The organism is Pseudomonas flexibilis (assembly GCF_000802425.1).
Taxonomy (GTDB): Bacteria; Pseudomonadota; Gammaproteobacteria; order Pseudomonadales; family Pseudomonadaceae; genus Serpens; species Serpens flexibilis.
The window spans coordinates 1-56,249 of sequence record NZ_JRUD01000009.1; the positions used below are offsets into that span (position 1 = coordinate 1).

Genomic DNA, 56,249 nt, shown 5'->3' on the forward strand with positions numbered 1-56,249 from the left:
CCGGGTGGTCGGCTGAGCTGCGACTGAGGGTGAAGATGGTGTGGTTTCAGTGGTCGCGCGCCCAGAGATATATAGGCGTAGGGGTGCGTGAGCTGGGTGAGATGGGGATAAGGGCCAGGGATCACAGGCGGCGAGCGCTTGGTGCGACTGGCCGTCGAGCAGGGTCAGCGCCAGGTTGCGGCCGGCCAGCATCTGTTCGAGCTGGGCGCGGCGTTCGGCGTTGGCGCAGGGTAATACGAAGTGCAGCTCCGGACGCAGGGCGCGCAGGCGCTCGGCGGCATCCAGGAACAGACTGCCCAGCTTGGCCACTTCGCCGCCCCGACTACCCGGCAGCAGGGCCACCACGGCGCCCTCCTCTGCCAGACCCAGCTCGCGGCGCGCCTGGGCGCGGTCGGCCTGCAGCGGGATATCGTCGGCCAGCGGGTGGCCGACGAAGCACACCGGCACCTGGTGCTCGGTGTAGAACTGTGCCTCGAACGGGAACAGGGTCAGCATCAGATCGCAGGCATCGCGGATCTTGAACACGCGCTTCTGCCGCCAAGCCCACACCGAGGGGCTGACATAGTGAACGGTCTTGATGCCGGCCTGACGCAACTTGAACTCGACACCGAGGTTGAAATCCGGGGCGTCGATGCCGATGAACACGTCGGGCTTGGCGGCGGTCAGGTCGGCGATCAGCTGCTTGCGGCGGCGCAGCAGCTCGGGCAGTCGGCCGAGCACCTCGACCAGGCCCATGACCGCCAGGCGCTCCATGGGGAACATGGAGACCAGGCCCTCGGCCTCCATGCGCGGACCGCCTACGCCGATGAACTCCACCTCCGGATGGCGTGCCTTGAGGGCACGCATCAAGCCCGAGCCGAGGATGTCGCCGGACGCTTCGCCGGCGACCAGTGCGACGCGCAAGGAAGCCGCCATGGCGTCAGCGGGTGATGCCGCGCGTGGAGGCGCGGATGGAGTCACGGAACAGAGCCACTTCGGGGAACTGGCTGGCCGTGCCTTCGAGCTCGGCCAAGGCCTGCTCGATGGTCAGACCCTGGCGGTAGACGATCTTGTAGGCGCGGCGCAGGGCCTGGATCGCCTCGGCGGAGAAACCGCGCCGGCGCATGCCCTCGAAGTTCATGCTGCGCGCCTCGGCCGGGTTGCCGAATACGGTGACGAAGGCCGGCACGTCCTTGCCGATGGCCGTGCCCATGCCGGAGAAGCTGTGGGCGCCGATACGCACGTGCTGGTGCACCAGGGTGTAGCCGGAGAGGATCGCCCAGTCGTCCATCACCACGTGACCCGCCAGCGCGGTATTGTTCACCAGGATGCAGTGGTTGCCGATCACGCAGTCATGCCCCACATGGGCGTAGGCCATGATCAGGTTGTGGCTGCCGATGGTGGTTTCCGAACGGTCCTGCACGGTGCCCCGGTGCAGGGTCACGCCTTCGCGGATGACATTGTGGTCACCGATCACCAGGCGAGTGGCTTCACCCTTGTACTTGAGGTCGGGAGTGTCTTCGCCGATGGAAGAGAACTGGAAGATCTGGTTGTTGCGACCGATGCGGGTGGGACCCTTGACGATCACATGCGGGCCGATGACGGTACCTTCACCGATCTCCACATCCGGGCCGATGATCGACCAGGGGCCGACGCTGACGTTTTCGGCCAGACGGGCACTCGGGTCGATGATCGCGCGCGGGTCAATCGAACTCATAGTTTGCGTTCCGCACAAATGATTTCCGCCGAGCAGACCGGCTTGTCGTCCACGCTCGCCTCGCAGGCGAACTTCCAGATGCCACGCTTGGCGCTAAGGAAGCGCGCCTGCAGGGTCAGCTTGTCGCCGGGCACGACCGGCTGACGGAAGCGCAGGTTGTCGGAACCGACGAAGTAGTAGAGGGTGCCGTCCGCCGGCGTGGCATCCAGCATGCGGAAACCCAGGAGGCCGGCGGCCTGGGCCATGGCTTCGATGATCAGCACGCCCGGCATGATCGGGTGCTGCGGGAAATGCCCGTTGAAGAACGGCTCGTTGATCGTGACGTTCTTGTAGGCGCGAATGGTCTTGCCTTCCAGATCAATGGCCTCGACCCGGTCCACCAGCAGGAACGGGTAGCGGTGCGGCAGCAGTTCACGTATTTCGTTGATGTCCATCATGTTCAGGAAGCCTTGATACTCAGGAAGAATGCGGTTGAAACCTTCAGGCTTCAGATGAGGCATCCCCGTCCGGGGTCACGGCCGCCAGACGTTTTTCAAGTTGTTGCAGACGGCGGGCCATCTCGTCGAGCTGACGGATGCGCGCCGCACTCTTGCGCCACTCGGCCGCCGGTTGCATGGCCGTACCGGAGGAATAGGAGCCCGGTTCGGTGATCGAACGGGTCACCATGGTCATACCGGTGACGAACACGTTGTCGCAGACTTCGATGTGCCCGACCATGCCGACGCCGCCGGCGATCATGCAATGACGGCCGATCTTGGTGCTGCCGGAAATGCCCACGCAGCCCGCCATGGCGGTGTGGTCGCCGATCTGCACGTTGTGCGCGATCATGATCTGGTTGTCGAGTTTGACGCCGTTACCGATCAGGGTATCGGCCAGCGCTCCGCGATCTACAGTGGTATTTGCGCCGATTTCCACATCGTCGCCGATGGTCACGCCGCCGATCTGGGCGATCTTCTGCCAGACACCCTTCTGGTTGGCGAAGCCGAAGCCTTCGCCGCCAATCACCGCGCCAGACTGAATCACCACGCGCTTGCCGATGGTGACGTCGTGGTAAAGGGTGACCCGCGGTGCCAGCCAGCCACCCTCGCCCACCACGGAGCGGGCGCCGATCACGCAGTGCGCGCCGATGGTCACATGGGCGCCGATCCTGGCGCCGCTTTCGATGACGGCACAGGGCCCGATGCTGGCGCTAGGATCGATTTCGGCGTCATCGGCCACCACGGCGGAGGGATGAATGCCCGCGCCGGCGACCGGCTTGCGATCGAACAGGTGCGAGAGCCCCGCGTAGGCCAGATAGGGATCCGGTACCACCAGCGCGTCGCCTGCATACCCCTCGGCGTCTGCAGCCTTGAGCAGCACGGCGCCGGCCCGGGTCTGGTCCAGGTACTTGCGGTACTGGGGATTGGCCAGGAAGGTCAGTTGCCCGGGGCCGGCGTCCTGCAGGGTAGCCAGTCCGGAGATCTGCTTGTCGGCGGCGCCACGCAGGGTGGCGCCCAGTCGCTCGGCCAGCTCGCCGAGAGTGAATGCTAGAGACTTCATACTTCAGCGCAGTTGGTTCATCCGTTCGATCACCTGGCGGGTGATGTCGAGTTGCGGTTTGACGTCGATGACGGCGGCGCGGTCCAGAACCAGGTCGTAGTTGCCCTTCTTGAGCACATCGGCAACGGCCTGGTCGAGCTTGGGCTTGAGCTGCTGCAGGGTTTCCTGGTCACCACGCGCCTTGGCTTCGTTCAACTCGCGGGACTGAGCCTGGAAGTCACGAGCCTTCTGGCGGAACTCCAGCTCCAGGCGCTCACGCTCGGCGGTGGACAGCTTGTCGCCTTCCTTGGTCAGGCGATCCTGCAGACGCTTGGCGTCGCTTTCCAGGGTCTTCAGCTTGTTGAGATCCGGACCGTATTTCTTCTCGGCGTCCACGGCGTAGCGCTTGGCGGCATCGGACTCGAGCAGCGCCATCTGGTAGTTCAGTACGGCGATCTTCATTTCGGCAAAAGCCGGGGCAGCCACCAGGGCGGAGGCCAGGAGAACCAGCTGGGTGAGTTTACGCACGGTGTACTCCAGGGTTGGGTGGATCAGAAGGTTTGACCAAGGGAGAACTGGAAGACCTGGGTGTCGGAGTCTTCCGGCTCATTGATCGGCTTGGCCAGGCTGAAGCTCAGCGGGCCCAGCGCGGTGATCCAGGTCAGGCCGACGCCGACGGAGCTGGCCATGTTGCCGATGTCGATGTCGCAGCTCGGATCGTTACGGTTCTTCTGGGACGCACTGCAGTTGGTGTCGAATACGTTGCCCACATCGACGAACAGGGTCGTGCGCAACGAGCGCTGGTCCTTGACGAAGGGCAGCGGGAACAGCAGCTCGACGCCACCCTGGATCAGCACGTTGCCGCCGAAGGGCAGCGGGTCCTGATCGGGATCGGTGACACGGCCGTACTGGTCGCGAACGCTGTAAACGATATCCCCGTTGGCATCGCGGACCACGCTCGGCGTACTGCGGGGGCCCAGGCTGCTGTCCTCGAAGCCACGCACAGAGTTGAAACCGCCCGCGTAGTAATGCTCGTAGAACGGCAAGCCTTCGCTGTCACCGAAGCCGTCGCCATAACCCAGCTGGGTATGGAAACGCAGCGCATACTTGTCACCCAGCGGCGCGAAGATCTGCCCGCGGTAGTCGATCTTGTAGAAGGACAGGTCGCTGCCCGGCAGCGTGGCTTCGACGTAGAGGCTCTGCGAATGGCCGCGGGTGGCCAGCACGCCCCGGTTGAGCGCCGATTGCGACCAGCCGATGTTGGCCTTGAAGTTGGTGTAGCTGTCGCCCTCGCCTTCGATGAACTGGACGATTTCGTCGACCGTATACAGACCGGTCTGAATCTCGTCCTGCTGCGCCGAGAGCCCGTAGCTGAGGCGCGAGTACTCGCTGATCGGGTAACCAAAGGTCAGGCCCACGCCCAGGCTGTTCACCGAGTAGCTGGAGATGCTGTAGTCCAGCTCGTCATAGTCGGTGCTGCGGTAGAAGGCGTTGTAGCCGAGGCTGACGCCGTCGGGTGTCCAGTACGGGTCCAGGAAGCTGAAGTTGTAGCGTTCCTGGTATTCGCTGCGGGTCAGGCCGAGGCTGACGCGGTTGCCGGTGCCGAGGAAATTGTTCTGGCTGATTGAGCCGCCGAGGATCAGGCCGGAGTTCTGGGCGAAGCCGATGCTCGCCATGATCGAGCCGGACGGCTGCTCCTCGACCGTGTAGTTCACGTCGATCTGGTCGTCGGTACCTGGAACCGCCGGGGTCTCGACGTTGACTTCCTTGAAGAAGCCCAGGCGCTCGAGGCGTGCCTTGGACTGATCGATCAGGTAGGTGGAGGCCCAGCCGCCTTCCATCTGGCGCATCTCGCGGCGCAGCACCTCGTCCTCGGTCTTGGTGTTGCCGCGGAAGTTGATGCGGTTGACGTAGGCGCGCTTGCCCGGATCGACCACGAAGGTGACGGTGACCGAATTGTCATCCGCATGGGTCTCGGGCACGCCGTTGACGTTGGCGAAGGTATAGCCCTCGTTGCCCAGCCGACGGGTCAGCAGCTCGGAGGTGGTGGTCATCACCCGGCGCGAGAACACTTGGCCCGGCTTGACCAGCAGCAGCGCTCGAATTTCCTCCTCGGGCACCTTGAGGTCGCCCGAGAGGCGCACGTCACGCACGGTGAACTTCTCGCCCTCGTCGATATTGACGGTGATGTAGACGTTCTTCTTGTCCGGCGTGATGGACACCTGGGTCGAGACGATATCCATGTTGATATAGCCGCGGTCCAGGTAGAACGAGCGCAGGCGTTCCAGGTCGCCGGAGAGCTTTTCGCGGGCGTACTTGTCGTCGTTCTTGAAGAACGAGGCCCAGTGGCTGGCCTTCAGCTCGAACAGGTCGGTGACTTCCTCATCGGAAAAGACGCTGTTGCCCACCACATTGATGTGCTGAATGCTGGCGACGCTGCCCTCGTTGACTTCGATCTTCAGCGCCACACGGTTGCGCGGCTGCGGCTCGACCTTGGCGACGATCTCGGCGGAATAGCGGCCCTGGGCGACATACTGGCGTTGCAGCTCGTTGCGCACGCCTTCGAGGGTGGCCGGCTGGAAGATCTCGCCCTCGGCCAACCCGGATTGCTGCAGGCCGCGCAGCAGGTCTTCGGTCTGGATCGCCTTGTTGCCTTCGATCTCGATGCTGGAAATCGACGGACGTTCGACCAAATCGATGACCAGCGCATTGCCGTCGCGACCCAGACGGATGTCCTGGAAGAAGCCGGTGCGGAACAGCGCGCGCGAAGCATCCACCAGGCGGCGCTCGTCGACCTTTTCGCCGACGTTCAACGGCAACGCCGCAAAGACGCTGCCGGCAGAGACCCGCTGCAGGCCGTTGACACGAATGTCGTTGACTACGAAGGACTCCGCGTGGGCCTCGGCGATCAGGAGGGCGGCAATCGCCGCAGGTAGCAGGCGTTTCATGAAGTCCTTTTTTAAAACTGATTATGTGACTGCTGAACGTCAGAACTGCGGCTCACAGCCGCCCCAGATCATTGAACAAGGCCAGCAACATGACCCCTATGACCAGCGCGATGCCGATCTGCATCCCCCAGGCCTGGACCTTTTCCGGCAGCGGTTTTCCTCTTGCCCATTCGTAGAGATAGAAGAGCAGGTGTCCGCCATCAAGCACGGGAATCGGCAACAGGTTGAGAATGCCCAGGCTGATGCTCAAATAGGCAAGGAAATTCAGGAAATCCGCCAGCCCGGACTGGGCCGAAGTGCCGGCCACTTTAGCAATGGTGATCGGACCGCTCAAGTTTTTTACCGAGAGCTCCCCGAACAGCATCTTGCCCAGTGAATCCAGGGTCAGCTGGCTCATCGACCAGGTGCGCTGCACGCTCTGCCAGACCGCATCGAGCGGACCATAACGAATCTCGCGAAGCATTTCCGCTGGCCAGTCCACACCGCTCACCCCGGCGCCCAGATAGCCCTGGCGAGCCTCGCCTTCACCACGGCCAGCCAGCTGCACCTCGACTGCCAGTGGCTGGCCTGCGCGCTCGACTTGCAGCACCACCTGCTGATCCGCACGCGCCCGCACCCGCTCCACCAGATCCTGCCAGTCGCGCAGGGCGACGCCATCCAGGCTGAGCAGACGGTCTCCCGTGCGCAGGCCGGCAGCCTGCGCCGGCCCGCTCGGATCGATATGCGCGAGAACGGCCGGAACGGCCGGACGCCAGGGTTGCAGGCCGAGCGAGCCGATCGGGTCCGGCTCTTCGACACCGCGTTGCCAGGCATTCAGGCTGATCTGGTAGTCACGCTCGACGGAGCTGTCCGGCTCGCTGACCCGCACCTGCAGCATGCCGGTTTCGCCCAGCCGGCGAACCAGCTGCAGATTGACCGCACCCCAGCCATCGACGGCCTTGCCGTCCACCGCAAGGATTTCCTGTCCGGCCTGCAGTCCAGCCTCCGCGGCCGGCGTTCCCGGCAGCACCTGCCCGATCACCGGGCGCACCTGCTGGGTGCCGAGCATGGCGATCAGCCAGAAGAACAGCAGGGCCAGCAGGAAGTTGGCAATCGGTCCGGCGGAAACGATGGCGAAGCGCTGACGGACGGATTTGCGGTTGAAGGTCTGGCCGAGCAGCTCTGTCGGCACCTCGCCTTCCCGCTCGTCCAGCATCTTCACATAGCCACCCAGCGGAATGGCGGCCACCACGAACTCGGTGCCGTGGCGATCGTGCCAGCGCAGCAACGGCGTGCCGAAGCCCACCGAGAAGCGCAACACCTTCACGCCACACCGGCGGGCAACCCAGAAGTGGCCGAACTCGTGGAAGGTCACCAGCACACCCAGCGCAATCAGGGTGCCCACGATCATGTATACAGCGCTCATCGTAATCCTCCGCGGCGAGTCCCTGCCTCAACGACTTCCGGTACTGCCGGACGGCTAGCAAGCATGCCGCTGCAGCCATTCCTGTGCCCGCACACGGGCCAGATGGTCGGCATGCAGAACTGCCCGAAGGTCTTCGACAGCCACCACGGGCTCGGCGTTCAGTACGCTTTCAATGATTTGTGCAATGTCGGTAAAGCGGATACGCCGCTCGAGAAAGGCGGCAACCGCCACCTCATTGGCCGCGTTCAGCATCGCCGGGGCGCTGCCGCCGATCTGGGCGGCTTCGCGGGCCAGGCGCAGACAGGGGAACCGCGTTTCATCCGGCGCCTGGAAGTCCAGACGTGCGACCTTGAACAGGTCCAGCGGCGCCACACCGGTGTCGATGCGCTCCGGCCAGGCCAGGGCATGACCGATCGGCGTACGCATGTCCGGATTGCCCAGCTGGGCCAGCACAGAACCGTCTACATAGTCGACCAGCGAATGGATCACGCTTTGCGGATGAACCACCACTTCCACCTGCTCGGGACGCGCATCGAACAACCAGCAGGCTTCGATCAGCTCGAGGCCCTTGTTCATCATGCTCGCCGAGTCCACGGAAATCTTGCGCCCCATCGACCAGTTGGGATGGGCGCAGGCCTGCTCGGGCGTGACATCGCTCAGCGCTGCGGCCGGCATTTCGCGGAACGGGCCGCCGGACGCGGTCAGCAGGATGCGGCGCACGCCCACTGCGGACAGCCCGCGGGCGTAATCGCCGGGCAAGCCCTGGAAGATAGCGTTGTGCTCGCTGTCGATGGGCAACAGCACCGCACCATGCTCGCGCACCGCCTGCATGAAGAGCGCGCCGGACATCACCAGCGCTTCCTTGTTGGCCAGCAGCACACGCTTGCCGGCCTGCACGGCCGCCAGGGTCGGACGCAGGCCGGCGGCGCCGACGATCGCAGCCATCACCGCATCCACCTCAGGGTGACCGGCGACCTCGCACAACCCATCCTCGCCCGCCAGCACCCGGGTTTCCAGGCCCGCGGCCTGCAGGCGCTCCTGCAGGTGCCGCGCGGCGGCCTGGTCGGCCACCACGGCAAAGCGCGGCTTGTGCTTCAGACACAGGGTTTCCAGTTCGACGAGACGCGAATGCCCGGTCAGCGCAAAGACGCGGTAGCGTTCGGGGTGCCGCGCCACGACGTCCAGGGTGCTCAGGCCGATGGAGCCGGTAGCACCCAGCACGGTTATCCATTGAGGTTTCACAGGGTTCCCCAACCGGCAGCCCAGAGCAGGACCGCGAACACCGGAACGGCCGCGGTCAGGCTGTCGATGCGATCCAGCACGCCGCCGTGCCCGGGCAGCAGGTTGCTGCTGTCCTTCACCCCGGCCTGGCGCTTGAACATGCTTTCAGTCAGATCACCGACCACCGAGATCAGCACCACCACAGCGGCGCCCAGCATGGCCAGCAGCAGCTCGCTGGGCAGCCAGTCGCGATAGAGGCCGACGCCCAGCGTCACCAGCAGACTGGCCAGCAGTCCACCGAACACCCCTTCCCAGCTCTTGCCCGGGCTGACTTTCGGCGCCAGCTTGCGCTTGCCGAACGCGCGACCGGAAAAATAGGCACCGATATCGGCGACCCACACCAGCACCATCACCGCCACGATCAGCCAGTTGCCCAGCGGCCACTGCTTGAGCAGCAGCAGGCCCTGGAACGCCGGCAGCAGGATCAGCAGGCCGATCAGCAGCTGCACCGGCTGGGCGCGCCAGGCTTCGGCGCTGGCCGGGTAGCGCAGCACCGCCCAGATCGCGGCCAACCACCAGAGCATCCCCAGCACCAGCACCGGCACCGCCAGCTGCGGAAAGCGGAACAGCCAGCTCGCCAGGATCACCACGACCAGCGCGTAGGCGATACGCAGCTTCTGGGCCTGCAGACCGGCCAACCGCGCCCACTCCCAGGCACCCAGGGTGATGACGGCGCCGATGAACAGAGCGAACCACTGGCCTTCCAGCAGGAAGAAACCCGCCAGCGCAACCGGCAGCAGGATCAGGGCGGTGATAATGCGTTGTTTCAACATCCGCGAGAGTCCCCAGCCACCTGGTCTCCGGTCTTGCCGAAACGTCGCTGCCGGGTGGCGAAATTGGCCAGCGCCTTGCGCATGGCCTCGTGTTTGAAATCCGGCCAGTAGAGGTCGGAGAAATACAGCTCGCTGTAGGCCAGTTGCCAGAGCAGGAAGTTGCTGATGCGGTGCTCGCCGCCGGTGCGGATGCACAGGTCGGGCAACGGCTGACCGGCGGTGGCCAGGCAGCCCTCCAGCATCGCCGCATCGATCTGCTCGGCGCGCAACTCGCCCGCCTGCACCCGTTCGGCCAGTTGCCGTGCGGCCTGGGTGATATCCCACTGGCCGCCATAGTTGGCAGCCACCTGCAGGAGGAAGCGGCCTTCGCTGGCCAGCGCCTCGGCCTCGGCCATGGCGGCCTGCAGCTCGGGGTGGAAGCGCGAGCGGTCGCCGATGATGCGCAGGCGAATGCCGTTCTGACTCAGCTTGCGCGCCTCGCGGCGCAGGGCCGTGAGGAACAGTTCCATCAGCGCGCTGACTTCGTCAGCGGGACGCTGCCAGTTCTCGCTGGAGAACGCGAACAGCGTCAGCACCTCCACGCCCGACTCGACGCATACCTCGATGACGGCCCGCACCGCGTCGACGCCGGCCTTGTGGCCGGCGACACCGGGCAGCAAGCGCTTCTTGGCCCAGCGATTGTTCCCATCCATGATGATCGCCACATGCCGCGGTACTGCCGGCTGGGTTTCCTGGTTGTGCTTGCTCATGCTGGTTCCTGCAGACCTCAAACGGCCATCAGGTCGGTTTCCTTGGCTTCCAGAGCCTTCTCAACCTCGGCGACGAACTTGTCGGTGAGCTTCTGCACCTCGTCGGCGGCGCGGCGCTCGTCGTCTTCGCTGATTTCCTTTTCCTTGACCAGATCCTTGAGCTGAGCCAGCGCGTCGCGCCGGATGTTGCGGATGGCCACACGGGTGTTCTCGGCCTCGCCACGCGCCTGCTTGGTGTAGCCCTTGCGGGTTTCCTCGGTCAGCGGCGGCATCGGCACGCGAATGGTGGTGCCAGCGGTAGCCGGGTTCAGACCCAGGTCAGAGGTCATGATCGCCTTCTCCACGGCCTGGATCATGCCCTTGTCGAACACGGTCAGCGCCAGGGTGCGGGAGTCCTCGACGGTGACGTTGGCGATCTGGCGCAGCGGGGTGTCGCTACCGTAGTAGGAGACCATCACGCCATCCAGGATGCTGGGGTGGGCGCGACCGGTACGGATCTTCGCGAAAGCGGTCTTGAGCGACTCGACGCTCTTTTCCATGCGGCTCTGCGCATCCTGCTTGATCTCGTTGATCATACGTTCGACTCCTCGATCAGGGTTCCTTCGGCGCCGCCCAGAACGATGTTCAGCAGGGCGCCAGGCTTGTTCATGTTGAAGACGCGCAGCGGCATCTTGTGGTCGCGGACCAGGCAGATGGCCGTCAGGTCCATGACCTCCAGCTTGCGGTCCAGTACGCCATCATAGGTCAGGCGCTCGAACTTCTCGGCATTCGGATCCTTGAACGGATCAGCCGTGTAGACACCGTCCACCTTGGTGGCCTTGAGCACCACGTCCGCATCGATCTCGATGGCGCGCAGGCAGGCTGCCGAGTCGGTGGTGAAGAACGGGTTGCCGGTGCCGGCGGAGAAGATCACCACTTCGCCGCTCTTGAGGTGGCGCATGGCCTTGCGGCGGTCGTAGTGGTCGGTGACACCGACCATGGAAATGGCCGACATGACCAACGCAGGGATGTTGGAGCGCTCCAGGGCGTCACGCATGGCCAGCGCGTTCATCACGGTGGCCAGCATGCCCATGTGGTCACCGGTGACGCGGTCCATGCCCGCCGCCGACAGCGCGGCACCGCGGAACAGGTTGCCGCCGCCGATCACCAGACCGACCTGGACGCCGATACCGACCAGTTGCCCGACCTCCAGCGCCATACGATCCAGCACCTTGGGGTCAATCCCGAAATCCTCAGACCCCATCAGGGCTTCGCCGCTGAGTTTGAGTAGGATGCGTTTATAGCGAGGTTGACCACTCACCTGCTGTGCCATTGCGTATCTCTCCTGCGGCGTTTTGCTGTTCTTGCAGGCCTGGCCTGCGAATGGGTGCCCGTGAGACCACCCAAATACCGGACACGTCCGGCTGAAACGGTTTTGCGCCCCCTCTTTGACGAAAAGGCCGCACGCGTGAGCGGGCAGCCTCTTCGGGGCGACAGTTCGGAAACCGTCAGACTTGTTACTTGGAAGAAGCCATCTGGGCGGCTACTTCGGCAGCGAAGTCTACTTCGACCTTCTCGATGCCTTCACCTACTTCGTAACGCACGAAGGAGACGATTTCAGCGCCGGCCTTCTTGGCCAGCTCGCCGACCTTGACTTCCGGATCCTTGACGAAGGCCTGCTCGACCAGGCTGGCTTCGGCCAGGAACTTGCTGATACGGCCCTTGACCATGTTCTCGACGATGTTTTCCGGCTTGCCGGCAATCTTCTCAGCGTTCAGCTGCAGGAAGATTTCCTTTTCCTTGGCGATCAGCTCGTCGGAAACGTCGGAGGGGTTCAGAACGGCCGGGTTGGCGGCAGCCACGTGCATGGCGATGTCGCGAGCCAGCTCCGGGTTACCGCCCTTCAGGCAGACCAGGACACCGATACGATGACCGTGCAGGTAGGCACCCACCACGTCGCCTTCCACGCGGGTCAGACGGCGGATGTTGACGTTTTCACCGCACTTGGCAACCAGGGCCTGGCGCGCTTCTTCGCGATCAGCGACCAGCGGAGCGGCGTCGGTGTAGCCCGCAGCGAACGCCTTGTCCAGGCTCTCGGCGACGAAGGTCTTGAAATCGGCCTGCAGGGCCAGGAAGTCGGTCTGGGAGTTGACTTCCATGATGACAGCGGTCTTGTTGTCATCGGAAACCTTGGCGGCGATGGAGCCTTCGGCGGCAATGTTGCCAGCCTTCTTGGCGGCCTTGATGGCGCCGGAAGCGCGCATGTCGTCGATGGCCTTCTCGATGTCGCCATTGGCGGCAACCAGGGCCTTCTTGCACTCCATCATGCCTTGGCCGGTGCGCTCACGCAGTTCTTTGACGAGGGCTGCAGTAATCTCTGCCATGTTCGCGATCCTCAGGAAAGGGATTGATTCGTTTGCTTGCCCGCCAGGCGGGCCAGTCGATTCGGGAGTGGCGAAAAAGGGGGCCTAGCCCCCTTTTCGCTTGACGCTTCGCTCAACGGTGTCGAGCTATCAGCCAGCGGCGGCTTCGGAAGCAGCTTCTTCGACGAACTCGTCGCCAGCGCCACCGTTCTGCTTGCCACGCAGCACAGCGTCGGCCATCGCGCCCAGGTACAGCTGGACGGCGCGGATGGCGTCGTCGTTACCGGGGATGATGTAGTCCACGCCTTCCGGGCTGCTGTTGGTATCGACAACGCCGATGACCGGGATGCCCAGCTTGTTGGCTTCGCTGATGGCAATACGCTCGTGGTCGACGTCGATCACGAACAGCGCGTCCGGCAGACCGCCCATGTCCTTGATACCACCCAGGCTGCGCTCGAGCTTCTCGAGGTCGCGGGTGCGCATCAGGGCTTCCTTCTTGGTCAGCTTGTCGAAGGTGCCGTCCTGGGACTGGCCTTCGAGCTCGCGCAGACGCTTGATGGAGGCGCGGATGGTCTTGTAGTTGGTGAGCATGCCGCCCAGCCAGCGGTGGTCGACATAGGGCATGCCGCAACGGGTGGCTTCTTCGGCAACGATCTTGCCAGCGGAACGCTTGGTGCCCACGAACAGGATCTTGTTCTTGCCGGCAGCCAGCTTCTCAACGAAGGCCAGAGCCTCGTTGAACATCGGCAGGGTCTTTTCCAGGTTGACGATGTGAATCTTGTTGCGCGCACCGAAGATGTACTTGCCCATCTTCGGGTTCCAGTAACGGGTCTGGTGGCCGAAGTGCACACCGGCCTTCAGCATATCGCGCATGGTGACTTGGGACATGATCGTTCCTCTATAAGTCGGGTTAGGCCTCCACGCATCCCGATCTCCAACCCTTTCGGGCACCCAGGAAACCGTGTCGACGCGTGTGCGGATTTGATCGCCTGACGGGACCACCCCGTCGAGCGGCGCGTTTTATAGCATAACGGGCAATCGGAAGCTAGAAGGGCCGGCGCTGGCGCGCGGCTTTTTTGCCGACCCGGCCGGCCGCGCCAGCCGCCCGACGGCAATCGCTTTGGTTTATCATTCCGCTTCCTTGTATTGCAGAGCGCGCCGCCGAGCGCCGGAAAGAGATCCCCCATGACCGTGTCCATCAAGACCCCGGAAGAAATCGAGAAGATGCGCGTCGCCGGCCGCCTGGCCGCCGAGGTACTGGAAATGATCGAGCCCCACGTCAAGGCCGGGGTCACCACCGAGGAGCTGGATCGCATCTGCCACGACTATATCGTCAACGTTCAGCAGGCCATCCCCGCCCCGCTCAACTACCACGGCTTTCCCAAGTCGATCTGCACGTCGATCAACCACGTGGTGTGCCATGGCATCCCCAATGACAAGCCGCTGAAGAACGGCGACATCATCAACATCGACATCACCGTCATCAAGGACGGTTACCACGGCGATACCAGCAAGATGTTCATGGTCGGCAACGTGCCGGAATGGGCCGAACGCCTGTGCCGCATCACCCAGGAGTGCCTCTACAAGGGCATCGAACTGGTGCGTCCGGGCACCCGTCTGGGCGATATCGGCGAAGTGATCCAGAAGCATGCCGAGAGCCACGGCTTCTCCATCGTGCGCGAGTACTGCGGGCACGGTATTGGTGCGGTTTTCCACGAGGAACCCCAGGTGCTGCACTACGGCAAGGCAGGCACCGGCCTGGAACTCAAGGAAGGCATGACCTTCACCATCGAGCCGATGCTCAACCAGGGTCGCCCGGAAACCCGCACCCTGGGCGATGGCTGGACCGCCATCACCAAGGACCGCAAGCTGTCCGCCCAGTGGGAACACACCCTGCTGGTCACCGCCACCGGCTACGAGATCCTGACCCTGCGCAAGGACGACACCATCGCTCACCGATCGGCCTGAAACTTGCCTCAGCCGCCCATCCCGCAGTAAGGCCGCCGTCATGCTCCAGACCGATACCGAATTGTTCGACCCCAGCCAGTTCCAGGCGGAACTGTCCCTCAAGGCCAGCCCCATCGCGGCCTTCAAGAAGGCTATTGCCCGCGCCCGCGAGGTGCTGGATCGCCGCTTCCTGGCGGGCCACGACATCCGCCAGCTGGTCCGGGATCGCGCCTGGTTCGTCGACCAGATCCTGCAGCTGGCCTGGCAACGGTTCGACTGGAGCAACGATGCGGCCATCGCCCTGTTGGCCGTGGGCGGTTACGGGCGTGGCGAGTTGCATCCCTATTCGGACATCGATCTGCTGATTCTGCTGGACGGCGAGGATCACGAGCTGTTCCGCGAGCCCATCGAGGGCTTCCTCACCCTGCTCTGGGACATCGGCCTGGATGTCGGCCAGAGCGTGCGCTCGGTGGACGAATGCGCCGAAGAGGCGCGCGCCGATCTGACGGTGATCACCAACCTGATGGAAAGCCGCACCATCGCCGGCCCCGAGCACCTGCGCGAACGCATGCAGGCGGTAACCAGCCCGCAGCAGATGTGGCCGAGCGAGGAGTTCTTCCTGGCCAAGCGCAAGGAACTGCGCGCCCGCCACGCCAAGTACAACGACACCGAATACAACCTGGAGCCCAACGTGAAGGGTTCGCCGGGTGGACTGCGTGACATCCAGACCATCCTCTGGATGGCCCGCCGCCACTTCGGCACCCTGAACATGCAGGCCATGGTGGCGCAGGGTTTCCTGCTGGAAAGCGAGTACGCCATCCTCACCAGCGCCCAGGAATTTCTCTGGAAGGTGCGCTACGCGCTGCACATGCTGGCCGGCCGCGCCGAGGATCGTCTGCTGTTCGACCACCAGCGGCGCATCGCTGGCCTGCTCGGCTACAGCAATAACGACGCCAAGACTGCCGTCGAGCGCTTCATGCAGAAGTACTACCGCGTGGTCATGGGCGTGGCGGAACTCAACGACCTGATCAAGCAGCACTTCGAGGAAGTCATCCTCGCCCACGACGGCGACGAGCCGCCGGTGCCGCTGAACAACCGCTTCCAGATCCGCAACGGCTACCTGGAAGTGACCCACGATCAGGTCTTCGAGCGCACGCCCTTCGCCATCCTGGAAATCTTCGTGCTGCTGGCCCAGCAGCCGGGCATCAAGGGTGTGCGCGCCGACACCATTCGCCAGCTGCGCGACCACCGCTACCTGATCGACGACGAGTTCCGCGCCGACATCCGCAACACCAGCCTGTTCATCGAGCTGTTCCGCAGCAGCCAGGGCATTCACCGCAACCTGCGGCGCATGAACCGCTACGGCATCCTCGGCCGCTACCTGCCGGAGTTCGGCCAGATCGTCGGACAGATGCAGCACGACCTGTTCCACATCTACACGGTGGACGCGCACACCCTCAACCTGATCAAGCACCTGCGCAAGTTCAAGTGGCCGGAGCTGGCGGAGAAGTTCCCGCTGGCCAGCCGTCTGATCGACCAGTTGCCCAAGCCGGAACTGATCTACCTGGCCGGCCTCTACCACGACATCGGCAAGGGCCGCGGGGGCGACCACTCGGAGATCGGCGCGCAGTTCGCCGAAGCCTTCTGCGCCCGCCACCAGTTGCCGCCGTGGGACAGCCGGCTGATCGTCTGGCTGGTCAACAACCACCTGGCGATGTCCACCACCGCGCAGCGCAAGGACCTCTCAGACCCGCAGGTGATCAACGACTTCGCACAGATGGTCGGCGACGGCACGCGGCTGGATTACCTCTACGTACTGACCGTGGCGGACATCAACGCCACCAACCCGACCCTGTGGAACTCCTGGCGGGCCAGCCTGCTGCGCCAGCTCTACGACGAGACCAAGCGCGCCCTGAACCGGGGTCTGGCCAACCCGCTGGATCGCGAGGAGCAGATCTGCCAGACGCAGAGCGCCGCGCTCGACCTGCTGGCCGCCGCCGGCATCGACCCGGATGCGGCGGAACAGCTGTGGAGCCAACTGGGCGACGACTATTTCCTGCGCCACAGCGCCGACGACATCGCCTGGCACACCCAGGCCATCCTCGACCATCCGCCCGGCGGCGAACCGCTGGTGCTGATCCGCCAGACCGCCCAGCGCGAGGTGGAAGGCGCCAGCCAGATCTTCATCTACGCCCCCGACCAGCACGACTTCTTCGCGGTGACCGTGGCCGCCATGGACCAGCTCAACCTGGATATCCATGACGCGCGGATCATCACCTCAACCAGCCAGTTCACCCTGGACACTTACATCGTGCTGGACGCCGAGGACGGCCGGGTGATCGACACGCCCGAGCGCGTCGAGGAGATTCGCCGCGGCCTGATCGATGCCCTGAAGAGTCCCGACTATCCGGCGATCATCCAGCGTCGGGTGACGCGCCAGCTCAAGCACTTCGCCTTCGCGCCCCAGGTGACCATCCACAACGATGCGCAGCGCGCGGTCACCGTGCTGGAGCTGATCGCTCCCGACCGCCCCGGCCTGCTGGCGCGTATCGGCAAGATCTTCCTGGACTTCGATCTTTCTCTGCAGAACGCCAAGATCACTACCCTGGGCGAGCGCGTCGAAGACGTGTTCTTCATCACCGACGCCCACAACCAGCCCCTCTCCGATCCCGAGCTGTGCGCACGCCTGCAGAAGGCCATTGTTGAACAGCTTGCTGTGGAAGGCAGTCCCGCCATCAACCTGAACCACCTCAGCATCTGACACTCCCATGAATTCAGCCCTGTCCCTGCTCCACCCCTACCCCTTCGAGAAGCTGCGCGCCCTGATGGCCGGTGCGCAGCCGCCGGCCGACCGGTCGCACATCGCCCTGTCCATCGGCGAGCCCAAGCATGCCGCGCCGGCTTTTGTCGCCCAGACGCTGGCCGCGCACATGGACCAGCTGTCGGTCTATCCGGCCACGCTGGGTTCGCCCGCCCTGCGCGAAGCCATCGTCGCCTGGTGCCAGCAGCGCTTCGGCGTACCGGACGGCTGGCTGGACGCCGGGCGCCACGCGCTGCCGGTCAGCGGCACCCGCGAGGCGCTGTTCTCCTTCGTGCAGGCGGTGTTCAACCGCGAGCAGGGCGGGCTGGTGGTCAGTCCCAATCCCTTCTATCAGATCTACGAAGGCGCGGCCCTGCTGGCCGGCGCCACCCCGCACTACCTGCCATGCCTGGCCGACAACGGCTTCGCACCGGATTTCGATGCCGTGCCGGCCGAGATCTGGCAGCGCACGCAGATCCTGTTCATCTGCTCGCCAGGCAACCCCACCGGCGCCCTGCTGCCGCTGGAAACCCTGAAGAGGCTGATTGCCCTGGCCGATGAACACGACTTCGTGATCGCCGCGGACGAGTGCTACAGCGAACTCTACTTCGACGAGAACAGCCCGCCGCCCGGCCTGCTCAGTGCCTGCGTCGCGCTGGGGCGCAGCGACTTCAAGCGCTGCGTGGTGTTCCACAGCCTGTCCAAGCGCTCCAACCTGCCGGGCCTGCGCTCCGGTTTCGTGGCCGGCGACGCCGAGATCCTCAAGGGCTATCTGCTCTACCGCACCTACCATGGCTGCGCCCTGCCCGGCCATGTCCAGCTGGCCAGCGAAGCGGCCTGGAAGGACGAGGCACATGTGCGCGCCAACCGCGCCCTGTACCGGCAAAAGTTCGATGCGGTGCTGGACATCCTCGCGCCGGTACTCGACGTGCAGCGCCCGGACGGCGGCTTCTACCTGTGGGCGAAAACCCCGGGGGACGATGCCACCTTCGCCCGCGAACTGTTCGCCGCCGAACACGTCACCGTGCTGCCCGGCTCGTTCCTGTCCCGCGAGGTGGATGGCTTCAACCCCGGCGCGGGCCGCGTGCGCATGGCGCTGGTAGCGTCGTTGGAGGAATGCGTCGAGGCAGCCGAGCGCATCCGCCGCTTCCTGGCCGCCTAGGACGGCGGGCCATCCAACCCTGTAGGGCGGTCAAGGCGCAGCGTTGACCACCCCACGCACATGCGGATGCGCGCCTCACGCGCAAACAACACAACGGCGGCGCGTGGCATAATTCGCCGCCCGTCCGGCAACGGCCGCCGGCGACCGCAAGAGAATCGAAACCAATGGCTTACACCCTCTACGGCATCAAGGCCTGCGACACGATGAAGAAGGCCCGCGCCTGGCTCGACGAGCACGGCACCGAGTACGCCTTCCACGACTACAAGAGCGCCGGCATCACGCGCGAGCACCTGCAGCGCTGGTGTGCCGAACATGGCTGGCAGGCCGTGCTGAACCGCGCCGGCACCACCTTCCGTAAGCTCGACGACAGCCAGAAGGCCGGCCTGGACGAAGCCCGGGCCATCGAGTTGATGCTGGCCCAGCCCTCGATGATCAAGCGCCCGGTGCTCGACCTGGGCGAGCGCACGCTGGTCGGCTTCAAGCCCGATCTGTATCGCGAAGCCATCGGCTGATTCCCCTTTACACCTGACGACCCAGAAGGAATACCGACCATGACCACCTCTCTCTTCAGCCTGGCCTTCGGGGTCGGAACCCAGAATCGTCAGGGCGCCTGGCTGGAAATCTTCTACGCCCAGCCGCTGCTCAAGCCGTCTGCCGAGCTGGTAGCCGCCGTGCTGCCGCTGTTGGACTACACCGGCGGCAACCAGGCCATCGCCATCAACAAGGACAAGGCTGCTGACCTGGCCGCCGCCCTGAAAGGCATCGACGCGGTCCAGTCCGCGCTGCTGGTGCGCCTGGCCGAAAGCCAGAAGCCGCTAGTGGCCACCCTGCTGGCGGAAGACGCCGCGCTGACCTCCACCCCGGAGGCGTACCTGAAGCTGCACCTGCTGTCGCATCGCCTGGTCAAGCCCCACGGCCTGAACCTGACCGGCATCTTCCCGCTGCTGCCCAACGTGGCCTGGACCAGCGAAGGCGCCATCGATCTTGCCGAACTGGCCGAATGCCAGCTCGAAGCGCGCCTCAAGGGCCGCCTGCTGGAAGTGTTCTCGGTGGACAAGTTCCCGAAGATGACCGACTACGTGGTGCCGAGCGGCGTGCGCATCGCCGACAGCGCGCGTATCCGCCTGGGTGCCTACATTGGTGAAGGCACCACGGTGATGCACGAAGGCTTCGTCAACTTCAACGCCGGCACCGCCGGCCCGGGCATGGTCGAAGGGCGCATTTCCGCCGGCGTGTTCGTCGGCAAGGGCTCGGACCTGGGCGGCGGCTGCTCCACCATGGGCACCCTGTCGGGCGGCGGCAACATCGTCATCAGCGTCGGCGAAGGCTGCCTGATCGGCGCCAATGCCGGCATCGGCATCCCGCTGGGCGACCGCAACACCGTGGAGTCGGGCCTGTACATCACCGCCGGCACCAAGGTGGCGGTCCTCGACGACCAGAACGCGCTGGTCAAGGTAGTCAAGGCCCGCGACCTGGCCGGCCAGCCGGACCTGCTGTTCCGCCGCAATTCCCAGACCGGCGCGGTCGAATGCAAGACCAACAAGAGCGCCATCGAGCTCAACGAAGCGCTGCACGCCCACAACTGACCTGTCACGACAGGCCGCGACCGCGACTCGCGGCCGCCGCCTGAGGTGGTACGCATGGTTCTGCATTCCCCCTGGCGCGCTGACTTTCCGGCCCTGTCGCTGTTCGAAGCCCAGGGCCAGACCTATCTGGACAGCGCCGCCACCGCCCAGAAGCCGCAGGCGCTGATCGACGCGCTGACCGGCTACTACACCAGCGGCGTGGCCAACGTGCATCGCGCCCAGCATTCGCCGGCCGAGCGGGTCACCCGCCTATACGAGGCCGCCCGGCAGCGGGTAGCGAGCTGGCTGAACGCCGCCAGTCCGAGCCAGATCGTCTTCACCCGCGGCACCACGGAAGCGCTCAACCTGCTGGCCTACGGCCTGGAGCATCGCTTGGCGGCGGGCGATGAGATCGTCATCAGCGCCCTGGAGCACCACGCCAACCTGCTGCCCTGGCAGCAACTGGCGTTGCGCACCCAGGCCCGGCTGGTGATCCTGCCGCTGGACGCCCGGGGCGAGATCGAACTGGACGCCGCGGCCCGCCTGATCGGCCCGCGCACGCGCATCCTGGCGGTCAGCCAGCTGTCCAACGTGCTCGGCCGCTGGCAGCCCGTGGAGGCACTGTTACAACTGGCCCGGGCGCAGGGCGCGATCACCGTGGTCGACGGCGCACAGGCCAGCGTGCACGGCCGCCACGATCTGCAGGCGCTGGGCTGCGACTTTTATGCCTTCTCCGCCCACAAGCTCTACGGACCGGACGGCGTCGGCGTGCTCTACGGGCGCGCCGATTGCCTGGATCGCCTCAAACACTGGCAGTTCGGCGGCGAGATGGTGCGCCGGGCGGACTTCCACAGCGCGGACTTCCATGCCGCGCCCATGGGCCTGGAAGCCGGCACGCCGCCGATCGCCGGGGTGATTGGCCTGAGCGCGGCCCTGGACTACCTGTGCAGCCTGGATGCCCAGGCCGTGCGCCGGCACGAGCAGGCACTGCTGGAGCATCTGGTGGCCGGCCTGTCGGTACGCGAGGGCGTTCGCCTGCTCGGCGAGCCCCAGGCGGCGCTGGCGAGCTTCGTGGTGGACGACGTGCACCACGCCGACCTGGCCCAGCTGCTGGGCGAACAGGGTGTCGCCGTGCGCGGCGGCAACCACTGCGCCATGCCGCTGATGCAGCGCCTCGGCGTGCCGGGCGCCATTCGCGTGTCGCTGGGGCTGTACAACGACGGCGAGGACCTCACCCGTTTCTTCGCCGCCCTGGACCAGGCGCTGGAGATCCTGCGATGAGCCTGCCACCTGCCGCACGGGCGGCGCTGGACGCCTTCGCCGGCTGTCCCGGCTGGGAGCAGCGCGCGCGCCTGCTGATGCAGTGGGGCGAACGTCTTGAACCGCTCGGCGAGGCGGAGCGCGTGCCGGCCAACCAGGTGCAGGGCTGCGAAAGCAGCGTGTGGCTGCTGGCCGAACGGCGCGAGGGCTGCTGGCACTTTCGCGCCTACAGCGATGCCCGCCTGCTGCGCGGCCTGCTGGCCGTGCTGCTGGCGCGGGTCGATGGTCTCGGTGGTGAAGAGCTGGCCCAGCTCGATGTGGCGGAGTGGTTCGACCAGTTGGGCCTGTCCCGCCAACTCTCGCCGTCGCGCAGCAACGGCATGAATGCCGTCTTGCAGCGCATGCGGGAGCTGACCCGCTCGTAGGGCGGTCGGCGTTGTTCCGGCCGCCACGGCGCGCCGGGACGGCGCGATGGCGGACAAGAAAACGTTGTCCTGCGACGCGGCGTTGGTGCCTGCCGCATCGGCGGCCGGGAAATGCGCCGACTGCCCTACGTTTTCAGGCACGGGAACGCCCACCCAGAAGGCCGCGCAGGGTGGTCAACGCAACGCGTTGGCCACCGGACGGAGCATCGGGCAGCCGCACCTACGCTGCCGCCCTAAGAAACGCCCCGCTCCGCCGGCCGGCGCGCGCCGGCTACCAGCTTCTCCACCGCCTTGGCGGCGGCGGCCATGCCAAAGCTGGCAGTGACCATCATCACCGCACCGAAGCCGCCGGCGCAGTCCAGCTTCACGCCCTCGCCGACGAAGCTCTTGCTCTGGCATACCCCGCCGTCCGGCTTGGGATAGCGCAGCTGCTCGCTGGAGAACACGCAGGGCACGCTGTAGGTGCGGCCCGGGGTTCGCGAGAAGCCGTAGTCGCGGCGCAGCAGCGAACGCACCTTGGCGGCCAGCGGGTCGTTGAAGGTCTTGTTCAGGTCGGCGATCTGGATCTGCGTCGGATCGATCTGCCCGCCCGCGCCGCCGGTGGTGACGATGCCGATCTTGCGGCGCTTGCACCAGGCGATCAGCGCCGCCTTGGCCTGCACGCTGTCGATGCAGTCGATCACGTAGTCGAGCTGCGGGGTGATGTACTCGGCCATGGTCTCGCGGGTCACGAAGTCCGCCACGGCATGCACCCGGCAGGCCGGGTTGATGGCGCGAATCCGCTCGGCCATCACCTCCACCTTGGCACGGCCGACGTTGCCTTCGATGGCGTGCAACTGGCGGTTGGTGTTGGTGATGCAGACATCGTCCAGGTCGAACAGGGAAACCTCGCCCACCCCGCTGCGCGCCAGGGCCTCGGCCGCCCAGGAACCGACCCCGCCGATCCCCACCACCGCCACATGCGCCGCCTGCAGGCGGTCCAGGCCCTCGCGGCCATACAGGCGGGCGATGCCGCCGAAACGCTGATCTTCGCTACTCATTGCCGTACCTCACGAACGGGTCGGCATTATCCGCGCGTTCAACGGAGTAATGAAGTGCACCTGCGGGCGCGTAGCGGCTTCAGTGGCGATGCTTTGTCGGGCAGAGAACTTCCGCCACCCGCTTGCTGACCAATGCTCATTGCGGTGAGGCCAAGGAGGCCGCGTTCATGAACCACCCCACCCGACCACTGCTGACCCTGGTCATCGTGGTGGCCATCGCCGCGCTGTTCATCGGCGCCTGGGCGCTGGTCAACCGCCCGATGCCCGCGCCGAATTGGCCCGAGCAAGTGGCGGGCTATTCCTTCTCGCCGTTCCGGCCCGGCCAGGACCCGCGCGACAACCGCTACCCCAGCGACGAGGACATCCGGGGCGACCTGCAGCTGGTCAGCGGCCAGACCAACAACATCCGTACCTACTCGGTGGAAGGCAGCCAGGCCGACATTCCCCGCCTGGCCGAGGAGTTCGGCCTGCGCGTGACCCTGGGGGTGTGGATCAGCACCGATCTCGAGCGCAACGAACGGGAGATCGCCCGGGCCATCGAGCTGGCCAACCAGTCGCGCAGCGTGGTGCGCGTACTGGTCGGCAACGAAGCTTTGTACCGGGGCGAAATCGAGCCCGAGGCGCTGATCGCCTACATCCGCCGCGTGCGCGAGGCGGTCAAGGTGCCGGTTTCCACCTCCGAGCAGTGGCACATCTGGCAGGAGCACCCGCAGCTGGCCCGCGAAGTGGACCTGATTGCCGCGCACATCCTGCCCTACTGGGAATTCATTCCCCGCCAGCACGCCACTGCCTTCGTGCTGGAACGCGTGCAGGACCTGAAGAAACAGTTCCCCGGCAAGCCACTGCTGCTTTCCGAAGTGGGCTGGCCCAGCAACGGCCGGGCGCGCGGCCCGGCCGAGGCCAGCCCGGCGGACCAGGCCATTTACCTGCGCACCCTGGTGAATGCGCTGAACCTGCGCGGCTACAACTACTTCATCATCGAGGCCTTCGACCAGCCGTGGAAAATGGATGACGAAGGTTCGGTGGGTGCCTACTGGGGCGTCTGGAACCTGGAGCGACAGCCCAAGTTCGCCTTCAGCGGCCCGGTGATCGCCATCCCGCAGTGGCGCCTGCTGGCCATCGGTTCGGCGGTGCTGGCCGTGCTGGCGCTGACCCTGCTGCTGATCGACGGTAGCAACCTGCGCACCCACGGCCGCGCTTTCCTGGCCCTGGTGGCCTTCGCCTTCGGCTCACTGCTGGTGTGGATGGCCTACGACTACAGCCTGCAATACGCCACCTGGTTCACCCTGACGGTGGGCGCGCTGCTCGGCGTTGGCGCCCTGGGCGTGTTCATCGTGCTGCTCACCGAGGCCCACGAGCTGGCCGAAACCGTCTGGCTGAGCCGGCGCCGGCGCCCCTTTCCGCCGGTGACCCGCGACGATGCCTACCGGCCGAAAGTCTCGGTGCATGTGCCCTGCTACAACGAGCCGCCGGACATGCTCAAGCGCACCCTGGATGCGCTGTCCCGCCTCGACTATCCGGATTTCGAGGTGCTGGTGATCGACAACAACACCAAAGACCCCGCCGTGTGGCAGCCGGTGCAGGCCCACTGCGAACGGCTCGGCCCGCGTTTTCGCTTCTTCCACGTGGCGCCGCTGGAGGGCTTCAAGGGCGGCGCGCTGAACTGGGTGCTGCCGCACACCGCGCCGGACGTCGAGGTGATCGCGGTGATCGACGCCGACTACTGCGTGTCGCCGAACTGGCTGCGGCACATGGTGCCGCACTTCGTTGACCCGAAGATCGCCGTGGTGCAGTCGCCGCAGGATTTCCGCGACGGCGAGGACAGCGCCTTCAAGCGCCTGTGCTACGCGGAGTACAAGGGCTTCTTCCACATCGGCATGGTCACCCGCAACGAGCGCGACGCCATCATCCAGCACGGCACCATGACCATGACCCGCCGCAGCGTGCTCGACGAGTTGGGCTGGGCCGAGTGGTGCATCACCGAGGATGCCGAACTCGGCCTGCGGGTCTTCGAGCAGGGCTTCTCCGCCGGCTATTCCGAGCAGAGCTTCGGGCGCGGCCTGATGCCCGACACCTTCAGCGACTACAAGAAGCAGCGCTTCCGCTGGGCCTACGGCGCCATCCAGATCATGAAGCACCACGCCCGCTGCCTGCTGCTCGGCAAGGACTGCCTGCTGACGCCCGGGCAGCGCTACCACTTCCTCGCCGGCTGGCTGCCGTGGATCGCCGACGGGCTGAACATCTTCTTCACCCTCGGCGCGCTGCTGTGGTCGGCGGCGATGATCATCGTGCCGCAGCGCGTCGACCCGCCGCTGCTGATCTTCGCCCTGCCGCCGCTGGCGCTGTTCGTCTTCAAGGTCGGCAAGATGCTCTACCTGTACCGCAAGGCCGTCGGCGTGAGCCTGAGCGACGCGCTGTACGCGGCGGTGGCCGGGCTGGCGCTGTCGTACACCATCGCCAAGGCGGTGCTGTTCGGCTTCGCCACCCGCAGCATTCCATTCTTCCGCACCCCCAAGCTGGCCAGCCGCTCCGGCCTGCTCAAGGCGCTGGCGGAGGCGCGCGAGGAGGTGTTCGTCATGCTGCTGCTGTGGTGCGCGGCGGCGGGCCTGCTGCTCACCGAGGACAACCCGGGCGGCGACCTGTACCTCTGGGTGCTGGTGCTGCTGGTGCAGTCGCTGCCCTACCTGGCGGCGCTGGTCATGGCCCTGCTGTCCTCGCTGCCGGCCCGCGCGCGGGCGGAAACACTGGCCACCGAGGGCTGACGGCGACGCGCGGCTTTCCTTTAAGATACGCGCCCGATTCGCCAACCCACCGTGGAGCCCTCATGAGCACCCTGTCCCCCACCCTGGAACTCGCCTGCGAGCTGATTCGCCGTCCTTCGGTCACCCCGCTGGACGAGGGCTGCCAGGAGCTGATGATGCGTCGCCTGGAAGCCTGTGGCTTCGCCGTCGAGCCGATGCGCATCGCCGAGGTGGACAACTTCTGGGCGCGGCGCGGCGGCGAAGGCCCGGTGCTGTGCTTCGCCGGCCATACCGACGTGGTGCCCACCGGCCCGGAGGCCAAGTGGCAGCTCAGTCCGTTCGAGGCGCAGATCGACGCCGACGGCATGCTCCGCGGCCGTGGCGCCGCGGACATGAAGGGCAGCCTGGCGTCGATGATCATCGCCGTCGAGCGCTTCGTGGCCAACCATCCGAACCACAAGGGCGCCATCGCCTTCCTGATCACCAGCGACGAGGAAGGCCCGGCCGAGCATGGCACCAAGGCGGTGGTGGAGCGCCTGCGCGCGCGTGGCGAGCGCCTGGACTGGTGCATCGTCGGTGAGCCCTCGAGCACCGAGCGCCTCGGCGACGTGGTGAAGAATGGCCGGCGCGGCTCGCTGGGCGCCGTACTCACCGTGCGCGGCAAGCAGGGCCATGTGGCCTACCCGCACCTGGCGCGCAATCCGATCCACCTGGCCGCCCCGGCGCTGTCCGAGCTGGCCGCCGAGCACTGGGACGACGGCAACGCCTTCTTCCCGCCGACCAGCTTCCAGATCTCCAACATCAACGGCGGCACCGGCGCCACCAACGTGATCCCCGGAGAGCTGCAGGTGGTGTTCAACTTCCGCTTCAGCACCGAATCCGCCGAGGACGGCCTCAAGCAGCGCGTGGCAGCGATCCTCGACCGGCACGGCCTGGACTGGAGCATCGACTGGTCGCTGTCCGGCCTGCCGTTCCTCACCCAGCCGGGCGAACTGCTGGATGCCGTGGCGGCGAGCATTCGCGAGATCACCGGCCATGACACCACCCCGTCCACCAGCGGCGGCACCTCGGACGGGCGCTTCATCGCCACCCTGGGCACCCAGGTGGTCGAGCTGGGGCCGGTCAACGCCACCATCCACCAGATCGACGAGCGCGTGCTGGCCAGCGATCTGGATCTGCTCACCGAGGTCTACTACCAGACCCTGGTGAAACTGCTGGCGGCCTGACCATGCTGATCTGTCCCCTCTGCCAGGGCGCGCTGCACAACGTCGACAACGGCGTGGCCTGCCCGGCCGGCCACCGCTTCGATCGCGCCCGCCAGGGCTACCTGAACCTGCTGCCGGTACAGCACAAGAACAGCCGCGACCCCGGCGACAACCAGGCCATGGTGGAAGCACGCCGGCGCTTCCTGGACGGCGGCCACTACGCGCCGCTGGCCCGGCGCCTGGCGGAACTGGCGGCCGGCTACACGCCGCGCCGCTGGCTGGATATCGGCTGCGGCGAGGGCTACTACACCGGGCAGATCGCGGAAAAACTGCCCGAGGCCGACGGCTACGCGCTGGACATTTCCCGCGAGGCGGTCAAGCGTGCCTGCCGGCGTGCGCCGCAATCGACCTGGATGGTCGCCAGCATGGCCCGCGTGCCGCTCGCCGACGCCAGCTGCGACCTGCTGGCCAGCGTGTTCAGCCCGCTGGACTGGCTGGAAGCCCGCCGCCTGCTGGCGCCAGGCGGCGGCCTGCTGCGCATGGGGCCGACCCAGGAGCACCTGCTGGAGCTGCGCGCGCGCCTGTATGACGAGGTGCGCCCCTACGACGACGCCAAGCACCTGACGCAGATTCCGGACGGCATGGCGCTGGCCCACAGCGAGACCCTCGAATACCGCCTACGCCTGGGCGACGCCCAGGCCCGCGCCGATCTGCTCGCCATGACGCCCCACGGCTGGCGCGCCACCGCCGAGCGCCGCGCCGCCGTGGTGGACGCGCCGCTGGAGGTGACGGTGTCGATTCGCTATGACTGGATCACGCGCGGTTAGGCTGTTTTTTGGTTTTTGTGGCGGCGGACTTGGCCGCGAGCTCTGGTGCAGGCTGCGCCTGGCCGGTCGCACCTAGCCGGCCGCACCTAGCCGGCCGCCCCAAAGCTCGCGAATGAATTCGCTCCCTCGGGGCTCCGTGCAGGCCGCTGCTTGTTTGTGGGAGCGGACAGCCCGGTACAGACATCGCCGCAACAGGATAAACTCCGCCCACTTTCCGCCCTTCTTCAGGATCGCCCTTCATGCGCCAACCGGACATCGAGATCTATCTCAAGGACGCCGATCAGCAGGCCGTGACCGCCTGGCTGGAACAGGCCATCGGCCCCTGCACGCCCTGGCAACGCAAGGGGCAGACCTTCAAGTGCCTCAGCGGCGATATCGAGGTGACCTGGCTGCCGCAGGCGGTGGGCAAGTGGCACAGCCTGTACCTGGAAAGCGACGCCACGCCCTGGGCGGACGACCTCGCCTGCGCGCAGGCGGCCCATGCCGCGCTGGGCGTGGAAGTACGCTGCTCGCCGGGGAGCTGGGATGAGAAGCTGGGGGAGGAAGACGCCGACCGCTGGCTGCGGGTCAGCGACGAGGGCGTGACAGAGATTGCCTGGCGCACGGGCTGACGAAAGGATCGGCCGCCATCCGACGGCCCGACCCTGATGGAAGCACTGCTCGACACGCTTACAGCAAAAAGCCCGCCGGAGGGCGGGCTTTTTGCTTAGTCAGAGTGCGGCAACGTCTTCGGCCTGCAGGCCCTTCTGGCCCTGAATGACGGCGAACTCCACCTGCTGTCCCTCGGTCAGGGTGCGGTGACCTTCGCCACGAATGGCACGGTAGTGGACGAACACATCAGCGCCGCCCTCACGCTGGATGAATCCGTACCCCTTGGCGTCGTTGAACCACTTGACGGTGCCCAATTCACGATTAGCCATCTTTACCACATCTCCAACTAAGCAATTTTTATTAGTAGGGGCCCCCTGGAATCCATCGAGGGGCCAGTGCGTTCCATGATGCCGGCGAGACTCAGCTCCCCACTGAAAGGCTTGCTCGCAGAGCGGACCGCCCGGGCAGTATAAAGAAACCGCCTGCTCTGAAAAGACCCCTTTTGGCCAACTTGCTGGCTCAATGCCTTGACTGCCGTTGCCCGCTGTAGGCAGCCAGTTCGCATTCCAGCAAGGAAACTTGCCAGGATTCAAGTCGATACAGCCAACCGGCCCGTCCCCCCCACTGCGCCTCCGGCAGGCTGCTGCGCGGAGAAAGGGTCAGCCAGTGGAAGCTTCTGTGACGATAAACCGCACCGTCGAGTCTTGCGCCCGCCTGGGTACGCAGGGTGAAGCGCAGCCGGGGGCGCTTGCTGAAGGCCAACTGGTCCTGAGGCACCACCTCGCTGAAACGCAGATCGGCGAAGACCGCCAGCAGCTCGTCGAGCGCCCGCGCATCCGGTACCTGCAGGCCAGGCAACTGCTCCAGGCGCATCGGCGCATCGCCGTGCCGGAAGAACACCAGCTGCGATCCGTTGGCCTTGTGCAACTGCAGTTCACGTATCTCGGCGGGCGGAACGGTGATCAGTCGGCGATCCAGCCAGTGCAACTCCTGCAGTGGCAACGGCAGCACGCCGTCCACCCGCCACGGCCGGAGCTCGTCTCCTCGATACAGCAGGCGTCCTTCCTGGCCGGCTTCACTCGCCAGGTGGAGCGACTCCACGGCCTCGCCATGGCGCAAGGTGATGCGGATGTCGCGAGGCACTGCCTCGGCTGCCACGTGCTCGAGGGGTTGCGCGCTGGCCAGGGCGGCCAGAAAGGTCCGCACCAGTGTCAGGTCGGCCGGGTACCCGGCCTTGTCGACCAGTACCCAGCGTTCGTTCTCGCGCGCCAGGCGGACGGGTGGCAGCCCTGCGCGGTGCACTTCCAGCCCATCCAGCTCCGCCAGCCGCGCCGTCCAGGACGACGCCGGCGCGGCAAGCGCGCCAAACGGTAGCAAGAGCGCGAGCGCCAGCCAGGGCTTCATCAGGCCCGCCGCCGACGCCAGAACCACACTGCCAGCGCACCGAGCGTCAGCAGCAGCGGCACCAGGGCGATATTGAGAAACTTCAGCGTCCGCCCCAGGGCTTCGATATCGGCGTTGAGCTGGTAATTCACCTCGCGCAGTTCCTTGCGGATACGCAGCTTCTCGTCGAGGAAGCGGCGCACCGCCGTTTCCTGCTCAGCGTTCAGTTCCAGCAGCTGTCCATCATCCGCCGGGCGCTGCAGCTCCGCCAGTTGGCGCTCAGTCTCCGCCAGGCGCTGCTGCAGGCGCTGTTCCTGTTCCAGGAAGCGCGTCTCCGCCTGGCGCTGCAACGTCTGCACCACCTCGAACGGGCGCTGGTAACGGCCGCGCGAACGCACGCTGATCAGGGCCGGGGAGCCGGCCAGGTTGTCCAGCGCGTTGACAACGAAGCCGGCATTGTCGGCAAACGGCTGCGGCACCCGCTGACCGAAGAACTGCTGCACCTGCACCCACAGGTGATCGCTGAGCAGGTCGGTATCCGCCACCAGGATCAGGTCGATGCGCCCGGCCTCCTGCAGGCCGTCCTTGCGACCTTCGATGCCTTCGGGATAGGCACTGCGCGCCGGCCCTTCGATGCGGGCGGCCAGCACCTTGCGCTGGCCGTCCGGTCGCAGGTCGCGCAGCAGCTCCTCGGGATTGCCCAGCACGCCCAGGCGTTTGGCGTCCACCGGCATGCTCAGCGGCGAGCTGCGCAGCAGTGGCGTGAAACGGGTGCTGGCGCCCGCCAGGGGTTCGAGCAGACCGGCGCTGGCCAGGTTGACCGCCTCCAGGCCGGCGGTGACCACATCCTCCGGATCCACTGCCTCGGACGGCAGGCTGACCCAGGCCGGATGGCGCACCGCACGGCCCGCACCCATCCCTACGGTCATGCCGTAGCCGCCGTCGGCGAGGACCTGACCGGGTGCCAGGCGCACACCCCAGGCGGCCAGCAGCGGGTCGAGACTGGAGGCGCGTTCGATCTCCTCGCCCGGGAAGCCAGTGCCGGTATCCGCCTCGCTGTAGGGGTCGACGAACGCCAGCAGTTTGCCGCCGCGCAGCACGAACTGGTCGATGGCATACAGCGTCGGCTGCGACAGTTGCTTGGGGTGTACCAGCATGAGCACTGAGACATGCTCGGGGATCTCGTCGAGATCGGCGTCCAGGCTTTCGATGCGAAACAGCTGGCGGATCTCCTCCATGATCATCCAGGGCGCGGTGGGCTGGCGGGCCAGCATGTCGAAGCCGCCATTGAGCGGCAGCCCGGACAGCACACCCACCACCGGCAGCTCACGTCGCACAAGACCATGGATCAGCCGGCTGATCTCGTACTCGAGGAACGCCTCCTGATCCAGCGCGAAGAACGGAATGACCTGCCGGTCGCCGCGCGCATTGCTGGCCACCAGGCCGAAATAGACCTGGTCGCCGGAGGTATTCAGCGGCACCGCCTGCAGGCCCGCCTGGGCCGCTTCGTCCTCCTGCTCGGAGAACGGCTGCGGATCGATCACCTGCAGGCTCAGCTTGCCATCGGCGGCACGCACGTATGTGCGCAGCAGTTCCTCGACACGCCGCGCCTGGTTGCGCAGCGCCGGCAGCTCGCCGGTGGCCTGGTCGGAATAGAACAGGCGCAGGGTTAGCGGCTCGTCGAGCGACGCGAGGATCTGCCGGGTACCCGGCGACAGGGTGTAGAGCTTCTGCTCGGTGAGATCCAGTCGCGCGCCGCTCAGCAGCGCGCCGGACAGGCCGTTGAAGAGCAGGAAGGCCACGGCGATGAGCAGCAGCCCGAGTCCGGAATACAGGATGCGTTTCATGGGTCAGTCCGCCTTCTTCAGATCGATCACCACCGCTGTCGCAGCCAGCCAGGCCGCGATGAAGCTGAGGAAATACAACAGGTCGCGCAGGTCGATCACGCCCTTGCTGATGGCGTCGAAACGCACCAGGAAGCTCAGCGAGGCCACCACGTCGACCAGCCCCTGCGGCGCCCAGGCGCTGAACAGGTCGAGCACCATCGGGAAGCCGCTGACGATGAACAGAAAGCACACGCTGACCGCGAGGATGAAGGCGATCACCTGGTTGCGCGCCAGGGCCGACATGCAGCCGCCCACCGCCAGGTAGCTGCCGGCCAGCAGCCAGCTGCCCAGGTAGCCGGTGAGGATGGCGCCGTTGTCCGGCTCGCCCAGATAGTTGACGGTCAGCACCATGGGGAAGGTCAGCAGCAGCGCCAACCCGGCGAACACCCAGGCGGCGAGGAACTTGCCGGCCACTGCCTCGGCACGACTGATCGGCAGGGTCATCAGCAGTTCGATGGTGCCGGACTTGCGCTCCTCGGCCCACAGGCGCATGGCGATGGCCGGGACCAGGAACAGGTACAGCCAGGGATGGAAACCGAAGAACACGGTGAGATCGGCCTGGTTGCGCTCATAGAAACCGCCCAGGTAGAAGGTGAACACCCCGGACAGCACCAGGAAGATCATCAGGAACACATAGGCCAGCGGCGTGGCGAAATAGCTGGCCAGCTCACGCTTGAAGATCACCGACAACTGCCTCATGCCGCCTCTCCCCGGGTCAGGTTGCGGAACACTTCATCCAGCCGGCCGCGCTCGACGTCCAGCTCGCGCACCGCCCAGCCGCGCTGGCGGATCAGTTCGCTGACCTGCGGATAGATCACCTGCCCCGGCGCGGCCAGCAGCGTCAGGCTGTGCTCGCGGGCGTTGCGCTCGATGCCCGCCACGCCGGGCAGCGCGCGCAGCGCCTCGCTGTCCAGCGCCTCATCGCTGACCAGGGTCACCGCCTGGTGATAGCGGGAGCGACGTTCCAGGGCCAGCGGCGTGTCGTCGGCCACCAGCCGGCCGTTGGCAATCACCACCGCGCGGGAGCACAGGGCGCCGACTTCTTCGAGGATGTGGGTGGAGATGATGACAATCTTGTCCGCCGCCAGTCCGCGGATCAGCTCGCGCACCTGGTGTTTCTGGTTGGGGTCCAGCCCGTCGGTGGGTTCGTCGAGGATCAGCACCTGCGGATCGTGGAGGATTGCCTGGGCCAGCCCGACGCGGCGCTTGAAGCCCTTGGACAGCGTGTCGATGGTCTGACCCAGGACACGATCGAGCTCAAGTTGCTCGACCACGCGGGCGACCCGCCGACGCTGCTCCTCGCCCCGGTAGCCGCGCACCTCGGCAATGAAGCCGAGGAAGGCGCCGACGCGCATGTCTTCGTAGCAGGGCGCGCCTTCCGGCAGGTAGCCGATCAGCCGCTGGGCCTGGCGGGTCTGGGTCTGGATATCGAAGCCCTGAATCAGGGCGGTGCCCGAGGTGGGCGCCAGGAAGCCGGTGAGCATCTTCATGGTGGTGGACTTGCCGGCCCCGTTGGGTCCGAGAAAGCCCAGTACCTCGCCGGGGCGCACGGTCAGGGACAGGGCGTCGACCGCCGTGTGCCGAGCGAAGCGCTTGGTCAATTGGCGCAGTTCGATCATGGCTTGATTAACCCTCCGTTGTCGCGGGTGCCAGGCGCCTGCGCGGCCCGTCACCCGTGCCTGCAAATGACGGCGGACTATAGAAGCAGCCCGGCGGCACTGGCAAGACGCCAGCGACCGGTCCGCGCGCCTGTCAAAGGTCATTGCGTTTCAGCGTTTTACGCTTTTCCACCGCCCCGCCATGGGGCACACTAGCGCCTCCCGAGCAATTGCTCGTTTGACCTGAATCCCGTATGCCCCGCCTTCCCTTTAGCCGTCTGGTTGTCGGCACCTTGCGTCGCCTGCTGTATCTCTGGGTTCGCTCCGAGACCATTGGCAAATCCGCCCTGACACTGGACCTCGATCGCAGCAAGCCGGTGTTCTACGTGCTGCAGAGTCCGTCCCTGAGCGACCTGATGGTGGTCGAGCAGGAATGCCGGAAGAATGCCCTGCCCCGTCCGCTGGCCCAGGTATCCATGGAGGGCCACCAGGAGCCGGAAGCCTGCTTCTTCCTCGACGCGCCGTCGCGCTGGCTCGGCCGGCGCAGCAAGCCGGTGATTGCACCCACCCTGACCCGCCTGGTCACCCTGGTCAGCCAGAACGCGCTGGCCGAGGCGCAGATCGTGCCGGTCAGCGTGTACTGGGGTCAGTCGCCGTCACGCGAAACCAGCCCGTGGAAACTGCTGTTCGCCGACAGCTGGGCGGTCACCGGGCGCTTGCGCAAGCTGCTGACCATCCTGTTCCTCGGCCGCAAGACCCGCGTGCAGTTCTCCGCGCCGATCCAGTTGCGCGAACTGGTCAGCCAGGGCAAGGGTGCCGAACGCACCCAGCGCATGGCCCACCGCATCCTGCGCGTGCATTTCCGCAACCAGAAGGCCGCCGTGATCGGCCCGGACATCTCGCACCGGCGCAACCTGGTCAAGGGCCTGGTGCATGCGCCGCTGGTACGCGAGGCCATCGCCGCCGAAGCCGAACGCGACGGCATCAGCCTGGAAAAGGCCGAGGCCCGCGCCCTGCGCTATGGCAACGAGATCGCTTCCGACTACGCCTACACCGCCATCCGCTTCCTGGAGCTGGTGCTGACCTGGTTCTGGAACAAGATCTACGACGGCGTACAGGTCAACAACGTGGACGGCGTGAAGCACATCGCCCACGGCCACGAGATCATCTATGTGCCCTGCCACCGCAGCCACATCGACTACCTGCTGCTCTCCTACCTGCTGTTCCGCAACGGCCTGAGCACCCCGCACATCGCCGCCGGCATCAACCTCAACATGCCGGTGATCGGCGGACTGCTGCGCCGCGGCGGCGCCTTCTTCATGCGCCGCACCTTCAAGGGCAACCCGCTGTACACGGCGGTGTTCAACGAGTACCTGCACACCCTGTTCAGCCGGGGCTTCCCGGTGGAGTACTTCGTCGAGGGCGGCCGCTCGCGCACCGGGCGCACCCTGCAGCCGAAGACCGGCATGCTGGCCATCACCCTGCGCAGCTTCCTGCGCTCCAGCCGCCTGCCGATCGCCTTCGTGCCGGTGTACATCGGCTACGAGCGCGTACTGGAGGGCCGCACCTACCTGGGCGAGCTGCGCGGCGCGGCGAAGAAGAAGGAGTCCATCGGCGACCTGTTCCGCGTACTCGGCGCGCTGCGCCAGCGTTTCGGCCAGGTGTCGGTGAACTTCGGCGAGCCGATCCGTCTGGCCGAGTTCCTCGACCGCCGGCAGCCGGACTGGCGCCAGAACAGCGGCGGGCCGGACTACCGTCCCGAATGGCTGAACGGCGTGACCAACCAGCTGGGCACCGAGGTGGCGCGCCACATCAACGAGGCGGCGGCGATCAACCCGGTCAACCTGGTGGCCATGGTCATGCTCTCCACCAGCAAGCTGGCCATCGACCGTCCCGGCCTGGCCAGCATACTGGAGGCCTACCAGACGCTGCTGCGCCAGGTGCCCTACTCGCCGCACACCACCGTGCCGCAGGGCAATGGCGAGGCGCTGATCCAGCATGTGCTGGACATGGAATTGATCGACAGCCAGCGCGATGCGCTCGGCGAAATCATCTACCTGAACGAACAGCACGCGGTGCTGATGACCTACTACCGCAACAACGTGCTGCACATCTTCGCCCTGCCCGCCCTGCTGGCCAGCTTCTTCCAGAACAGCGGACGCATCAGCCGCGAGCAGATCCTGCGCTACACCCGCGCGCAGTACCCGTACCTGCAGGCGGAGCTGTTCATCCGTTTCGAGGCCGAGGAGCTGGAGGCGGCGGTCGACCGGTGGCTGGACGCCTTTGTCGACATGCAGCTGCTGCGCCGCGAGGACGATGTGTTCATTCGCCCGGCGCCCAGTTCCGGACAATTCGTGCTGCTCACCCTGCTGTCGCGCTCGATCGTGCAGACCCTGCAGCGCTTCTACATGACCATCGCGCTGATCCTCGACCACCCGCAGCAGTCGCTGACGGCCGAGGAGCTGGAAAGCCTGTGCTCGGTCATGGCCCAGCGCCTGTCGATCCTGCATGGGCTGAACGCCCCGGAGTTCTTCGACAAGACGCTGTTCCGCCACTTCATCGCTACGCTGCTGGAACAGGGTGTGCTGCGCACCGACGCCGAGGGCAAGCTCAGCCACCATCCCAAGCTGGGCGAGCTGGTGGAAAGCGTCGCCAAGCGCGTGCTGCCCGCCGAGGTGCGCCTGTCGATCCGCCAGGTCACCCTGGATCGCCAGCGCAGTCCGCAGCCGGACAGCGTCGAGCCGTAACCCTGCCTCCCCTCTCCCTTCATGGGAGAGGGGGACAGGCACCGCGCTCAGCCGCCTTCAAAGCGGCAATTTCCCCTGCTCGCCGCGCTGCCGCGCAGCCTCGTTGAGCAGACGCCCCTGCCCTTCGCGGTAGCTCAGGCGGCCTTCGAACAGCCGCGCCGGTGCGGTGTAGGGGTGCTCGGTGGCCGGCTGCTCGCCAAGGATGTGCAGCACCTGGAATCCACGCACCTGCAACACATCCGCCACCAGCGAACGGTGACAGCGCCACCAGAGCACCTCGGCGCACATCAGCACGGTGCGCTTGCGCGCGAGCAGCGCCAGCAGCCGTGCCAGACCCGTGGCGAATTCATCGCTGGCCAGGTGATCCGCATAGCCGCGAAACGCACTGTTGCGCCAGGCGTCGTTGGGCGAGTCCGGCGACGGCCGGCGCCGCCCGCCCAGTTCTTCGAACCACTGATATTCGATGCCCCGCTCGGCCAGCCGTTGCGCCAGCGCCTCGGCGCCGAACTGCGGCCAGCGCCGCGAGCCGGGAAAGCGCCGCACATCGGCCAACGCCTCGATGCCGTGCCGTTCCAGCAGGGCCAGGAAGCGCTCCACCGGCAGGTTGGAATGGCCGATGGTCCAGACGCGGCCCGGCATCAGTCGTCGAGCCGGGTCAGCGCGTCTTCCTTGTGCATGGCGACGTGCTCGGTCTTGTCGCTCTGGATCTCGTATTGCGGGTGCTCCGCGCTGGCATGGCGGGGGTGGCCCTTGTACGTGGTGTCGCGAGTGTGCACGCGAGTGATCCGCCCGCTTACCCGGCCGGCCTCGGAGTTCCAGCTGACGTGGTCGCCGACTTTGAATCGGGGTAGCATGACTCTCTCCTCCCATTGGCTGCTCGGCGGGAAATCGCTGCGCGAGTTTCCCCACCCTACGGGGCTCTCGCTCTGGTCCGCCGTGCCGGCGGGTTGGTGGCCAACGTGACGTTGACCACCCTACGACCCGCCATCCGCCACGAAGTTGAGCCTCAGCGCTTGGCGGCCCGGGCACGCAGCACCAGCGCCACGCCGCCCAGCACCGCTACGGAGACCAGCGCCAGGCGCGGCGTGAAAGGTTCGGCCAGCAACAGGCTGCCGCCCAACGCGGCGAGGATCGGCACGCTGAGCTGCACGGTGCCGGCCTGCACGGCGGTCAGCCCGCGCAGCGCGCTGTACCAGATGGCATAGCAGACACCCGAGGCCAGGGCGCCGGACAGCACCGCGTAAAACAGTCCCATGGCATCCCAGCGCGCATCGGCCAGCAGCACGATGCTCAAGACCAGCGCCAGCGGCGTGGCGCGCAGGAAGTTGCCAGCGGTGGCCGCCAGCGGATCGCTGGTACCCTGCCCGCGCAGCGAATACAGCGCCCAGGCCAGACCAGAACCCAGCATCAGCAGCGCGGCGAGCGGATCGGGGGCACTGGCGCCCGGCAACAACAGCACCAACAGACCACCGATCACCAGCACCAGCCCCGCCGCCTGCCAGCGGCCGAGACGCTCGCCGCGCCGCCAGGCGGCCGCCAGCATGCCGAGCTGCACGGCGCCGAACAGCAGCAGCGCGCCGCTGGCGGTATCCAGTTGCACATAGGCGAAGGAGAAGGCGGCGGCATAGACGAACAACGCCAGGGCCGAAGGCCAGCTGCCCTCGGGGCGCCGCCGCCCAACGCTGACCAGCAGCCAGAGCATCATCGCGCCGGAGAGCAAGCGCACACTGGTGAAGGTGGCGGCATCCAGCGCGCCGCTCTTCAGCGCCACCCGACAGAGCAGGGAGTTGCCGGCGAAGCCGAGCATGGCCAGCAGGGTGAGCAGCAGGATACGGGGCGCGGGCATGGGAGACTCCTTTCGTCGGACAGCCATGGTACCGCTGTGGAAGCGAATGCATTCGCGAGCTTTTCGGAAAACCCCCGCCCAGCTCGCGGACCCGCCCGCTCCCACAGAAAAGCCTCAGCCCGCCCTCGCGCCCTCATCCTTGCGCACCCGGAACCAGGCCGCATACAGCGCCGGCAGGAACAGCAGGGTCAGCACGGTGGCGACGATCAGCCCGCCCATGATGGCCACGGCCATCGGCCCGAAGAACACGCTGCGCGACAGAGGGATCATCGCCAGCACCGCCGCCAGGGCGGTCAGCACGATGGGCCGGAAGCGGCGCACGGTGGCCTCGATGATCGCATTCCAGCGCTCATGCCCTGCGGCGATGTCCTGCTCGATCTGGTCGATGAGGATCACCGAGTTGCGCATGATCATCCCGGACAGGGCGATGGTCCCAAGCATGGCGACGAAGCCAAACGGTTGCTGGAACACCAGCAGGAACAGGGTGACGCCGATCAATCCCAGCGGCGCGGTGAGGAATACCATCAGCGAGCGCGAGAAGCTGCGCAGTTGCAGCATCAGCAGGCTCAGCACCACCACCACGAACAGCGGCAGGCCGGCGTTCACCGATTTCTGGCCGCGCGCGGAATCCTCCACGGTGCCGCCGACTTCCAGCAGGTAGCCGTCGGGCAGGCTGGCGCGCACCTCGTCCAGCGCCGGACGGATCTGGCCGATCAGCGTGGCCGGCTGCTCCTCGCCGTAGATGTCGGCGCGCACGGTCACCGTGGGCAGGCGATTGCGGTGCCAGATCACCCCTTCCTCGAAGCCGTACTCCAGGGTCGCCACCTGGGACAGTGGCACACTCTGGCCGCTGTCGGTGGGCACCGCCAGGCTGGGCAGCAGGCTCAGGCTGCGGCGGTCTTCCTCGCCACCGCGCACCAGGATCTCGATCAGCTCGTTGCCCTCGCGGTACTGGCTGACCCGCGTGCCCGACAGCGAGGCCTGCAGGAAGCGCGACAGCTCGGCGGTGTTCACGCCCAGCGCGCGGGCGCGCTCCTGGTCAAGGTCAAGGTGGATGACCTTGCTCGGCTCCTCCCAGTCCAGGTGCACGTTGGCCACGTGGGGGTTGGCGCGCACCCGGGCGGCGACTTCGCGGGCCAGGCGGCGCACCTCGTCGATGTGCTCGCCGCTGACGCGGTACTGGATCGGGTAGCCCACCGGCGGGCCGTTCTCCAGGCGCGACACGCGGCTGCGCAGGCTCGGGAACTGCTGGGCCAGGGTCTGGATCAGCCAGGCACGCACCGACTCGCGTGACTCAATGCTGTCGGTCAGCACCACGAACTGGGCGAAGCTGGTGGCCGGTAGCTGTTGATCCAGCGGCAGGTAGAAGCGCGGCGAACCGCTGCCTACGTAGGCGGTGTAGTTGTCGATGCCCGGCTGCTCGGCGAGCAGTGTCTCCAGCCGCGCCACCTCGTCCTCGGTGGCGCGCAACGAGGCGCCCTCGGCCAGCTTGATGTCAACCATCAGTTCCAGGCGCGCCGACGGCGGGAAGAACTGCTGGGGCACCAGACGGAACAGCATCACCGAGGCAACGAAGGCCAGCAGGGTGAGCAGCATGACCGTCTTGCGGCGACGCACGCACCAGCCGACCACCCGGCGCACCCGCGAATAGAACGGCGTGGCATAGGGGTCATGGGCCTGGTTGCCATGCTTGGCGGCATGCAGCCTGGCCAGGTCCGGCAGCAGGCGATGGCCCAGCCAGGGCACGAACATCACGGCGGCGATCCAGGACACCAGCAGGGCGATGGCCACCACCTCGAAGATCGAGCGCGTGTACTCGCCGGTGCTCGACTGCGCGGTGGCGATCGGCAGGAAACCGGCGGCGGTGATCAGCGTGCCGGTGAGCATCGGGAAGGCCGTGCTGGTCCAGGCGTAGCTGGCCGCCTTGAGCCGGTCGTAGCCCTGCTCCATCTTGATGGCCATCATCTCCACCGCGATGATCGCGTCGTCCACCAGCAGGCCCAGCGCCAGCACCAGGGCGCCCAGGGAGATCTTGTGCAGGCCGATGCCCAGGTAGTACATGCAGGCGAAGGTCATCGCCAGCACCAGCGGGATGGACAGCGCCACCACCAGGCCGGTGCGCAGGCCCAGCGAGAAGAAACTCACCAGCAGCACGATGATCACCGCCTCGGCCAGCACCCGGACGAACTCGCCGACCCCGGTGCGCACGGCGGCCGGCTGGTCGGACACCTTCCTCAGCTGCATGCCGGCCGGAAGGTTGGCCTGCAGCCGCGCGAACTCGCCTTCCAGCGCCTCGCCGAGCAGCAGGATGTTGCCGCCATCGCGCATGGACACAGCCAGGCCGATGGCGTCCTCGCCCATGAAACGCATGCGCGGCGCCGGCGGATCGCTGAAACCGCGATGCACCTCGGCCACGTCGCCGAGATGGAAGGTGCGGTCGCCGACACGGATCGGGAAGTCGCGGATCTGATCGACGCGTTCGAAGCGGCCACTGACGCGCAGCTGGATGCGGTCGCTGGCGGTCTCGAAGAACCCGGCGGCGGCCACCGCGTTCTGCGCCTCCAGCGCCTGCTGCACGGCCGTCAGCGGCAGGCCGAGGGTGGCCAGCTTGGTGTTGGACAGCTCGATCCAGATCTTCTCGTCCTGCAGGCCGATCAGCTCGACCTTGCCGACGTCCTTGACCCGCTGCAGCTGCAGCTGGATGCGGTCGGCATAGTCCTTGAGCACCGCATAGTCGAAGCCGTCGCCGGTCAGCGCGTAGATGTTGCCGAAGGTGGTGCCGAACTCGTCGTTGAAGAACGGCCCGATGACGCCCTGGGGCAGGGTGTGGCGGATGTCGCCGATCTTCTTGCGCACCTGGTACCAGAGATCGGGGATTTCGCTGGAGCGCAGGGAGTCGCGGGCGATGAACGTCACCTGCGACTCGCCCGGCCGCGAGAAGGAGACGATGCGCTCGTAGGCGCCGGTCTCCATCAGCTTCTTCTCGATGCGTTCGGTGACCTGACGCGAGACTTCCTCGGCGCTGGCGCCCGGCCACTGGGTCTGGATGACCATGGCCTTGAAGGTGAACGGCGGGTCCTCGCTCTGACCGAGCTTGGTGTAGGACACGGCACCAACGATGCCGAGCAGGATCATCAGGTACAGGACGATCGAGCGGTTCTGCAACGCCCAGGCGGAGAGGTTGAAGTTCATGGCGACCTACTCCGCGCGCGTCAGCTGGACCGGTCGGTTGTCGCGATTGACCGGGCGCACCTTCTGGCCTTCACGCAGCACCTGCACGCCGGCAGCCACCACCCATTCGTCGGCACTGAGCCCTTCGAGCACCGGCACCTGGGATTCGCCGTAGGGCCCGACGCGGACCAGTCGGCGCTGCAAGGTCTGTGTGGCCGGGTCGACCACCCACACGAAGGGCTCGCCACCTTCGGCGGACAGCGCCGAGAGCGGCACCGCCAGGGGCACGCTATCGGCATGGCTGATCAGCACGCGGGCGCTCTGCCCGAGCTCGGCCGGCACGCCGTTCTCCTGGAAAGCCACCCGCGCGGCGAAGGTGCGCGACTGGGGATCGGCGGCCGGGGCCAGTTCGCGAATCTGGCCGGTGAATCGGCGACCCGGTTGCGACCAGAGCTCCACCGCGACCTCCTGGCCGATGCGGAAACGCTCCAGCGCCTGTTCCGGCAAGCTGATGGCCACCTCGCGTTCGCCATCGGCGGCCAGGGTGAACACCGTCTGCCCGGCGGCCACCACCTGTCCCACTTCGATGCGGCGGCTGGCGATCACGCCATCCTGCGGGGCACGCAGCACGGCGTAGGTGGCCTGGTTGCGCGCCACGTCGTACTGAGCGCGGACCTGCTGGAACTGGGCTTCGGCGGAACGATAGGTGTTGTCCGCGCTGTCGAAGTGCGAACGGCTGACCAGCTGGCGCTCCAGCAGGGTCTGGTAGCGGTCGCGCTCGGCGCGCGCCAGGTTCAGGTTGGCCTCGGCGGCGGCCATCTGCGCGCGCACCGCTTCCAGTTGCAGGCGCACGTCCTGGGGATCGAGCTCGGCCAACGGCTGGTCCTTCTTCACGCGCTCGCCGACTTCCACCAGACGCTTGGCCACCTTGCCGCCGATGCGGAAGGCCAGCTCGGGCTCGAAGCGCGCGCGCACCTCGCCGGGAAAGGTTTCCAGCAGCGCGGCGGCCGGCTGCGGCTGTACCACCATGGCCGGACGCGGCGGTGTTTCGACCTCCTGGCCGTTGCCGCAGGCACCGAGCAGCGCTATCAGGGAAAAAGGCAGGGCGAGGGACAGGACATGACGGAGCATGGTGGATCCTTTCACGCATGGCGTTGGATTTGTTGTGCCGCGCATAGTAGAAATACTGAACTTCCCAGTCCAGTAACTTCCGCATGACCTCAACGACCCCCGGGCCAGGGCGCCCCAAAGACCCCGCCAAGCGCCAGGCTATTCTCGAGGCCGCCAAGGCGCAGTTCCTCAGTCACGGTTACGAAGGCAGCAGCATGGAGGCCATCGCCCGCGAAGCCGGAGTCTCCAAGCTCACCGTGTACAGCCACTTCAGCGACAAGGACACCCTGTTCCTCGAAGCGGTGAAGGCCAAGTGCGAAGAGCAGCTGCCGCAGCTGTTCAACCACCGGGACGCACAAGGCCCCATCGACGATCAGCTGCTGAACATCGCACGTGCGTTCCTGGCGCTGATCAACAGCCCGGAATCCCTGGCCATGCACCGCCTGATGTTCGGCCTGGCACATGCCAATCCGCCCCTGGTGCAGCTGTTCTATGACGCCGGGCCTGGACGCATCCTAGGCGAGCTGGAGCGGTTCCTGCGCCAAGCCGACCATCGCGGCCAACTGCGCATTGCCCAGCCGCGCGCCGCCGCCGAGCACTTCTGCGCCCTGCTCAAGGGCGGGCACAACTTCCGCTTGCTGATCGGCCTGGCCCAGGCGCAGTCTGCCGAGGAGGCCGAGCGGCATGTGCAGGAAGTGGTCGGACTGTTCGTGCGTGCCCATCGGCTCTAGCCGGCAGGCGGTTTTATCACGCGTTCCATTGAGCTGGATCGATGTCGCGTCACCGGGGAGCGGCTAGCCTGCTCCAACTATCAGCACTGGAGTCTTCCCATGGCACGTCTGGACAACAAGGTCGCCCTGATCACCGGCGCAGCGAGCGGCATCGGCCGCGCCACGGCTGAGCGTTTCGCCGTCGAGGGCGCGCGGGTGGTGATTGCCGATGTACAGGAAGAGCTGGGCCGGCAGGCCGCCGATGCGATCACCGCCAAGGGTGGCGTGGCGGTCTACAAGCACCTGGACGTCTCCAGCGAAGACGACTGGCAACGGGTGGTGGCCGAAACGGTGGCCGAATTCGGCCGGCTGGATGTGCTGGTCAACAACGCCGGCATCGGCGATTCAGGGCTGATCGAGGACACCGACTTGGCCACCTACGAACGCGTCATCGCCATTACCCAGACCTCGGTGTTCCTTGGCCACAAGGCCGCCTCCGCGGCGCTCAAGACCAGCGGCAACGGCGCCGTGATCAACGTCAGCTCCATGTTCGGCATTGTCGGCGGCTTCGGCTCCTCGCCGGCCTACCACGCCGCCAAGGGTGCGGTGCGTCTGCTCACCAAGAGCACCGCGCTGGCCTGGGCCAAGGAAGGCGTGCGGGTCAATTCGGTGCATCCGGGCTTCGTCGACACCCCGATCCTCGGCGAGACCGACCGGCAGATGCTCGCCGAGGCCACGCCCATGGGCCGCATCGCCGCGCCGGAGGAACTGACCGGGGTGATGGTGTTCCTGGCCTCGGACGAAGCCTCTTTCATCACCGGGGCCGAGTTCGTGGTGGACGGCGGGTACACGGCACGCTAAGCCCCGACCATTCTGTTGGGCGGCTGGCTCCCCACCTCGGTGGCCAGAATCGTAGGGTGGACAACGTTTTTCCTTGTCCACCCTGCGCGCGCCCGGCGGCCAAATACAACGTAGACCGCACTACCCAAGGTCCGCCGCCCCCTACCCCAGCTTCTTCAGCGCATAGATGTCGTAGCGGCTGGACTTGCCTTCCAGGCTGTAGCCCGGCTTCGGCCCGTCGATGATCGGTGCCTTGCGCGGGCGCTTGACCACCACGCGATGGCTGGCCAGCGCCAGTGCGGCTTCCAGCAGCGCCGGCGCGTCCAGATCGTCGCCGACCAGCGGGCGGAACAGGCGCATCTCCTTCTTCACCAGCGCGCTCTTGTCGCGGTGGGGAAACATCGGATCCAGGTAGATGACCTGGGGCCGCTCGCCCGCCCACTGGCGCATCACCTCGATGGCGTTGCCGGTCAGCAGGCGCATGCGCGCGGTGATGCCGGCAACATCCGGCGCCCGCGCGGCGCGCGCCAGGCCGTCCTCCAGCAGCGCGGCGATCACCGGCTGACGCTCGATCAGTTGCACCTCGCAGCCCAGCGTGGCCAGCACGAAGGCGTCGCGCCCCAGTCCGGCGGTGGCGTCCAGGATGCGCGGGCGGATGCCGGCCTGCACGCCGACCGCCTTGGCGATCATCTGCCCGCTACCGCCGCCGTACAGCCGCCGGTGCGCCGCCGCGCCTTCGACGAAATCCACGCGCACCGGCCCCGGCGCGCCGGGGCCGAGTTCGGCCAGCTGCAGTCCCGCCTCGCCCAACTGCAGGGCGAACAAGGCCTCCTGGTTCATCGGCAGGTTCAGCCGCGCCGCCCACTGGCGGGCCGCCTCGTCGAAGCGGGGTTCAAGAGCCTGGACACACAACAGGGATTCGGACATGGCATTGGCGAAGCAGGAAAAAGGCCGGGCATTGTGCCAGAGCTCGGGGGCTCAGCGGCACACGCCGAACCCGCCAACCTCCAGATGGAAATGATCTTGGTGCGCGGTGTCGTACTCCGGTCCCAGCACCGCCTGGAAATGCTGGCAGGCCGCATCCCGCACCGCGCGCAGGAAGCGCGCCTCGGCCCCCTCGCTCCGCCAGTGCCCCGCCACACTGACGCTGCGGCCATCCGCCAGGCGGAAGGCCCCGACGTCAAGCGCATTGGCGCTGGCGTGCCGGCTCCACCGCTGGCTCCCGCCGATCCTGCGGCAGGCGAAGCTGCCAAAGTGCTCGACGCGCACCACCGACTGGCCAAGGATCTCCCAGGCCAGCGGCTGCAGGTCGTGGTGTTCGAACAGCGCATAGGACACCGCCAACGGACAGGTGGCCAGGAAGCTGGCGCTGAAAGCGGCATGGCCGGCGCGCACCCGCACGACGTTGCGCAGCGGGCAGTCGCTGTCCAGCCGGCTGTCCGGCTGACTGACGTAGTCCAGCTGCGAGCTGGCCAGCACCTGCGCGCACAGCGCCGGATCACGGCGCAACCGCCAGAGCCGCCAGCCGCTCAGCCAGTCGGGCGGCGCGCGCACCTCCAGCGGGGTGCGGGGATCCCAGCGCGGCGGCAGCTCCAGCCAGCCTCGCTGCACGCCCAGCGCCAGCCCCAGCACCGCTACCAACACCGCCAGCAGCAGCCAGCGCACCCTCAGCTCCGGAACAGGTCGTTCAGACGCTCGAAGGACATGGCCTGGCGCACCGCCTGCACACTGCCACGGCGGGCCAGTTCACTGGCCGCCTGGTAGAAGGCGCCATAGGCTACCCGCGCCAGGCTGGAACCGAGGCTGACCCGCCGCACGCCCAGCTCGAACAGGCCTTCCAGCGACATCTGGATGCCGGGAATACCCACCAGCACGTTGACCGGCTTGGGCGCCACGGCACGCACCAGAGCCAGGATCTGGTCGCGCTGGGTCACGCCCGGTGCGTACAGCACGTCAGCGCCGGCCTCGGCGTAGGCTTTCAGGCGCCGCAGGGTGTCGTCCAGGTCGGCGCGACCATGCATGAAGTTTTCCGTACGGGCGCAGAGCATGAAGGGAAAGCCCAGGCCGCGGGCCGCCTCGGCGGCGGCGCGCACGCGCTCGACCGACTGTTCCAGCGGCAGGATCGGTGTCAGCGGATCACCGCTGGCATCCTCGATGGACGCGCCCACCAACCCGACCCGCGCGGCCTCCTCGATGGAGCGCCGGCAATCCTCGGGGGTCGGGCCGTAGCCGCTTTCCAGGTCGGCGGTTACCGGCAGGCCGCTGGCCTGGACGATGGCAGCGGCATTCGCCAGGGCCTGCTCGCGGCTGACCTCGCCCACACCGTCCCGATGCCCCAGGGAAAACGCCAACCCGGCACTGGTGGTAGCCAGCGCCTCGAAGCCCAGACCCGCCAGCAGGCGCGCCGAACCGGCATCCCAGGGATTGGGTAGCACCAGCAGGTGCGTGCCGAAGTGCAGGTCGCGAAACAGCTCTGCCCGTTGCGCTTGCGTCATCGCCATGGCTTTCCCCCGGTCTAGTGAGCACTAGAACAGACCCAGCTGCTCCTCCGCCGGTTCGTCGGCAATCGTCGGCAATTCCGGCAGGCCGGGCAGCCGCTGGCACAACCCGGCATGGAAACGCCGCGCCTGCTGCGGGGCCAGCAGGTTGTCCGGGGTATGCAGGAAGACATAGGGCTGGCGGCCCTCCTCGATCCAGCCCGCTACCTTGTCGAGCCAGGGCTCCAGATAGGGCTGGTTGGCATCCAGGTCCGGACCGCCAATGAAGCGGACCTGCGGATGGGTGGTGAACGCCGCCGGACGTACCGGCACGCGCGGTTTCTTGGCCTGGGCATGCAGTACGGCGGGATCGGACGAGGCGCAGGCGAACAGTGCCCGGGAATCAAGGCAGATGCGCTCCACGCCGCGTTCGTGCAGCAGCCTATTGAGCTGGCGCTCCTCCTCCCCCTTGGCAAAGAAGGCGCGATGCCGCACCTCCACCGCCAGCGGACGCCCCTGCAGGGCGTCCAGCCAGTCGCCCAGCTCCGGCAAACGCTGCGGGCCGAAGGCGGCGGACAGTTGCAGCCATAACGGACTGAGCCGCTCGCCGAGCGGCTCCAACAGGTTCAGGAACTCGCGGGTGGCGCCCAGGCGCTCCCGCAGGTCGCCCTCGTGGCTGATGTCGCGCGGCAGCTTGGCACAGAAGCGGAAGCCCGCCGGCATGCGCTCGCTCCAGCGGCGTACGGTGTCGGCGGATGGCCAGGCATAGAAGGTGGTGTTGCCTTCGACGGCGTTGAACACACGGCAGTAGTCGCCAAGAAACTCGGCCGGCCGCGTCGACGGCGCATACAGCGAGCCGCGCCAGCCCGCCTCGTTCCACGACGGGCAGCCTAGGTAGTAGGGCAGCATGGGGAGTCCCCGGACGGATTCGGGGCCGATTGTAGGCGACGCGGCGGGTCAGGCGTAAAGATCGATGTAGTGCCGTGCGGGCGGCTCGTCGAGCAGAGCGGCAATGCGGCTGTAGCTGGACAGCGCCTCCAGCACCTGGGCGCCGGGCGCAGCGAGCGGCGACAGGGTACGCAGGGCGTTCGGCGTGCGGGCCATGCGCTCGAACTCGGCTTCGCTGGGCACCAGCGCCGTCGCCTCGATCAGCGCGGGCAGGCGATCCATGTCGTCTGCGTCGGCCGCATGCGTACGGCCGGGGCGCCGAGCACGCGAGTGTTGGGAGAGGGGTCGAAATCCGTCGATGCGCATGGCTGAACCTCACAGGTGTCGCCACTCTATGCAGCGCCCCACCTCGATGCAACGCGCAGCCCGTGACCTGCCGCGCATCCTGACGGCTGAGACCGGCGTCGCCGGCGCAGGTTCACCGATTCGTGCATTCCTAGGCTTTTGGCGTGGCGACCTGGTCACGCAGGTAGACGGGCTGCGCCGCGTCGGCCGCCACGGCCTCGCCGCGCGCCCAGGCGAACTCGGCCAGGCGTAGTAGATCCTCGGCATGCGGCAGCAGGCTGGCATCCATACCCAACGACGGCCGCACGGCCAGGCGATCGGCAAAGGCCCAGCCGGTGCCGGCGCCGAACCACTCGCCGGCGGCGCCACGCGGCAGGGCCACCTGTTCGGGCGGTAGCACGGCCTCGACACCGGCCAGGCGCATCTCGCCCGCCTCCAGGCAGTAGCAACCCCAGTACACCTCGTCCATGCGCGCGTCGATGGCCGCTGCCACCTGTTCGACGCCACGTTCGCGATGGGCGCGCTGGGCCAGCACCGCCAGGTTGGAGACCGGCAGCACCGGACGCTGCAGCGCGAAGGCCAGGCCCTGCACCACGCCGATGGCGATGCGCACCCCAGTGAACGCGCCCGGGCCGCGCCCGAAAGCGATGGCGTCCACCGCGGACAGCGCGATGCCAGCCTCGCCGAGCAGCTCCTGCACCATCGGCAGCAGACGCTGGGCATGCAGGCGCGGGATCACGTCGTAGCGACTGAGCAGGCGGCCCTCGTGCAGCAGGGCAACGGAGCAGGCTTCGGTGGCGGTATCCAGGGCCAGCAGGGTGGTCATCACATCGTCCGGTGGGAAATAAAGGGGCGGCATTATAAGCCCGTCCGCTGGCGATCGTGTGCCGGAATCGCCGAACGCCGGAAACGACAACGGCCCGCAAGCGGGCCGTTGTCGAAATGCCGGAGAGCCGATCAGCTCAGGGCGGCGAACACCTTGGCGGTGATCTCATCCACCGAGCCGACACCGGGAACCAGGCTGTACTTGGGCGTGCCTTCGGCAGCGGACAGCTTCTGGTAGAAGTCCACCAGCGGCTTGGTCTGCGAATGGTAGACAGACAGGCGATGACGCACGGTCTCTTCCTTGTCGTCTTCTCGCTGGATCAGTTCTTCACCAGTCACGTCGTCCTTGCCAGCCACCTTCGGCGGGTTGTACTCGACGTGATAGGTGCGGCCGGAGGCCTGGTGGAAACGGCGGCCCGCCATGCGCTTGACGATTTCCTCGTCTTCCACGGCGATTTCCAGCACGTGGTCGATGGTTACGCCGGCAGCCTTGAGGGCCTCGGCCTGCGGAATGGTGCGCGGGAAACCGTCGAACAGGAAGCCATTGGCACAATCCGGCTGGGTGATGCGCTCCTTGATCAGGTCGATGATGATGTCATCGGAAACCAGGCCGCCGCTGGCCATCACGTCCTTGACCTTCAGGCCCAGCGGGGTACCGGCCTTGACGGCGGCACGCAGCATGTCGCCGGTGGAGATTTGCGGGATACCGAACTTTTCGGTGATGAAGCGGGCCTGGGTGCCTTTGCCAGCACCGGGCGCACCCAGCAGAATCACACGCATCGTTGTTATGCTCCTTTAGGTAATCAGGAAGTCTAATAGCCCGTCAGAGGGCCAACCCGTTATAAGGGGGCTGGGCAGTGGCGCGACCGAAAAAGGCCGTTCAAGATACACAGCGCCTATCTCGCGTACAAGCGCCTACCCGGCGTGGCCTCTTCCCTATCCCGTGTTGCGCAGTCCGGCGGCGATACCCGCCACACTGACCAGCAGCGCCTGCTCGACCGGCGGGTGAACCTCCGTGCCGGACTGGCGGGAACGGGCCAGAAGCTCGGCCTGCAGCAGATGCAGCGGATCCAGATAGGTGTTGCGCACACTGATGAACTCGAGGGTCTGCGGGTTGTGCTCGAACACCCGTGACTGACCAGTCAGATCGAGTACTACCTGCTCAGCCTGCGACAATAGGTCGCGCAATTCCTGGCCCAGGGGTCGCAGCTCATCGCACACCAGACGCTCGTCGTAAAGGCGCGCGATCTCGTCATCGGCCTTGGCCAGCACCATCTCCAGCATGTCCAGCCGGGCACGGAAGAACGGCCAGTGCGCGCGCATGTCCTGCAACAGGGCACCTTCCCCGCGCTGCAACGCGTTGCGCAGCGCCGTCTCCCAACCCAGCCAGGCCGGCAGCATCAGCCGGGTCTGGGTCCAGGCGAAGATCCAGGGAATGGCCCGCAGACTCTCGATGCCGCCCTCGCGCCGCCGTGCGGGCCGGCTGCCCAGCGGCAGGCGCGCCAGCTCCTGTTCGGGCGTGGCCTGGCGAAAATACTCCAGGAAGCCGGGATGTTCGCGCACCACGCCCCGGTAAGCGGCCAGCGCATCGGCGGACAGGCGCTCCATCTCCTCGCGCCATTCCGGCTCCGGCTCGGGCGGCGGCGCCACGGTCGCTTCCAGCACGGCGGCCAGGTACAGCTTGAGGTTCTGCACGGCGATCTGCGGCAACCCGAACTTGAACCGGATCATCTCGCCCTGTTCGGTGGTGCGGAACCGCCCGGCCACTGAGCCCGGGGGCTGGGACAGAATGGCGGCGTGGGCCGGTCCGCCGCCGCGCCCCACCGTGCCGCCGCGCCCGTGGAACAGCAGCAGCTCGACGCCCTGCTCCCCGCACAGCGTCACCAGTTCTTCCTGGGCCCGGTACTGCGCCCAGGCGGCGGCCAGGGTGCCGGCGTCCTTGGCCGAATCCGAGTAGCCGATCATCACCTCCTGCGGGCCGGCCAGCCGGGCGCGATAGCTCGGCAGGGCCAGCAGGCGCGCCATGACCTCCCGCGCGCCGCGCAGGTCGGCAAGGGTTTCGAACAGCGGCACCACGCGCATCGGCCGACGCAGGCCGGCCTCCTTGAGCAGCAGCTGCACCGCCAGCACATCCGAGGCGGCGCCGGCCATGGAGATGACGTAGGAGCCGAGGGCCGCTGCCGGCGTCGCGGCGATCAGCCGGCAGGTAGCGAGCACCTCGGCGTTCTCCGGTGCCAGCGGCTGGTCGACCGGCAGCAGCGGACGCGGGTTGTCCAGCTCGCGCACCAGGAAGTCGAGACGCTGCGCCTCGTCCCACTCCGAGTAATGGCCCAGGCCGAGGAAGCGGGTGATCTCGTCCAGCGCGGCCGCGTGACGGCCGGCTTCCTGGCGGATGTCCAGGCGCACCAGGTGCAGACCGAACACCGCCGCCCGGCGCAGGCAGTCGAGCAGGCGGCCATCGGCGATCACCGCCATGCCGCACGCGCACAGCGAGCGGTAACAGAGCGCCAGCGGCGCATACAGCTCGTGCTGGTCGCGCAAAACGCCCTCGGGCTCCGGCACCGGTCGGCGCAGGCAGGCCTCGGCCCAGTCACGGGTAATACGCAGGCGCTCGCGCAACGGCTTGAGCAGTACCCGGTAGGGCTCTGCGTGGTCACCTACGGCGTCTCGCAACTCGGCGCTGGCATCCTGCATGGACAATTCGACCTGCAGCCGGTCGATGTCGCGCAGGTGCAGGTCGGCCGCCATCCAGCGCGCCAGCAGCAGCACCTGGCGGCTGACCTCGGCGGTGACGTTCGGATTGCCGTCGCGGTCGCCACCCATCCAGGAAGCGAAGCGCACCGGCACCGCCTCCAACGGCAGGCGCTGGCCGCAGTGGGTCAGGAGCGCGTCGTCGAGATCGCGCAGCATGTCCGGCACCGCGCGCCACAGGGAATGCTCGATGACCGCGAAGCCCCACTTGGCCTCGTCCAGCGGCGTGGGCCGCTGGCGGCGGATTTCCTCGGTGTGCCAGGCCTCGGCGATCAGGCGGCGCAGGCGCAGCCGGCTGGCGGCCCGCTCGCGCTCGGTGAGGTCGTCGTGATCGCTCGCAGCCAGCTCGGCGGCGATGGCATCGTATTTCTGAATCAGGCTGCGGCGCGCCACTTCGGTGGGATGCGCGGTGAGCACCAGCTCGATATCCAGACCTGCCAGCCGGCTCGCCAGCTCCGCGGGATCGGCGCCGCCGGCCAGCAGGCGCGGCAGCAGCTCGTCCAGCACACGGTTTTCGAACGGCTCCGGCTCGCCCGGTGCCTGGCGGCGCACCTGGTGGTGCTGTTCGGCCATATTGGCCAGGTTGAGGAACTGGTTGAAGGCCCGCGCCACCGGCAGCAACTCATCCTCGCGCAGGCCGTCCAGGGTCTCGCCCAACTGATCGGCGGCGGCCTGGGAACCGCGCCGCCCGCCCTTGGCACCGGTGCGAATGCGTTCGATCTTGTCCAGGAAGGCGTCGCCCAGCTGGGCACGAATGGTCTCGCCAAGCAGTTCACCCAGCAGGTGAACCTCTTCTCGCAGGCGTGCGTCGATCTCCGTCATGGCTGCTCCTCCAGGCGCGATGCATCCAGCCTGAACAGTGCGACAGACAATTACAAGCCGCCGCGCCGACCACGGGCTGAACTAGCCTTGCAATAGACAACGGATGCGTGGGGGACACGCCATGAAGATTCGCGAACTGATCGGGCACTGGGAACAGAACGCCAGGGGCCAGTTGACCCAGGAAACCTATTGCCTGCACCTGGACCTGGAGTCGGCCGCGCGCCTCAACGCGCTGGCCGAGATGTACCCCAAGCGCAACGTGGAGGTGCTGCTGGGCGAGCTGGTGTCAGCCGCCCTGGAGGAACTGGAAGCCAGTCTGCCCTACGTCAAGGGCAGCAAGGTGGTGGCGGTGGACGAACAGGGCGATCCGCTCTACGAGGACATCGGTCCCACCCCACGCTTCCTGGCGCTGTCCCGGCAGTACCTGCAGCGCCTCAGCGAGGGGCAGAAGCCCCACTGATCCCGCTTACTCGGTGATGACCTGCGGGGTTTCCTGACCCATGCAGCGCACCGCCTGCTTGCGGTCATCGACCAGCACGCCAGTGAGGCCTTTCTGCTTGGTGTCGAACAGCACCAGCACGCCATCAATGCACTGGGCAACCTGGTCCGCCGGCTTCAGGGACAGCCGGTAATCCTCCCCGGGCACGGTCTTGAGCATGGTGAACTCCGCCAGCAGCAGCGCGTCCTGCGGCTTGGCGAAATGCACGTAGCCGTAGTAGCTGAGTACCGCGACGGTACCCACCACGGAACCCACGGCGGTGAGGATGTAGGGGATGAGATTGCGCTCGGCCATGCTCGTATCCGGATTCAGCGAAAAGGGAGGCAAGCTTATAGGCCCGGGGGCGGAGCGGGAAGCCTGATGGCGCGGCTCGCGTGGAGGCCACACCTGGAAGCCCGCGGACACATCCGCCCACAGCTCCGCAGTGTTTCTGTGGGAGCGGACTTGTCCGCGAGCTTTTCGGGCGCGCCCACCCTAGAGGATATTCGCGTAATCCGCCTCGACCCGGTCCAGGCTCAGGTGGTTGAGGAAGTTGGAGAAGCACATCCAGGCCGACAACGCGTTCAGATCCCGGAACTGCGCCGGCAGGTACTTGGGCGGCGCCACCAACCCCTCCTCCACCAGCTGGCGCAGGGTGCGCATGTCTTCCAGAGTGGCCTTGCCGCAGAACAGCAGCGGGATCTGCTCCAGCTTGCCCTGGCGCACCGCCAGCTGGATGTAGTTGTAGATGAGGATGAAACCCTTCAGGTAGGACAGGTCCTTGGTGAACGGCAGGCCGTCCGGCGCCGAGCCGCGGAACACGCGGCTGGCGTTGCCGTAGCTGTCGTCCTCGCCGTAACCCTGGGCCAGGAAGAAGCGGTAGACGTCGATGAAATCGGCGCCCTCCTCGGCCATGTGAATGGCCCGGGTGCGGTTGGTCAGCTTGCGCAGGCGCGACGGGTACGAGGCGAAGGCGATCACTTCCATAAGAATCGCCAGGCCCTCCTGGGTCACTGTGGAGGTTGGCGGGCCCTTGGCCAGGAAGGTGCAGATCGGCTGATTGAGACCGTTCAGCGTGGTGCCCACGTGCACCAGGCCCTCATGCACTTCCAGAGCCTGCAGGTCGCGCTCGTTGAACATCGCGTCGCTGCGGATCTTGATGTAGTCGGCGCCGGCCGCCGCGTCAGCGACGATGCCGTCGGACTCGAAGACCCGCACCACGCCCTCCCCCTCGCCTTCGCCGAACACCCGGTCCAGGCGCCACTGGAGGATTTCCACTGCCTGGGCGGCGTTGAGGGTCTTGGGCTCATCGGCCAGGTCGCCCCGGCTGGCGATGTTGTTCAGGTAGTCGGAGAGCATCAGCCCCAGGTCGGCCAGCGTCGGATCACCGGCGTGGAAGGCGTCCGAGGCCGCGCCGTACAGCTCCTGGGAGATCAGCCCGAAATCGCTGGTGCCGCGCGCCTCCAACATGCGAATGACCATGCGGTACTCGCGGCACATGCGCCGCATGATCTGCCCGACCGGGCTGAACTGGCCGAGCTGACGGGTGATGTCCCGCTCGATTTCCTGGAACTCGCGCTTCTTGGCCTCGGCATCGAAGGCCAGCGGCCGGGTGTGGTAGTAGCTGCGGTCCACCTCGGGTAGCCGCTGGCCTCCCGAGGCGAGGAACGCCCGGCGGACCGAATCGTCCCACTTCACCGCATCCAGGATACGGATCGGCGCCTGCGCCTCGACCAGGCGATCGGAGAGGTCACGCACCGTCTGCTGATAAGGGTCCAGCGGCATACTTCCTCACTGCTCGACGCGTTGCAGGCGCGCCACTTCAACGAAAACGTCGGCGTTGGCCGGATCGTCCAGGTAACCGAAGACCTCGGCTAGCGCCGAGCGGATCAGCACGCCCTCGCCCTCGGCAGTTTCCACCGCTTCGCCGGCCAGCCGCCCGGCCTCGACTTCCCGCAACAGGCGCGCCACGTCCAGGTTGAACAGCACCAGCTCACCGCCGCGGGCCAGTTCGAAGCCGAGGATGGCGAAATTTCCGCCCAGTTTGCGCGGCAGGCCGGCCGACAGGTACCAGCGCCGACCGTGGCGGGCAACGGTGAAGCCATATTCTTCGGCGCTGTCGAGGTTGTCCGGATCACCCTCGGTGCGCACCGCCCGGTACTGGTGGTTACCCACCCGGCTGATGCGCAGGAACAGCTCATCACCCCATTCATCCTCGCCCTGCCAGACGCCAAGCAGCGGAATGGGCGCCGCCTCGCTGGCCGGCAGCGGTTCACGGAAGGTCACCAGGCAGCCGCCCAACAGCAGCAGCGACGCCATCACCAGCGCGCGCGAGATGCGCATGCTCTTCTCTCCTTGTCGAAACGACGTGAACCAAGCGTAGTCGGTGGTCTTGCGGCAGCGATCTTCCGCCCACCGGGCGCAGCCGTCAAACGCCCACAAAAAACCGCCCGAAGGCGGTTTCTCGTAGGAGCGATCAGTTCTGCGGGCGCATGTGCGGGAACAGGATCACATCGCGGATCGACGGCGAGTTGGTCAGCAGCATCACCAGGCGGTCGATGCCGATGCCCTCACCGGCGGTCGGAGGCATGCCGTATTCCAGGGCGCGCACGAAGTCGGCATCGAAGTGCATGGCCTCGTCGTCGCCGGCGTCCTTGTCCTTGACCTGCTGCATGAAGCGGTCGGCCTGGTCTTCGGCGTCGTTGAGCTCCGAGTAGGCGTTGGCGATCTCGCGGCCGCCGATGAACAGCTCGAAGCGGTCGGTGACGCTGGGATCGTCGTCGGAGCGACGCGCCAGCGGCGAGACTTCGAACGGGTAGCGGGTGATGAAGGTGGGCTGCTCCAACTTGTGCTCCACCAGCTCCTCGAAAATCATCGTCTGCAGCTTGCCCAGGCCCTCGAAGCCCTTCACGTCGGCGCCCGCCTTCTTGGCGATGGCGCGGCACTTCTCGACGTCCTGCAGGTCGTCCGCAGAGATTTCCGGGTTGAACTTGAGGATCGAGTCGAACACCGACAGGCGTGCGAACGGCTCGCCGAAATGGAACACCTTGTCGCCGTAGGGCACGTCGGTGCTGCCGAGCACAGCGAGGGCCAGCTCGCGGAACAGCTCCTCGGTGAGGTCCATGTTGTCCTCGTAGTCCGCGTACGCGTGGTAGAACTCGAGCATGGTGAACTCGGGGTTGTGCCGCGTGGACACGCCCTCGTTGCGGAAGTTGCGGTTGATTTCGAAGACCTTTTCGAAGCCCCCGACCACCAGGCGCTTGAGGTACAGCTCCGGCGCGATGCGCAGGTACATCGGCAGGTCCAGCGCGTTGTGGTGGGTCTCGAACGGCTTGGCCGCCGCGCCGCCCGGGATCACCTGCAGCATCGGGGTTTCCACTTCGAGGAAGCCGCGCTCAGCGAGGAACTTGCGGATGTGGGCGATGACCTGGGAACGCACGCGGAAGGTCTGGCGGGTTTCCTCGTTGACGATCAGGTCGACGTAGCGCTGACGATAGCGCTGCTCGGTGTCGGTCAGGCCGTGGTGCTTGTCCGGCAGCGGGCGCAACGACTTGGTCAGCAGGCGTACCTTCTCCATGTGCACGAACAGGTCGCCCTTGTTGGAGCGCTGCACGGTGCCCTCGGCGCCGATGATGTCGCCCAGGTCCCAGGTCTTGATCTCGGCCAGGGTCTCTTCCGGCAGGGTCTTGCGATCCACATACACCTGGATGCGCGCGCTGGTGTCCTGGATGACCATGAAGGCGCCACGGTTGAGCATGATGCGCCCCGCCACCTTGACCGGGATGCGTTCCGCTTCCAACTCTTCCCGGGTCTTGTCCGCGTAGTTCTGCAGGATGTCGCCAGCCAGGCAGTCGCGGCGGAAGTCGTTGGGGAAGACATTGCCCTTGGCGCGCTCGGCGGCAAGTTTTTCCTTGCGCTGGGCGATCAGGCGGTTTTCTTCCTCATGCAGGGCGTGCGGGTTCAGCGGTTGTTCGCTCATGGTGTCTGTGTTTCCCGTCAGGGCGCGGCCGGTGCCGCGTCATCGCTGGGTGCGCGGGGCGCACCGGGTTGTTTCGTCTGCACGAAGGCAGGCATTCGAATCGGGGCATGCCACGCGC

At 66.7% G+C, this 56,249-nt stretch carries 52 protein-coding genes; 15 read left to right on the forward strand and 37 right to left on the reverse strand.

Annotated elements, in window-relative coordinates:
- The 14 genes from lpxB to rpsB all read right to left on the reverse strand — a co-directional run.
- Positions 1-915 (reverse strand): lipid-A-disaccharide synthase (gene lpxB, locus SF06_RS07365; protein WP_156143274.1); only part of this gene is annotated, 915 nt, incomplete at its 3' end.
- A 4-nt stretch (positions 916-919) separates the two neighbouring features.
- Complete coding sequence (gene lpxA / locus SF06_RS07370; protein WP_027589211.1) at positions 920-1,696, reverse strand: acyl-ACP--UDP-N-acetylglucosamine O-acyltransferase; 777 nt, start codon at positions 1,694-1,696, stop codon at positions 920-922.
- Positions 1,693-2,133: a 3-hydroxyacyl-ACP dehydratase FabZ gene (gene fabZ / locus SF06_RS07375; RefSeq protein WP_027589212.1), complete on the reverse strand. Its 441-nt coding sequence runs from the start codon at positions 2,131-2,133 to the stop codon at positions 1,693-1,695. The genes lpxA and fabZ overlap by 4 nt, the downstream gene beginning before the upstream one ends.
- A 43-nt stretch (positions 2,134-2,176) precedes the next feature.
- Positions 2,177-3,235, reverse strand: coding sequence for a UDP-3-O-(3-hydroxymyristoyl)glucosamine N-acyltransferase (lpxD, locus tag SF06_RS07380; protein ID WP_027589213.1), 1,059 nt, complete (start codon positions 3,233-3,235; stop codon positions 2,177-2,179).
- 3 nt (positions 3,236-3,238) lie between these two features.
- The gene (locus tag SF06_RS07385) at positions 3,239-3,742 is read right to left on the reverse strand and encodes an OmpH/Skp family outer membrane protein (protein ID WP_027589214.1); all 504 of its coding nucleotides are present in this window, start codon (positions 3,740-3,742) and stop codon (positions 3,239-3,241) included.
- Positions 3,743-3,765: 23 nt separating this feature from the next.
- The gene (bamA, locus tag SF06_RS07390) at positions 3,766-6,162 is read right to left on the reverse strand and encodes an outer membrane protein assembly factor BamA (protein WP_027589215.1); all 2,397 of its coding nucleotides are present in this window, start codon (positions 6,160-6,162) and stop codon (positions 3,766-3,768) included.
- Between the two features lie 52 nt (positions 6,163-6,214).
- Positions 6,215-7,567, reverse strand: coding sequence for a sigma E protease regulator RseP (rseP, locus tag SF06_RS07395; protein ID WP_039560542.1), 1,353 nt, complete (start codon positions 7,565-7,567; stop codon positions 6,215-6,217).
- Between the two features lie 54 nt (positions 7,568-7,621).
- Complete coding sequence (ispC, locus tag SF06_RS07400) at positions 7,622-8,809, reverse strand: 1-deoxy-D-xylulose-5-phosphate reductoisomerase (protein ID WP_027589217.1); 1,188 nt, start codon at positions 8,807-8,809, stop codon at positions 7,622-7,624.
- Positions 8,806-9,621 carry a phosphatidate cytidylyltransferase gene (locus SF06_RS07405; RefSeq protein WP_039560545.1) on the reverse strand — a complete coding sequence of 272 codons (816 nt, stop codon included), beginning with the start codon at positions 9,619-9,621 and terminating at the stop codon, positions 8,806-8,808. The genes ispC and SF06_RS07405 overlap by 4 nt, the downstream gene beginning before the upstream one ends.
- Entirely contained in the window at positions 9,615-10,370 is a 756-nt protein-coding gene (gene uppS, locus SF06_RS07410; protein ID WP_027589219.1) for a polyprenyl diphosphate synthase, read from the reverse strand. The genes SF06_RS07405 and uppS overlap by 7 nt, the downstream gene beginning before the upstream one ends.
- Positions 10,371-10,387: 17 nt before the next feature.
- Positions 10,388-10,945 (reverse strand): ribosome recycling factor, encoded by a 558-nt coding sequence (frr, locus tag SF06_RS07415; protein WP_027589220.1) that lies wholly within the window; start codon positions 10,943-10,945, stop codon positions 10,388-10,390.
- Positions 10,942-11,682 (reverse strand): UMP kinase, encoded by a 741-nt coding sequence (gene pyrH, locus SF06_RS07420; protein ID WP_027589221.1) that lies wholly within the window; start codon positions 11,680-11,682, stop codon positions 10,942-10,944. The genes frr and pyrH overlap by 4 nt, the downstream gene beginning before the upstream one ends.
- Before the next feature lie 184 nt (positions 11,683-11,866).
- Positions 11,867-12,733, reverse strand: a complete 867-nt coding sequence (gene tsf / locus SF06_RS07425) for a translation elongation factor Ts (protein ID WP_027589222.1) — start codon at positions 12,731-12,733, stop codon at positions 11,867-11,869.
- A gap of 129 nt (positions 12,734-12,862) precedes the next feature.
- Positions 12,863-13,600, reverse strand: a complete 738-nt coding sequence (gene rpsB / locus SF06_RS07430) for a 30S ribosomal protein S2 (RefSeq protein ID WP_039560549.1) — start codon at positions 13,598-13,600, stop codon at positions 12,863-12,865.
- 297 nt (positions 13,601-13,897) lie between these two features.
- On the opposite strand from rpsB, the gene map reads away from it, so the two are divergent.
- From map to SF06_RS07465, 7 genes are all read left to right on the forward strand, one after another.
- Positions 13,898-14,680, forward strand: a complete 783-nt coding sequence (gene map / locus SF06_RS07435; protein ID WP_039560550.1) for a type I methionyl aminopeptidase — start codon at positions 13,898-13,900, stop codon at positions 14,678-14,680.
- A gap of 40 nt (positions 14,681-14,720) precedes the next feature.
- Positions 14,721-17,420 (forward strand): [protein-PII] uridylyltransferase, encoded by a 2,700-nt coding sequence (locus SF06_RS07440; protein ID WP_039560553.1) that lies wholly within the window; start codon positions 14,721-14,723, stop codon positions 17,418-17,420.
- A 7-nt stretch (positions 17,421-17,427) separates the two neighbouring features.
- Positions 17,428-18,621: a succinyldiaminopimelate transaminase gene (dapC, locus tag SF06_RS07445; RefSeq protein WP_039560555.1), complete on the forward strand. Its 1,194-nt coding sequence runs from the start codon at positions 17,428-17,430 to the stop codon at positions 18,619-18,621.
- Positions 18,622-18,785: 164 nt separating this feature from the next.
- On the forward strand, positions 18,786-19,133 hold the full coding sequence (locus SF06_RS07450) for an ArsC family reductase (RefSeq protein ID WP_039560556.1): 348 nt from the start codon (positions 18,786-18,788) through the stop codon (positions 19,131-19,133).
- A gap of 39 nt (positions 19,134-19,172) precedes the next feature.
- Complete coding sequence (gene dapD / locus SF06_RS07455) at positions 19,173-20,207, forward strand: 2,3,4,5-tetrahydropyridine-2,6-dicarboxylate N-succinyltransferase (protein WP_027589228.1); 1,035 nt, start codon at positions 19,173-19,175, stop codon at positions 20,205-20,207.
- A gap of 54 nt (positions 20,208-20,261) precedes the next feature.
- Positions 20,262-21,467 carry an aminotransferase class V-fold PLP-dependent enzyme gene (locus tag SF06_RS07460; protein WP_039560559.1) on the forward strand — a complete coding sequence of 402 codons (1,206 nt, stop codon included), beginning with the start codon at positions 20,262-20,264 and terminating at the stop codon, positions 21,465-21,467.
- Positions 21,464-21,871 carry a SufE family protein gene (locus SF06_RS07465; protein WP_039560561.1) on the forward strand — a complete coding sequence of 136 codons (408 nt, stop codon included), beginning with the start codon at positions 21,464-21,466 and terminating at the stop codon, positions 21,869-21,871. The genes SF06_RS07460 and SF06_RS07465 overlap by 4 nt, the downstream gene beginning before the upstream one ends.
- Positions 21,872-22,104: 233 nt before the next feature.
- Here SF06_RS07465 and tcdA read toward each other — a convergent pair whose 3' ends face one another.
- Positions 22,105-22,911: a tRNA cyclic N6-threonylcarbamoyladenosine(37) synthase TcdA gene (gene tcdA, locus SF06_RS07470; protein WP_039560563.1), complete on the reverse strand. Its 807-nt coding sequence runs from the start codon at positions 22,909-22,911 to the stop codon at positions 22,105-22,107.
- Between the two features lie 167 nt (positions 22,912-23,078).
- Here tcdA and SF06_RS07475 point away from each other — a divergent pair, with 167 nt between their 5' ends.
- The 4 genes from SF06_RS07475 to SF06_RS07490 all read left to right on the forward strand — a co-directional run bounded on the left by SF06_RS07475 (position 23,079) and on the right by SF06_RS07490 (position 28,295).
- The gene (locus SF06_RS07475) at positions 23,079-25,673 is read left to right on the forward strand and encodes a glycosyltransferase (RefSeq protein ID WP_039560564.1); all 2,595 of its coding nucleotides are present in this window, start codon (positions 23,079-23,081) and stop codon (positions 25,671-25,673) included.
- 62 nt (positions 25,674-25,735) lie between these two features.
- Complete coding sequence (gene dapE, locus SF06_RS07480; protein ID WP_039560568.1) at positions 25,736-26,878, forward strand: succinyl-diaminopimelate desuccinylase; 1,143 nt, start codon at positions 25,736-25,738, stop codon at positions 26,876-26,878.
- A gap of 2 nt (positions 26,879-26,880) precedes the next feature.
- On the forward strand, positions 26,881-27,684 hold the full coding sequence (locus SF06_RS07485) for a putative RNA methyltransferase (protein WP_039560570.1): 804 nt from the start codon (positions 26,881-26,883) through the stop codon (positions 27,682-27,684).
- 239 nt (positions 27,685-27,923) lie between these two features.
- Positions 27,924-28,295, forward strand: a complete 372-nt coding sequence (locus SF06_RS07490) for a hypothetical protein (RefSeq protein ID WP_039560571.1) — start codon at positions 27,924-27,926, stop codon at positions 28,293-28,295.
- 99 nt (positions 28,296-28,394) lie between these two features.
- On the opposite strand, the gene SF06_RS07495 is transcribed toward SF06_RS07490, so the two are convergent.
- The 5 genes from SF06_RS07495 to SF06_RS07515 form a co-directional block, all read right to left on the reverse strand.
- A complete protein-coding gene (locus tag SF06_RS07495) occupies positions 28,395-28,604 on the reverse strand; it encodes a cold-shock protein (protein WP_027589236.1) in 210 nt (69 codons plus the stop codon).
- Positions 28,605-28,794: 190 nt separating this feature from the next.
- The gene (locus SF06_RS07500) at positions 28,795-29,679 is read right to left on the reverse strand and encodes a DUF4340 domain-containing protein (RefSeq protein ID WP_139326716.1); all 885 of its coding nucleotides are present in this window, start codon (positions 29,677-29,679) and stop codon (positions 28,795-28,797) included.
- Positions 29,679-31,505: a GldG family protein gene (locus SF06_RS07505; RefSeq protein WP_039560577.1), complete on the reverse strand. Its 1,827-nt coding sequence runs from the start codon at positions 31,503-31,505 to the stop codon at positions 29,679-29,681. The genes SF06_RS07500 and SF06_RS07505 overlap by 1 nt, the downstream gene beginning before the upstream one ends.
- Positions 31,506-31,508: 3 nt before the next feature.
- Positions 31,509-32,243 (reverse strand): ABC transporter permease subunit, encoded by a 735-nt coding sequence (locus SF06_RS07510; protein ID WP_039560579.1) that lies wholly within the window; start codon positions 32,241-32,243, stop codon positions 31,509-31,511.
- Positions 32,240-33,163, reverse strand: a complete 924-nt coding sequence (locus SF06_RS07515; RefSeq protein ID WP_039560580.1) for an ABC transporter ATP-binding protein — start codon at positions 33,161-33,163, stop codon at positions 32,240-32,242. Before SF06_RS07515 ends, SF06_RS07510 begins: the two co-directional genes overlap by 4 nt.
- A 233-nt stretch (positions 33,164-33,396) precedes the next feature.
- Here SF06_RS07515 and plsB point away from each other — a divergent pair, with 233 nt between their 5' ends.
- A complete protein-coding gene (gene plsB, locus SF06_RS07520; protein ID WP_027589241.1) occupies positions 33,397-35,889 on the forward strand; it encodes a glycerol-3-phosphate 1-O-acyltransferase PlsB in 2,493 nt (830 codons plus the stop codon).
- Positions 35,890-35,946: 57 nt separating this feature from the next.
- Here plsB and SF06_RS07525 read toward each other — a convergent pair whose 3' ends face one another.
- The 5 genes from SF06_RS07525 to SF06_RS07545 all read right to left on the reverse strand — a co-directional run bounded on the left by SF06_RS07525 (position 35,947) and on the right by SF06_RS07545 (position 42,037).
- A complete protein-coding gene (locus SF06_RS07525) occupies positions 35,947-36,528 on the reverse strand; it encodes a DUF488 domain-containing protein (protein ID WP_027589242.1) in 582 nt (193 codons plus the stop codon).
- Positions 36,528-36,743, reverse strand: a complete 216-nt coding sequence (locus SF06_RS07530) for a hypervirulence associated TUDOR domain-containing protein (RefSeq protein WP_039560581.1) — start codon at positions 36,741-36,743, stop codon at positions 36,528-36,530. Before SF06_RS07530 ends, SF06_RS07525 begins: the two co-directional genes overlap by 1 nt.
- 152 nt (positions 36,744-36,895) lie before the next feature.
- The gene (locus tag SF06_RS07535; RefSeq protein ID WP_039560583.1) at positions 36,896-37,735 is read right to left on the reverse strand and encodes a DMT family transporter; all 840 of its coding nucleotides are present in this window, start codon (positions 37,733-37,735) and stop codon (positions 36,896-36,898) included.
- Positions 37,736-37,849: 114 nt separating this feature from the next.
- Positions 37,850-40,927, reverse strand: coding sequence for an efflux RND transporter permease subunit (locus SF06_RS07540; RefSeq protein ID WP_039560585.1), 3,078 nt, complete (start codon positions 40,925-40,927; stop codon positions 37,850-37,852).
- 6 nt (positions 40,928-40,933) lie between these two features.
- A complete protein-coding gene (locus SF06_RS07545; protein ID WP_027589814.1) occupies positions 40,934-42,037 on the reverse strand; it encodes an efflux RND transporter periplasmic adaptor subunit in 1,104 nt (367 codons plus the stop codon).
- 83 nt (positions 42,038-42,120) lie between these two features.
- On the opposite strand from SF06_RS07545, the gene SF06_RS07550 reads away from it, so the two are divergent.
- Together SF06_RS07550 and SF06_RS07555 are read left to right on the forward strand one after the other, a co-directional pair.
- Positions 42,121-42,747, forward strand: a complete 627-nt coding sequence (locus SF06_RS07550) for a TetR/AcrR family transcriptional regulator (protein WP_039560587.1) — start codon at positions 42,121-42,123, stop codon at positions 42,745-42,747.
- A 99-nt stretch (positions 42,748-42,846) separates the two neighbouring features.
- Complete coding sequence (locus tag SF06_RS07555) at positions 42,847-43,587, forward strand: SDR family NAD(P)-dependent oxidoreductase (protein WP_039560588.1); 741 nt, start codon at positions 42,847-42,849, stop codon at positions 43,585-43,587.
- A 141-nt stretch (positions 43,588-43,728) separates the two neighbouring features.
- Here the strand turns inward: SF06_RS07555 and SF06_RS07560 are convergent, their stop codons facing one another.
- The 8 genes from SF06_RS07560 to ppc form a co-directional block, all read right to left on the reverse strand.
- A complete protein-coding gene (locus SF06_RS07560; RefSeq protein ID WP_027589811.1) occupies positions 43,729-44,493 on the reverse strand; it encodes a class I SAM-dependent methyltransferase in 765 nt (254 codons plus the stop codon).
- A gap of 51 nt (positions 44,494-44,544) precedes the next feature.
- Positions 44,545-45,231 (reverse strand): extensin-like domain-containing protein, encoded by a 687-nt coding sequence (locus SF06_RS07565; RefSeq protein WP_039560590.1) that lies wholly within the window; start codon positions 45,229-45,231, stop codon positions 44,545-44,547.
- Positions 45,232-45,233: 2 nt separating this feature from the next.
- Positions 45,234-46,067, reverse strand: coding sequence for an isocitrate lyase/PEP mutase family protein (locus SF06_RS07570; RefSeq protein WP_039560592.1), 834 nt, complete (start codon positions 46,065-46,067; stop codon positions 45,234-45,236).
- A 24-nt stretch (positions 46,068-46,091) separates the two neighbouring features.
- Entirely contained in the window at positions 46,092-46,952 is an 861-nt protein-coding gene (locus SF06_RS07575; RefSeq protein ID WP_039560594.1) for a DUF72 domain-containing protein, read from the reverse strand.
- Between the two features lie 48 nt (positions 46,953-47,000).
- Complete coding sequence (locus SF06_RS07580; protein WP_027589807.1) at positions 47,001-47,213, reverse strand: hypothetical protein; 213 nt, start codon at positions 47,211-47,213, stop codon at positions 47,001-47,003.
- A gap of 214 nt (positions 47,214-47,427) precedes the next feature.
- Entirely contained in the window at positions 47,428-48,102 is a 675-nt protein-coding gene (gene tsaB, locus SF06_RS07585) for a tRNA (adenosine(37)-N6)-threonylcarbamoyltransferase complex dimerization subunit type 1 TsaB (RefSeq protein ID WP_027589806.1), read from the reverse strand.
- A gap of 131 nt (positions 48,103-48,233) precedes the next feature.
- Positions 48,234-48,881 (reverse strand): adenylate kinase, encoded by a 648-nt coding sequence (gene adk, locus SF06_RS07590; protein WP_027589805.1) that lies wholly within the window; start codon positions 48,879-48,881, stop codon positions 48,234-48,236.
- 156 nt (positions 48,882-49,037) lie between these two features.
- Positions 49,038-51,674 carry a phosphoenolpyruvate carboxylase gene (gene ppc / locus SF06_RS07595; RefSeq protein WP_039560596.1) on the reverse strand — a complete coding sequence of 879 codons (2,637 nt, stop codon included), beginning with the start codon at positions 51,672-51,674 and terminating at the stop codon, positions 49,038-49,040.
- Between the two features lie 121 nt (positions 51,675-51,795).
- Between ppc and SF06_RS07600 the strand changes: the two genes are divergently transcribed.
- Positions 51,796-52,134: a hypothetical protein gene (locus SF06_RS07600; RefSeq protein WP_027591369.1), complete on the forward strand. Its 339-nt coding sequence runs from the start codon at positions 51,796-51,798 to the stop codon at positions 52,132-52,134.
- 6 nt (positions 52,135-52,140) lie between these two features.
- On the opposite strand, the gene SF06_RS07605 is transcribed toward SF06_RS07600, so the two are convergent.
- The 4 genes from SF06_RS07605 to lysS all read right to left on the reverse strand — a co-directional run bounded on the left by SF06_RS07605 (position 52,141) and on the right by lysS (position 56,131).
- A complete protein-coding gene (locus SF06_RS07605) occupies positions 52,141-52,467 on the reverse strand; it encodes a PA3694 family proteiin (RefSeq protein WP_039560598.1) in 327 nt (108 codons plus the stop codon).
- A gap of 180 nt (positions 52,468-52,647) precedes the next feature.
- Positions 52,648-53,937, reverse strand: a complete 1,290-nt coding sequence (locus SF06_RS07610; protein ID WP_027591367.1) for a flavohemoglobin expression-modulating QEGLA motif protein — start codon at positions 53,935-53,937, stop codon at positions 52,648-52,650.
- Positions 53,938-53,943: 6 nt separating this feature from the next.
- Entirely contained in the window at positions 53,944-54,495 is a 552-nt protein-coding gene (locus tag SF06_RS07615) for a hypothetical protein (RefSeq protein WP_039560599.1), read from the reverse strand.
- Positions 54,496-54,628: 133 nt separating this feature from the next.
- A complete protein-coding gene (lysS, locus tag SF06_RS07620; protein ID WP_027591365.1) occupies positions 54,629-56,131 on the reverse strand; it encodes a lysine--tRNA ligase in 1,503 nt (500 codons plus the stop codon).
- Between the last annotated feature and the right edge of the window lie 118 nt (positions 56,132-56,249).

What these genes read in the sequence shown, in the direction of transcription:
- SF06_RS07575 (WP_039560594.1), bottom strand. Translation starts at nt 46,952, where the DNA reads ATGCTGCCCTACTACCTAGGCTGCCCGTCGTGGAACGAGGCGGGCTGG.
- frr (WP_027589220.1), bottom strand. Translation starts at nt 10,945, where the DNA reads ATGATCAACGAGATCAAGCAGGATGCGCAGAGCCGCATGGAAAAGAGC.
- SF06_RS07475 (WP_039560564.1), top strand. Translation starts at nt 23,079, where the DNA reads ATGAACCACCCCACCCGACCACTGCTGACCCTGGTCATCGTGGTGGCC.
- rseP (WP_039560542.1), bottom strand. Translation starts at nt 7,567, where the DNA reads ATGAGCGCTGTATACATGATCGTGGGCACCCTGATTGCGCTGGGTGTG.
- SF06_RS07570 (WP_039560592.1), bottom strand. Translation starts at nt 46,067, where the DNA reads ATGGCGATGACGCAAGCGCAACGGGCAGAGCTGTTTCGCGACCTGCAC.
- dapE (WP_039560568.1), top strand. Translation starts at nt 25,736, where the DNA reads ATGAGCACCCTGTCCCCCACCCTGGAACTCGCCTGCGAGCTGATTCGC.
- SF06_RS07510 (WP_039560579.1), bottom strand. Translation starts at nt 32,243, where the DNA reads ATGAGGCAGTTGTCGGTGATCTTCAAGCGTGAGCTGGCCAGCTATTTC.
- SF06_RS07505 (WP_039560577.1), bottom strand. Translation starts at nt 31,505, where the DNA reads ATGAAACGCATCCTGTATTCCGGACTCGGGCTGCTGCTCATCGCCGTG.
- SF06_RS07465 (WP_039560561.1), top strand. Translation starts at nt 21,464, where the DNA reads ATGAGCCTGCCACCTGCCGCACGGGCGGCGCTGGACGCCTTCGCCGGC.
- SF06_RS07525 (WP_027589242.1), bottom strand. Translation starts at nt 36,528, where the DNA reads ATGCCGGGCCGCGTCTGGACCATCGGCCATTCCAACCTGCCGGTGGAG.
- plsB (WP_027589241.1), top strand. Translation starts at nt 33,397, where the DNA reads ATGCCCCGCCTTCCCTTTAGCCGTCTGGTTGTCGGCACCTTGCGTCGC.
- rpsB (WP_039560549.1), bottom strand. Translation starts at nt 13,600, where the DNA reads ATGTCCCAAGTCACCATGCGCGATATGCTGAAGGCCGGTGTGCACTTC.
- tcdA (WP_039560563.1), bottom strand. Translation starts at nt 22,911, where the DNA reads ATGAGTAGCGAAGATCAGCGTTTCGGCGGCATCGCCCGCCTGTATGGC.
- map (WP_039560550.1), top strand. Translation starts at nt 13,898, where the DNA reads ATGACCGTGTCCATCAAGACCCCGGAAGAAATCGAGAAGATGCGCGTC.
- ppc (WP_039560596.1), bottom strand. Translation starts at nt 51,674, where the DNA reads ATGACGGAGATCGACGCACGCCTGCGAGAAGAGGTTCACCTGCTGGGT.
- SF06_RS07485 (WP_039560570.1), top strand. Translation starts at nt 26,881, where the DNA reads ATGCTGATCTGTCCCCTCTGCCAGGGCGCGCTGCACAACGTCGACAAC.
- lpxA (WP_027589211.1), bottom strand. Translation starts at nt 1,696, where the DNA reads ATGAGTTCGATTGACCCGCGCGCGATCATCGACCCGAGTGCCCGTCTG.
- lpxD (WP_027589213.1), bottom strand. Translation starts at nt 3,235, where the DNA reads ATGAAGTCTCTAGCATTCACTCTCGGCGAGCTGGCCGAGCGACTGGGC.
- SF06_RS07405 (WP_039560545.1), bottom strand. Translation starts at nt 9,621, where the DNA reads ATGTTGAAACAACGCATTATCACCGCCCTGATCCTGCTGCCGGTTGCG.
- SF06_RS07580 (WP_027589807.1), bottom strand. Translation starts at nt 47,213, where the DNA reads ATGGATCGCCTGCCCGCGCTGATCGAGGCGACGGCGCTGGTGCCCAGC.
- SF06_RS07605 (WP_039560598.1), bottom strand. Translation starts at nt 52,467, where the DNA reads ATGGCCGAGCGCAATCTCATCCCCTACATCCTCACCGCCGTGGGTTCC.
- SF06_RS07515 (WP_039560580.1), bottom strand. Translation starts at nt 33,163, where the DNA reads ATGATCGAACTGCGCCAATTGACCAAGCGCTTCGCTCGGCACACGGCG.
- SF06_RS07555 (WP_039560588.1), top strand. Translation starts at nt 42,847, where the DNA reads ATGGCACGTCTGGACAACAAGGTCGCCCTGATCACCGGCGCAGCGAGC.
- dapD (WP_027589228.1), top strand. Translation starts at nt 19,173, where the DNA reads ATGACCACCTCTCTCTTCAGCCTGGCCTTCGGGGTCGGAACCCAGAAT.
- SF06_RS07535 (WP_039560583.1), bottom strand. Translation starts at nt 37,735, where the DNA reads ATGCCCGCGCCCCGTATCCTGCTGCTCACCCTGCTGGCCATGCTCGGC.
- SF06_RS07600 (WP_027591369.1), top strand. Translation starts at nt 51,796, where the DNA reads ATGAAGATTCGCGAACTGATCGGGCACTGGGAACAGAACGCCAGGGGC.
- SF06_RS07500 (WP_139326716.1), bottom strand. Translation starts at nt 29,679, where the DNA reads ATGAAGCCCTGGCTGGCGCTCGCGCTCTTGCTACCGTTTGGCGCGCTT.
- SF06_RS07545 (WP_027589814.1), bottom strand. Translation starts at nt 42,037, where the DNA reads ATGCTCCGTCATGTCCTGTCCCTCGCCCTGCCTTTTTCCCTGATAGCG.
- uppS (WP_027589219.1), bottom strand. Translation starts at nt 10,370, where the DNA reads ATGAGCAAGCACAACCAGGAAACCCAGCCGGCAGTACCGCGGCATGTG.
- SF06_RS07530 (WP_039560581.1), bottom strand. Translation starts at nt 36,743, where the DNA reads ATGCTACCCCGATTCAAAGTCGGCGACCACGTCAGCTGGAACTCCGAG.
- SF06_RS07460 (WP_039560559.1), top strand. Translation starts at nt 20,262, where the DNA reads ATGGTTCTGCATTCCCCCTGGCGCGCTGACTTTCCGGCCCTGTCGCTG.
- tsaB (WP_027589806.1), bottom strand. Translation starts at nt 48,102, where the DNA reads ATGACCACCCTGCTGGCCCTGGATACCGCCACCGAAGCCTGCTCCGTT.
- SF06_RS07490 (WP_039560571.1), top strand. Translation starts at nt 27,924, where the DNA reads ATGCGCCAACCGGACATCGAGATCTATCTCAAGGACGCCGATCAGCAG.
- adk (WP_027589805.1), bottom strand. Translation starts at nt 48,881, where the DNA reads ATGCGTGTGATTCTGCTGGGTGCGCCCGGTGCTGGCAAAGGCACCCAG.
- SF06_RS07610 (WP_027591367.1), bottom strand. Translation starts at nt 53,937, where the DNA reads ATGCCGCTGGACCCTTATCAGCAGACGGTGCGTGACCTCTCCGATCGC.
- fabZ (WP_027589212.1), bottom strand. Translation starts at nt 2,133, where the DNA reads ATGATGGACATCAACGAAATACGTGAACTGCTGCCGCACCGCTACCCG.
- tsf (WP_027589222.1), bottom strand. Translation starts at nt 12,733, where the DNA reads ATGGCAGAGATTACTGCAGCCCTCGTCAAAGAACTGCGTGAGCGCACC.
- dapC (WP_039560555.1), top strand. Translation starts at nt 17,428, where the DNA reads ATGAATTCAGCCCTGTCCCTGCTCCACCCCTACCCCTTCGAGAAGCTG.
- lysS (WP_027591365.1), bottom strand. Translation starts at nt 56,131, where the DNA reads ATGAGCGAACAACCGCTGAACCCGCACGCCCTGCATGAGGAAGAAAAC.
- SF06_RS07540 (WP_039560585.1), bottom strand. Translation starts at nt 40,927, where the DNA reads ATGAACTTCAACCTCTCCGCCTGGGCGTTGCAGAACCGCTCGATCGTC.
- SF06_RS07550 (WP_039560587.1), top strand. Translation starts at nt 42,121, where the DNA reads ATGACCTCAACGACCCCCGGGCCAGGGCGCCCCAAAGACCCCGCCAAG.
- SF06_RS07560 (WP_027589811.1), bottom strand. Translation starts at nt 44,493, where the DNA reads ATGTCCGAATCCCTGTTGTGTGTCCAGGCTCTTGAACCCCGCTTCGAC.
- bamA (WP_027589215.1), bottom strand. Translation starts at nt 6,162, where the DNA reads ATGAAACGCCTGCTACCTGCGGCGATTGCCGCCCTCCTGATCGCCGAG.
- pyrH (WP_027589221.1), bottom strand. Translation starts at nt 11,682, where the DNA reads ATGGCACAGCAGGTGAGTGGTCAACCTCGCTATAAACGCATCCTACTC.
- SF06_RS07440 (WP_039560553.1), top strand. Translation starts at nt 14,721, where the DNA reads ATGCTCCAGACCGATACCGAATTGTTCGACCCCAGCCAGTTCCAGGCG.
- SF06_RS07495 (WP_027589236.1), bottom strand. Translation starts at nt 28,604, where the DNA reads ATGGCTAATCGTGAATTGGGCACCGTCAAGTGGTTCAACGACGCCAAG.
- SF06_RS07450 (WP_039560556.1), top strand. Translation starts at nt 18,786, where the DNA reads ATGGCTTACACCCTCTACGGCATCAAGGCCTGCGACACGATGAAGAAG.
- SF06_RS07615 (WP_039560599.1), bottom strand. Translation starts at nt 54,495, where the DNA reads ATGCGCATCTCGCGCGCGCTGGTGATGGCGTCGCTGCTGCTGTTGGGC.